The following is a 57,671-nucleotide window of genomic DNA, read 5'->3' as shown; positions in this document are numbered from 1 at the left end:
GAAACCCTGCAGCGACTGGTTGCGCACATGCGCGAGCAAAACGCCGACTTTACGGCGGTCACTGGCGATATGACCAATCTGGCGTTGCCCTTCGAGGTCGAACGCGCTGGCCAGTGGCTACGCGAGTTGGGGTCTTCGGAAACCACGGCCGTCTGCCCCGGCAATCACGACGCCTATGTCCCCGGCGCGCTTGAGCACGCTCAGCGCGAATGGGGCGATTATCTCAAGGGCGAGACCATCGAAGGCCAAGCCTTCCCCTTCGTCCGCCGTGTTGGCGACGTCGCCATCATCTCCTGCTCCAGCGCCGTCCCCACCGCGCCGTTCTTGGCCGTCGGCAAGTTTGACGATATGCAGGCCGCGCGTCTGTCGCGCCTTCTCAAAATTCTCGGCGATGCGGGTTACTTCCGCGTGGTGATGATCCACCACCCGCCCGTCCAAGCGCTTCAGCACCCAAGCTTTGGTTTAAAGGGCCACCGCAGCTTCCGCCGCATCATCGAGCAGGAAGGCGCGGAAATGGTCCTCCACGGCCACACCCACCGCTCCTCCATCCACCACATTCCCGGCAAGGGACATGAGGTTCCGGTCATCGGCGTCGCCGCCGCCAGCGCCGCCCAAGGCGGCACGCTCGACGATCCAGCCCGCTATAATCTCTTCCGCATCGAGAAAGCGGGCGAGACGTGGCAATGCACCATGCGCGAATACGGCTTCCAGCGCATCGGCACGGAAATCGTCATGCGCATGCAAATGCGGATCTACTAAGAGGCCCAGCCCCCGCCCTAGGGTAAGAGCTCCTCTCCCCCGCCTCGCGCGAGCACTCCCTTCCCCTCCCCCACCTCGGGCAAGAACCCCTCTTCCCCTCCCCCGTCTCCGGGGGAGGCCGGGTGGGGGCCTTACCACCTCACCTCACCCCACCGCCCCTCCCCACCCCGTCAGCCCCTAAGCAACGAGAGCTAACAACCTTGTGTAGCTCCGCCAGTTGCTCCCCTTCTCCGTGGCCCGTACAAGGCCAGCAATGATTTTTCGTGTTCTCGTCATAGTTCTGGTGGTCGTTGGCCTGGTGTTCCCCGCGAACGCCCAGCCGAGTGGTTCAGCGACCTGTTTACGCCTGATGCTTGACGCTACGACCACACACGAGATTTCGGGCGCGTGCACGCCCTTGCAAATCCCCAGCGAGACCTGCTGCTCCAGCAAGGCAATCGCGACCAGCTCTGCACTGCTCGCAGCGCCGAAACCAGTCGCAGCACTGCCCTTCGCCGCCAGAGAATTTTTCGTGGCAACCGGCATTGATCGCGGCATAGACCGCCCACCAAAACCTTTCCTGAGTTAGCGCCCGCAGGCGCCTTCATCACCAAAATTTACGGACGCAATCCTTGTCCCCTACGGACGAGAACTTGCGCGCTGACACCGGAAAGAACTCCCATGTCGAATACCCACGCCCCTATTCCCGAGCGCATTCCTGCCCTCACGCCAATTTACACGCGCCTTCACACCCTTGCTGAAACGCTGATGCGCGTCATCTGCGGTCTCATTCTCACGGTCCATGGCTACCCCAAGATCATGGACCCATTCCGGGCCGTACCTATGGTCGAAGGGCTCGGGTTCTACCCCGGCGTCTTCTGGGCGCCTCTGCTTGCCGCCACCGAGTTTTTCGGCGGCATCCTGCTGGCCTTGGGTCTGTTCACGCGCCCTGTCGCAATCGCTGCTAGCGTAATCTTGTTGGTCACGGTTTATGCCCACTGGATCCCTATGGGACAGGGCTACTCTGGCGCTGAAAAGTCCATCCTCTGGCTCGGCATGAGCATCTTCTTTGCCATTCGCGGATCGAACGCCCATTCGATTGACGCCAAGCTCGGGCGTCAATTCTAACGCTCACGACAATGATCCGGCGCAGCCCCCTGTGCCGGATCACACTGGCAAGACGCCCCACCACCGGCTGTCACCCGTCACGGGCAAAAGCACCCCTTCTCCTCCCCCACCTGCGGGGGAGGCCGGGTGGGGGCCACCCGCATGCGCCCTCCAACACCCCTTGCCGCCTCCGCACAATCCGCCATAGTTCTTGCATGGCAAAAAGCACTTCGGACGGCGAAGTATCCCTCGTGGGCGGCAGATCGACGGTAACGCGCAAAGGCAGCACTGTCTTCCGACGCGCCGCGCCGTGGTCCAAAACCACAATTGCCTTGCTCCGCCATCTCGAAGCCGAAGGGTTTGCCCACGCCCCGCGCGCCATTGGCTCAGGCTTTGACGTAACCGGCCGCGAAATGCTGACCTATGTCGAAGGCGAGAGCCCTCACCCCTATCCATGGGATGATGACGCCCTGCCTGGCCTCGGCGCCGTTCTGCGAAAACTCCATCGCGCGACCAGAAGTTTCGTGCCCCCGCACGACGCACTCTGGCGTCCATGGTTTGGCCGTTCACTTGGCCAACCCACCGCCATCGGCCATTGCGACACCGGCGCGTGGAACATCATCGCCGTCAATCGCAAGCCGATTGCACTCATCGATTGGGAAGAAGCGGGCCCCGTCGACCCGCTGATCGAGCTGGCGCAAGCCTGTTGGCTCAACGCACTCCTGTTTGACGACGATCTCGCCGAAAAACTCGGCCTTGGCAGCATCGAAAGCCGCGCTCGCCAAGTCAGGCTTCTGCTCGATGGCTACGAGCTCCCCCAGAGCCAGCGCATCGGCTTCATGGCCAAGGTCCGCGATTTCGCCGTGCTCAACGCAGCCAACGAGATCATCGCCAATCCCGACCAAGCCGAAGCCGACCCCAAATCGCTCCTCGAAGCCCTCATCTGGCGCAGCCGCAGCGCCGCCTGGCTCACCCGCCACCACGACACCCTCGACCGCATCGTCACCGCGCGGGTTTAACCATCAAAGCGCACACAAAGCGCCGATACCTCGCAGCGCCGCTCAACTCTCTTGGCGAAGCCCCAAGTCCCCACCCACAAGTCTCCGGGTGAAAGAACCCCTCTTCGGCCCTGCCGTCTCCGGGGGAGGTCTAGTGGGGGCATTAACGCACGTCCGCAGCCCCCCCCACACCGCATACGCTCTCACCGCCGCGAAACCTCCCGCTCCACCGTCATCCCCGGGCCTGTCCCGGGGATCCAGTAAATTGCGCCACTGCAGTGACGTCTGAATTGGGATGGAAAGGAGATGGGTAAGTTATGGTTGGACCTAACGAAAGTCTTATAAAAGTCGGCGCACAGGCCAAAACGAAATTGGCGTGGGCTTTGACAATACCAAACCAATCCAGCGACTACTCATAAGCTAGTCATATTCAGGTCAAACCTTCATGAGCGAGCCATTTAGGGATCACACCCTAGTGCCGCACTGTGTCGAGTTCTATCATCCGGAGAAAGCACAAAATTAATTAACTACAATGCATATCCAACATACTATCGCACATCTATAAGTTAACTTTCCCGCCAGAATTTCTGACGGGCATTAGTTTCTGAGGGGGGGGGCAGGATTGATTGCCGAGTTCTTTGGCTGGGTGTTTAACGAAGATGGCACCGCAAACGTCAGGTGCAGACTCTCTGGATCGCTCCCGCTTCCTGCTGAAAGCGTCGCCGTTCATGTCACGCAGGTAACCGAGCTTAGAGACGAGTGGGTAATGTCTGTTTCCGCATCGGTGGACATCCGCGCTGGAGAAGAGTTTGAAGCAAGTTTTGCAGGTCTTCCTCACGGACTCTACGAGATTTCCGAATGTACAGCTCAGGTTGTGGGACAACGGCTCCAGAAGCAGCACATTCAAGTATCTGGCGATGTCTGCTTTCAGTTTCCAATGTCCGGTTCTTCTGCACATGCAAAGAATATGGTGCGAGATATGCGCGCACAAAGAACTCTGCATCACAGAGCCACGCTCACTACGCCGACTGCAGCGACGTCTAGTGGAAGCCACTTCGAGATGGTGATATTCTACATCGACGCAGAGGTAGGAGGTTTGCAAAATCTTCGGGGTGTCTCCATCGTCCCCCTCAACGAGCGAGGGGACATCCGAAATTTAGCACAATCTTGTGCTCGATATGTCCAAGCCGCCACCGGCTTGCCGGTCGAACCGAACCCACTGATGCTCGAAGACTATCAGCGAGACAATCCGATTTTCGCAGTACACATCCATGATGTCTTTGCGAGAGATCAAGGAGATGCAATTTCGTTTGCTCGAAGTTATGCCAACGACTTCGCGACGATGGTGGCCTTCGAAAGAGGCGAGAGACCCCGCCCAGCTATGATGTTCCTTCGAGATCAGCATGGCTACTCTTTATTTCCGCTATTTCCGAGGCCCAACCGCAACATGATCAGGCCTATGGCAAATACTCACGCGCATATGCTTGAACTCTACCAGCCAAACCTGCTGCGCTCTCCATCAGCCCGTCTCGTTGCGGAGCTTTTCACTCAGGCATTAGCAGAGACGGATCACGGTTTCAGGATGTTCCGTTACTGGTCGATTTTGGAGACGGTGGCAGTGCGCCATATTGCGGAAAACGTCAAGGTCGCCCTACTCGATGGTTCCCCGATACTGAATGGCAAACAGCTACAGCGAAATACCGGTGAGAAGTCGGCAAGAGTATACCAGTATTTGCGCACAGTGCTGGAGCTGCCACCACAATCTCTGGCTACAAAGTGGTCAGATGGCCGTTCTGTCAATCTGGAGGGTAGCAGGTTACCAATCCAGGACACCGAAACGACAAAAACCGTCTCCCTTTGGGCACAAGTCACCGCATTCTACAAAGTGAGGAATGATGTTGCTCACGGCGGCGCATTCGACATCTCGACGGCTCAGTCCGATCCTGCCCAAGAGCTTATCGCTTTTATGTTCAAGTCAGCGCCATCCGTACTAGAGGATTTCGCAAGAGCGGCTACACTGAGCGAGATCAATCTCGCCTGAGCTTTATGGCGAATTGATGCTGCGCGATGCCTCGCGATTTCGCTTGCCCAGGTCGGCGGCTCAAGCCGTTAGGCATGCCACATGCAAAAAATGGGCGGTAACATACCGCCATATGGCCACTTTTGATACATCGCCGACATTGACGCCGCTCGTCAATATGCCTGTACTGAGGAGTGCCTTTGCCGTGGATTGGACGTCCTAGATGGGGCGGTATTTGCCACGCCCCGTTCGCCCCCACCGCCCGTCACCCTCGGCCTTGAGCCGAGGGCTCTGCACTTTGCGATTTCAGCATAGGCCGCTCAGCGTCGAGCAACCCGTCCCACTCAGCCCGATCCGAAAACAAAAGTCCCCGGTCCAAAAACCGCGCTCATCATAGGGGCCCCTCCCTTCCCTCACCGACGAGCGCCTCTCGCGCACAAAAAAACTCCGCCCTTGGCGGTACAGTTCTTTTCGCCTTTTTGCTCCCGTTTCGCGCCCCTTTAGGCCACGCCCGTGCCCATCCACGTGCCCATAGATGCCGGCACAATGCCCATGATGTGCCAATTGAGGCCCATCAAATGGGCAGCACGCGCGAGCTCTTCACCGCACCCAGCGAAAAGCTGCTCTCGATCGAGGCGACGCCATCGAGTTGGGTGAGGCGTTTTCGCAAAAACGTCTCGTAAGCTTCCAGATCGGCGCAGACGACGCGCATCAGGAAATCGAACTGTCCCGTCATCAAATAGCAGTCCATCACCTCGGGCCAGCGGCTGATGGCAGCGCTGAAATCGTCGAGGTTTTGGGCGCGCTGGCGTTCTAACTTGATGGAAATAAACACAGAAACTGGAAGCCCCACGGCCTTGGGGTCGATGCTCGCGCCATAGCCGGAGATGATCCCAGTCTCCTCCAGCTGGCGCACCCGTCGCAAACAGGGCGACGGCGATATCCCGACTTTTTCTGATAGCGCTTGAACCGTAATGCGCCCATCCTCCTGCAACGCACGCAAGATTTTGTGGTCGATTGGATCGATCTCTCGTTTGGCGAATTCTGCCAAGACTATCTCCAAAACTTACGACTTCCTGCGCAAACAATCGCCCCAGAGAGCGAGATAGGCAGGAACCGTCCCTGAACACAGCATAATGTCAGACATTATGGGAGGACAAGCCGATGACAACACCAACTGATCGCATTGCGGCCATTGAAGCGCTGAACAAAAAATCGCTCTGGCTGGCCAGTTGGATGGTCCACCACGCCAATCACATCCGCCCCAATGTCGATGGCGTCAAAGTCGGCGGCCATCAGGCCAGTTCCGCCTCTATGGCGATGTTGCTGTCCACGCTCTATTTTGGCGTGTTAAAGCCTGAAGATCGGGTCGCGGTGAAGCCCCACGCCGCCCCGATCTTCCACGCCATCCAATATTTGATGGGTCGACAGGACAGACAAAAGCTCATTGATTTCAGAGCCTTCGGCGGCGCGCAGTCCTATCCATCGCGCACCAAAGACACGGACGACGTTGATTTTTCGACCGGCTCCGTCGGCCTCGGCGTCGCCTTCACCGCCTTTGCTTCACTGGTACAAGATTATGTTCGGGCCAAGTCTTGGGCCAAGACCGACAGACCCGAAGGCCGCATGATCGCGCTGGCCGGGGACGCCGAACTCGACGAAGGCAATATCTACGAATGCCTTCTCGAAGGCTGGAAACATGGCCTCCGCAATTGCTGGTGGATCATCGATTACAACCGCCAAAGCCTTGATGGTGTTGTCCGCGAAGGGCTTTACGACCGCATCGAAGCCATCTTCCAGGCCTTCGGCTGGACCGTCGTTACGCTGAAATACGGCGCCCTCCAGCGCGCCGCCTTTGCCGAACCCGGCGGCGATAAGCTCAAGTCCTGGATCGATAATTGCCCCAATGATCTCTATTCGGCGCTGATGTTCCGGGGCGGCGCGGCTTGGCGCGAGCGCCTCACCGATGCCATCGGCGATCAGGGCGAAGTCTCCGCCCTTCTCGCTCGCCGTTCTGATGCTGAGCTTGCCGAACTCATGGCCAATCTCGGCGGCCACTGCGCTGAGAGCTTGCTCGAGCAATTCAACGCCGCAGGCTCGGATACCCCCACCGTGTTCATCGCCTATACGGTGAAGGGTTGGGGCACGCCGCTCGCGGGGCATAAGGACAATCACGCCGGGCAGATGACGTCGGCCCAGATTGAGCAGCTCCGCGCTGCGCACAAAATCCGCGACGGGCATGAGTGGGACCGCTTTGAAGGCCTTGAAAATCCAGACAAACTCCAATCCTTCTTGGACGCAGTTCCCTTCAACACCAAGGCCTCACGCCGCCTCTCCTCGGCCGCAGTCCCAACCATTGGCCCCCAGTTCCTCGGCACAGGCGCGACCTCCACTCAAGCGGCCTTTGCCAAAATTCTCGACGCCTATGCGAAATCTGACAGCGCCTTGTCCGAACGCATTGTCACCACCTCGCCTGACGTCACCGTCTCCACTGGCCTTGGCGCTTGGGTCAACCGGCGCAATCTCTTTGCCCCCAAAGAGAAGGTCGACCTCTTCCAAAAAGAGGCCATCCCGTCGACGCAGAAATGGCGCTTCACCCCCTCAGGCCAACATATGGAACTCGGCATTGCCGAGATGAACCTCTTCCTCATGCTCGGCGCGGCAGGGCTCTCCCATTCGCTCTTTGGCGAACGCCTGCTCCCGGTCGGGACACTCTACGATCCGTTCATTTCGCGCGGCCTCGATGCGCTCAATTATGCCTGCTACCAAGACGCCCGCTTCCTGCTGGTCGCGACGCCCTCCGGCGTTTCCTTGGCGGGTGAAGGCGGCGCCCACCAGTCCATCGCCTCGCCACTGATCGGCATGGCGCAGGATGGGCTCGCCAGCTTTGAGCCAGCCTTTGCCGACGAGCTGGCGATCATCACCGATTGGGCTTTTGACTACATGCAACGCACGGGCGATGCTCGCCCTGACCTCGCAGATTGGCCGCGCGACGTCACCGGCGGCTCGGTCTATCTGCGCCTCTCAACCCGCACGCTCGAGCAGCCACCGCGCCCAGTTACACCAGCCCTCAGCGAAGGCATTATCCGCGGTGCCTATTGGCTCAATCCACCAACGCCGCAATGCGAGGTTGTGCTGGCCTATCAGGGCGTGCTGGCCAGCGACGCCATCGAAGCGGCGGCACGATTGGGCGGCGACCGACGCAATGTTGCCGTGCTCGCCATCACCTCCGCCGACCGCCTCAACGCGGGCTGGCAGGGCTCTGTGCGCGCCCGTATGCATGGCGACCACACCCCGAGCCATATCGAGCAGCTGCTGGCCCAAGTGCCCAATAAAATCGGCATCGTCACCGCGATTGACGCCCATCCAGCAACGCTCTCGTGGATCGGCAGCGTCTGTGGCCACCGCACCATAGCGCTCGGCGTCGAGCACTTTGGTCAAACCGGCACGGTTCAGGACCTTTACCGCCACTTCGGCATTTCATCCGACGATATTGTTCGTGCAGCAAAGCAGTTCGCCTCATTTTGAGGCGAACTGGCCAGGCAATAAACACGTCCCCTCTATTGCAATCGTTTCCTAGAAATACGCTTGTCAGCGTCGATTTCATTTGTCAGACATATGTCAATTGGTTCGTTTGGAAGGGACAGACGAACCAAGCACGAGCGCAAAGATGCGCCGGACTTCAGGGAACGACATCAAGCTTCGAGAAGGAGGGAGCTCATGCACATTCTACCGAAATTGGTAGGCGCACTGGCCGTCGCAACAGCGTTGATCATGCCGACCTTGGCCCAAACCACCATTGTGGCACCGGGCCAATCGACCACCGGCACCTACATGGACTACATGAAGACGGTCTATGACCGCGCCACCTTCGCTGAACTCCTGCAAATTCCGATCGCTACTTTCGATAAGGAATTTGAGCTTGTTCCGATGGCAGCGGAAAGCTGGAGCCAATCGGAGGATGGCCTCACCTGGACCTTCAAGCTGCGCCCCGGCCTCGTTTGGTCCGATGGTGAACCTCTGACCTCGGAAGACTTCGTCTTCTCGCTCCAGCGTGCAGCCAATTCGGGCTATGACTTTGCCTGGTATTGGGATTTTGCTGGCGGGATCAAGGGCTGGAAGGAAGTCACCGAAGGCGCAGATGCTTCCGAACTAGCCGTCAAAGCTGTCGATGATCTGACCATCGAGATCACCACCGTCGCGCCAAAACCCTATTTCCCATCCGTCACCAGCCTCTGGTATCCGGTGCCAAAGCACCAGCAGGATAAGTTCGGCGACGATTGGGCCCTCAATGTCGAAAACGTTGTGTCCTCCGGCCCGTTCTCCGTCGAGAGCTGGGAGAAGTCGAACAATTCTGTCGTCTTCGTAAAATCCCCGACCTACACCGGCCCATGGCAGGCACAGGTTGATCGCCTCGAAGTCGATCCGACCATTGGCGCGCCAGAAGTTGGCCTGCCGGCATTCCTTGCGGGCGATGCGGATTACACCTTCCTCAACACCGGACAGGTCCCTGTCGCTACCGCCACCAATCCTGACGGCATCCGCAAGAACGCCGTGTTCGCAACGTCCTACATTTCCTATGATTTGGACGCCGAACCCTTCAACAATGTCGACGTCCGCCGCGCCTTCTACCACGCCGTGGACCGTGCTGAGTTGACCTCAACCGTTCTCAAGGACATCGCCATCCCAGCCGGGTCGATCCTGCCCCCAGGCTATCCTGGCTACAATCCAGACGTCGTTGCGCAGGCAACCTTCGACCCCGAAAAGGCCAAAAAGCATCTCGCCGATGCAGGCTTCCCGAACGGCGAAGGCTTCCCCAATGTCGACATCTGGATCCGGGAAGAGGGCGGCTATAACGGCGCTATCGTTCCGGCTATGGCGCAGTACCTTCAGGCTGAATTGAAGGAACACCTCAACATCACGGCCTCAATCCGTCAGCTCCCCGGCGCTGAATGGATGGACGGCCTGCGTGGCAAGAAGAACAACATCTTCATCGCCCCGTATGAATACGACTATCTCGATCCGTCAAACTTCTACGGCATCTTCTACAATGGTGGCCGTCACGGCTACTTCGTGCCGGAATATGACGCGCTCGTCGCCAAGGCTGACGCCGAAAGCGACTGGGATACCCGCTACGATCTCTACGCTCAGGCCGAACAGGTCATGATCGATCAGGGTCTGATCGTGCCGCTGGTGCACCCGATTACCACTGCTGTGATCTCTGGCGATTTGGGCGGCGAAGCCTCGCAGCCAAACTCTCTTGGCTTCACCCCGCTTGACCGCCTTGGCCACTACTTCTTCACGCACCTGACGAAGTAATCCAGCAGCATCCTAGCGTCCCTTGGTTCCTCGTGCCGAGGGACGCTAGCCCAATTAGGTCAGCCCATGCCCCTCATCGAAATCGAAGACCTGCGCGTCAGTTTCCGTCAATACGGCGGCAAAATTGACGCTGTTCGTGGCGTCAATTTCACGCTCGACGAAGGCGAAAGCCTCGGTATCGTGGGCGAGAGTGGATCAGGGAAATCCGTGAGCTGCAGCGCTCTCATGCGCTTACTACCCGCCACCGCAGAGGTGACGGCCACAAAGCTCATGCTCGGTGGCATCGACGTCACCAAAGCCAATAAGGAAGATCTGGCGCGCCTTCGCGGTCGCTTTGCCTCCATGATCTTCCAAGATCCGATGACGGCGTTTGACCCCGTTTTCACCATCGGCCACCAAATCGCCGAAACCATTCAGGCCCACCGAAACCTGCCCAAGAAGCAGGCTTTGGCGGAAGCCGAAGACCTGCTGCGCCGCGTCGAAATCAAAAACGCAGCGGATGTCGTCAATTATTACCCCCACCAGCTTTCGGGCGGCATGTTGCAACGCGCCATGATCGCCATGGCCCTCTCCTGCCGACCCAAAGTTCTGATCGCCGACGAGCCCACCACCGCACTCGACGTCACCATTCAGGCCCAAATCCTCGAACTCATTAAAAAGGTTCAGGCCGAGTTTGGCATGGCCCTAATCATGATCACCCACGATCTGGGCGTCATCGCCGAAACCGTCGATCGCGTGCTGGTCATGTATCGCGGCGAAGTGGTTGAGCAAGGCTCCGTGCAGCAGATTTTTGACGCGCCGGAACAAGCTTACACCAAGCAACTCTTGGCCTCGCTTCATTCCAGTTTCGAGCCGTCGCGCGGCAGCGATGACGAGACCCCGGCACTGGAACTAAAGGGCGTTCAGAAAACCTATCGCATCCGCCGCCGCAGCGGGTTTCGCACTGAATATTCCGATTTCAACGCCGTCCAAAAAGTGGACCTCGTACTGCCGAAAAACCGCATCGTTGCCGTGGTCGGCGAAAGCGGTTCAGGCAAAACCACCACGGGCATGATGGCGCTACGCCTCCTCGATTCCACCGCTGGACAAATCCTCTTGCACGGCACCGACATCTCTTCGCTCCCCCCCGCCGACCTCAAGGCGTGGCGCAAGAAAATGCAGGTTGTCTTCCAAGACAGCTACTCAGCGCTCGACCCCATGATGACGCTGACGCAGATCATTGCCGAGCCTCTCCATATTCATCAGCTTGGCACCCCAAAAGAACAGGGTGAGAAAGCAATTGCTTGGCTTGAACGCGTCGGCCTCGACCGCAGCTTTGCCACCCGCTACCCACACGAGCTTTCCGGCGGTCAACGCCAGCGCGTCGCCATCGCCCGCGCCCTCATCTTGGAGCCGGACGTCCTCGTTGCCGACGAGCCGACATCAGCGCTCGACGTCACGGTCAAAGCGCAGATCATTGGGCTTCTCAAACAGCTGCAAGCGGAGATGGGCCTATCCATCCTCTTCATCAGCCACGACCTCTCGACAGTGAAGTCCCTCACCGACAGCGTGGTTGTCATGTATAAGGGGCGCGTTGTCGAAGAGGCACCAACCGAGCGCATTTTTGCCGATGCCCAGCATCCCTATACGCAAGCCTTGCTCGATGCCGTCCCGGCCACCAACCCGCGCAACAAACGCAGCCGCACCTTCCTAACGGCGGAAGAGATCGCCGCTCGCACCCCACGCTTTACCGTCATTCAAACCGGCGCCGCGCCGAACAAAACCCCGCAACTCGTCACCATCGCCCCCGGCCACCGGGTCGAAGCCATTGTGACGACCTAAAGGAGGAGCGACCATGCTGAGCTATATCCTGCGCCGCCTCGTCTCAGTTGCGTTCACCTTCATCGTGGTGTCGCTGATCATCTTCTTCATGATGCACGCTGTCCCCGGCGGCCCGTTCGACGCCAACGACATGCCGGTCTCCGCCGCCGTCCGCGAAAAGCTTATGGCCCAGCTTGGGCTCGATCAGCCGCTTTACGTGCAATACTTCAAATACATGTGGGGCGTGCTCCATCTCGATTTCGGCGTGCCCTATCAGAGCCCTGGGGAAAGCGTGCTGCAATTGCTCTCCCGCGCTTGGGTCCCGAGCCTTGTCTTGGGCGGCCTCGGCGTTGTGGTCGGCGCGCCCTTGGGCATTCTTTTGGGCATGGCGGCAGCGCTTAATCGCAACACCTGGATCGACTATGTGGCCTCCGCTGTCGCAACCATCGGCCTGACCATTCCGGTGTTCGTCACCTCAATGCTGCTGATTTTGGTGTTTGCCGTCTGGCTCAAATGGTTTCCGGCGAGCGGTTGGCCCCATCCCAATCGCTGGGTTCTCCCTGTCATTGCCTATGCCGCAATTCCGCTCGCCACATACGCGCGCTACACCCGCTCTGCCATGCTCGACACCCTGAGTAAGCCCTTCGTCAACGTGTTGCGCGCCAAGGGCCTTTCCGAGCGAAAAATCATCTTCCAGCACGTGCTGCGCAATTCGGCCATTCCACTGGTGACCGTCTTCCTCCCCATGTTCATTGGCACAGCAACAGGCTCGATCTTTGTCGAAGCCATGTTCCGCGTACCCGGCCTTGGGTCATACTTCGTCTCCTCGATCCAGAACCGCGATTATCCGCTGGAAATGGCGCTCATGCTCATGATCACCTTCATGTACTGCATCGCCTATCTGCTCTCGGACATCGTCTATGCGCTGATCAATCCGCGTATCCGCGTAGGAGGAAGCCAATGACCGACATCCTCACCCCACCGCCCGCGAGCAACCGCAGCCCGCTCTGGTTCGCTTGGATGCGCTTTAGCTCAAACAAAGCCGCCCTCGTCGGCGGCATCGTCATGGTGGTGCTGATCTGGATGGCGATCTTCGCCCCGATCATGACCCCCGTCGAACCCGAAGCGCAGCTCTTTCTCACCCAGGCCCTCGCCTTCCCTTCCCCCGAGCATTGGATGGGGATTGATAATCTCGGGCGCGATTTTTACACCCGCATCGTCTATGGCGCGCGCGTCTCGCTCTCCATCGGCTTTATTGCGGCTGGGTTTTCCGTACTCATAGGAATTCCCCTTGGCGCTTTGGCAGGCTATTTCGGCGGCAAGGTCGATTGGGTCATCATGCGTATCATCGAGCTCTTCTCGGTTGTTCCACCGCTGCTCGCCGCCATGCTCTTGGGTGCCCTCACCCGTGGCGGCTATCCCACTATTGTCGCCATCGCGGCGCTCTTTGGCTGGGTGCAAGTCTGCCTACTCGTCCGCGCCCAGGTGAAGGCATCGCGCGAGAAGGAATTTGTCCGCGCCGCCGAGGCCCTCGGAGCCTCCCCTTGGTACATCATCCGTCGCCATCTCATTCCAAATTCCATTAGCCCGATCATTGTCGGTTTCGTGCTTGCGATCCCCCTCGCCATGATGCTCGAAGCCTCATTGAGCTTCCTTGGAATTGGTGTTCCCCCGCCAACCCCCACCTGGGGTCAGATGATCAATGAAGGCATCAACTTCATGTTCTTCTATTGGCACCTCGCCGTGTTCCCCACGGCGGCCCTTGCTATCACCGTTCTCGCCACCTCGCTGTTTGGCGATGGTCTGCGAGACGCCCTCGATCCGACCCTGAAAGGCCGTTAATCGTGTCTGAAAATCTTGCTCGACAGTTCCTCATCCGCGAGGATGTCGTTTTCCTCAACCACGGCTCTTTCGGCGCGTGTCCGCGCCCGGTGTTTGAGACCTACCAAGGCTGGCAACTCGAATTGGAGCGCGAACCCGTCGAATTCCTCGGCCGCAAGCTCACTGAAAACATGCGCGTGCCGCGTCAGGCCCTCGCTGCCGAACTGAACTGTGACGAACAGGAAGTTGTGGGCGTCATCAACGCCACCACCGGCCTCAACATTGTTGCGCGCTCGCTCGACCTCAAGCCGGGCGATCAGATCCTCACGACAGACCACGAATATTCCGCTCTGGAAAAAACCTGGGCCTTTATCTGCCGCCAAACTGGCGCAGAAATCGTCGTCGTCGATGTGCCCTTGCCGCTCACCAGCGAAGAGCAGTTCACCAAGGCCATTGTGTCTGGCATGACTGAGCGCACCAAAGTGCTCTTCCTTAGCCACATCACATCCGCCACGGCGCTTGTGTTCCCGGTCGAGCCCGCCATTGCCGAGGCCCGTAAGCGCGGCATCTGGTCGGTTATCGATGGTGCCCACGCCCCCGGCCATATCCCGCTCGACATGCAAAAGCTTGGCGCCGATTTCTACTCTGGCAATTGCCACAAGTGGATGATGGCTCCCAAGGGTTCAGCCTTCCTCTATGCCCGCCCGGAGGTCCAGTCCCTGCTCGACCCGCTTGTTGTCAGCCACGGCTGGACCGCGCAATCCAAGGACCCCGGCGCTAAGGGTGCATTCGACAACTCCCCCTTTGTCGATGAAATCGAAATGATGGGCACTCGTGACCCTTCGGCTTTCCTCGCCATTCCCGCCGCGCTCAAATTCCGTGATGACAATGATTGGCCCGCTGTTGCCGAACATTGCCGCGCCTTGGCGCAAGACACCGGCGAACGCATTGCCAAACTCACGGGCCTTGAACCATTCAGCTCGCCCGAGTTTTGCGCCCCGCAAATGGTCGCCATGCCGATCCCGGAATGCGATCCACTCGCCATCCACACGGCGCTCTTTGAGCAGTATAAAATCGAAATCCCGGTTTTCCGCTGGAAGGAACACTGCGTCGCACGTGTTTCTGTGCAGGGCTACAACTCCAAACCACAGATGGATCGCTTGGTTGAGGCTCTCACGGAGCTTTTGAACTTAAACAAGGCATAGGCTGACAAACGCTCTCAGATGTGGTGAGAGAGAGTAACAAGCCGCCACACCGAGAGGATCGGGCACCCATGGATCGGGAAAATGCCCTTAACTATCTGGAGCCTTTAGAGAACCGCACGCGCAATGTGGCGGTACAGGACGCGCTCGCCGAAATGGTCGAGCGCGCCGGTCTCAAAATCGGCGACCGCCTCCCGCCAGAATTGTCGTTGGCCTCGTCTTTGGGCGTCGGCCGTTCGACAATTCGGGAGGCCCTCAATCGCTGGGAAGGCCTCGGCGTCATCCGTCGCCGTCGTGGCGACGGAACCTATCTCACCGCCAATGTGCAAACCTCGCGCGGGCTCATTCCCACCATGGTCCGCTTGGAAGGCGAAGCCCTGCTCCGCCTTCTCGAAATTCGCCGCACGCTCGAAATCGACGTCGTGCGCAAAGCCACGATCCACGCCAGCGATGCGCAGCGCAAAGAGATCAGCCGACTGGGCGACATTCTTCTCAAGGCAGTCAATGGTGGTCACCCTTGGCGCAAAGAAGACCATGCTTTCCACGACGCCATCTATCATGCCTCCGGCAATCCGATGTATGGCCAGATTCTCACCAATCTCGATCACGCCCTCGAACGTGACGTGAACTCGCCTTACAATCGCGATGCGTTCGGTCTGGGGTCTTTCCCCATGCACAAGGATCTGGCCGACGCAATTCTCGCCAGCAATCCAGATCGGGCTGTCCAAGCGATCAGCGAAGTGATCGACAATGTGGAGTTCGAAATCCGCGCAATCTTGGCTGCCACCAAGGACAGTTAGCGCGCGACAAAAAATAGCGCGATCAACTCGCCACCGCCCTACTCCCGCCCAAGCTGCAAATCACCTATATGATGGACAAACGCAGCGAGTAGCCCGTGACTGAATTTTTCCGCATTGAGAGCCCGAGCTTTGATCCCACCACGGGAGAGGCCCGCTTTACCTATACGCTGAACGATCTCAGCTTCACCGAAGTGCTGACCCTGCCGAAAGGCGCGGACAGCGCAGCGGCACAAACCTCTAACTTCGAAAAACTCCTCGGGCTTACCGCGATCACCTTGGGCGTGAGCTACTTTAAGCTCCGCGCCCCGTTCACCATCGAAGCGCCAAGCATTCCGCTCGCCTCCGCCGAACGCGCCTTCGTCATCGACATCTATGAAAACGGCCTCGGCGAATTCTACGCCCGCAATGAGCTGGCCCGCTTCGGTAAGCTCACGCTCACCGCGCCCGAGGACACTGTTGCCCGCAAACCCGAGATCACTCTGCTCGAACGCACCCTGCTGCCCATTGGCGGCGGCAAGGATAGTCTCGTCAGCGTTGATCTCCTGACCCACACCGGCGTGCCGTTCACCCCATTTGCGGTAAATCCTAAGGGCCCGATCGTCTCTTGCGTGGATGCCATCGGCACCGCGCCCGTTTACGTGTCGCGAAAACTCGACGCTGAGATGATCCGCCTCTCCAAGGAACCGGGGTATTACAACGGCCACGTGCCCTCGACCGCGATCAACTCCATGATCGCCTCGCTTTGCGCTGTGCTCTTTGGCTACGACCAGATCGTTCTGTCCAACGAGCGCTCTGCCAGCGAAGGCAATGTCGTGTTCGATGGCCGTGAGACCAATCACCAATATTCAAAGTCCCTCGGCTTTGAGCTGCTGATTGCCGATACGCTCGCCAATGCCACTGGCGGCGCGCTGAAATATTTCTCGCTGCTCCGTCCCTATTCGGAAGCCCGCATTGCCTCGCTTTTCACCAAGAGCGATAAATTCGACGCGGTCTTTTCAAGCTGCAATCGCAACTTCCGTCTCAACGGCAATGACGGCGCATTGTGGTGCGGCGAATGCCCAAAATGCCACTTCGTCTTCCTGATCTTCGCGCCCTTCATGAAGAAGGAACGGCTACTGCGCATCTTCGGCAAGAACGTTCTGGAAGTCGCTGAATACGAACATTCCTTCCGCGAACTCTCCGGCCTTGCTGGTCAAAAGCCCTGGGAATGCGTTGGCGAAATCCTCGAAGCCGCAGCGTGCTTCTACACGCTGTCGCGCCACGCCGATTGGTATCAGGACACCATCGTCAAAGCTCTCAAGGATGACCTCCTCGCCCAATACGGCGAAGAAAAACTCCAACTGGCCATGGCGGAGTGCCTCACCGACAGTCGCGATCACCACATCCCGCCCGCCCTCTCGGCCAAGGTGCAAGCTTATGCGGTTTGAAGAACCGGTCCTGCTCTATGGCGCAGGCAAAGAAGCCCTCTCGACCCGCGCTTTCCTAAAAGCCCAGCAGCCCAACCTGCCTGTCTTCGTCGCCGTCGATAGCGGCACGGCCGACGTTCCGGATACGGTGCAGATCCCGGCAGATGAGCTGCCGCGCGCCATTGCCGAGCGGCGCTTTAGCTACATCATCAAAAGCCCCGGCGTGTCGCGCTATAAGCCGATCTTTGAGATCGCCGCCGATGCTGGCATTTCCGTGACCTCGAACCTCAATCTTTGGGGGTCGAGCTATCGCGCGGGCCGCACCGTCATCGCCATCACCGGCACCAAGGGCAAGTCGACCACAGCCACGCTTACCCATCTCATGCTCACCCGTTCGGGTATTGATGCGGGTCTGGCTGGCAATGTTGGCCTCGCGCCCATCGACATTGCCGACAAACATGCCGTCGTGATTTTTGAGCTCTCGAGCTACCAAACCTCGGACATGAGTTTTCTGCCCGATATTGCGGCCCTCACCAACCTCTACCCTGAACATGTCGATTGGCACGGCTCTGTCGAGCGCTACTACGCCGACAAGCTCCACCTCATCGATCGCGATGGTGATTTCCCGGTAGCGCTCGGTGCGAAAGCCAAGGGCAATGCACTGGTCGCCAAGGCGGTGCGTGATCATCGCCGTCTGGTTCAAGAGCTCACCGCTGACCAAGAACGCGCCATAGAAAACGCTGCAGCGCACTCCCGCCTCAAAGGCGCACACAATCTCGATAACGCCTTCCTCGCGGCCGAGATCGCTCTGGCCACAGGCGGAACTATGGAAGGCATCCTTGCCGGCATCGCCGCCTTCCGCCCTCTGCCCCACCGTTTGGAAGAGCACAGCATCGGCGGCGTCACCTTCGTTGACGACAGCATTTCCACCACGCCTGAAGCCACCAAGGCCGCACTTGCCGCCTATCCGGGCCGCCGTATCGCGCTGATCGCTGGCGGACACGAGCGCGAACAGGACTATGCTGAGCTCGCCACGCTTCTGGCTCTACGCGGCGTCACGACCTTGGTCACGCTTCCCGTCACCGGCAAGCGCCTCGCTGATGCCGCCCGCATCGCCTCGCCCGAGATTGTGGTGATCGAAGTGCCTGATCTTGAAGCCGCCATGCACACGCTCCTCGCGCAGCGCGAGCGTTTTGACACCATCATCCTCTCGCCCGGCGCGCCGTCGTACAACCAATTCAAAAACTTTGAAGAGCGCGGTGCCCGCTTTATCGTCTACGCTCAGGCGCTATTTGCGACCGCTTAATACGGGCCGTCGAGCCGATCGTTCGGTACGCCCGCAGCGGACAGGCTCTTGCGAATAACATTGAGAAGCTGCTCGTCGGTGATCCGGCGCGCCAGCTGCGGCATGATCCCGTTTTCGCGAAAGCTACGCGTGTCCAAAAGGCGCGGCAAAGACCGATTGAGCTGATTTGAATCGTTCAGCCCGTAGCCCGCCAGCACCCCGAACAATGGCGCCGTCATGTTGTCCGCATTCTGTAACAACACCGCATAGCGCCCAACCGCTTCCCAGTCTTCCTCAGCCAGTGCCACCATCGCCGGTGTGATGTAATACCAGCCCGGCGGATTGCTCGAACTTTCAAGCGCGATATCGAACAGCTCCATCGCCTCGCGTCGACGTCCCGCAATCGCTAGAGATTGAGAGTAGGCCGCCAGAAGTTCCGAATTGGCCGGGTCAAGCTTCTGCGCCGTCCCATAGGCCATTTCTTCGCTCTCAAAGTCCCCCCGTTCCCGACTAAAGCGGGCGAATTGGGTCCAAACGAAAGCATTCAGGGGTTCGCTGGAGACCGCCACGCGCAACAGTTCTTCGGCCATCGCCGTGCGCACGCCCATATCGACGTTTTCATAGCCGCTACCGGCCGCTCCCCCCATGATCAGCAGCGCCTGTGCCGCCTGCACTTCCCCGGTCGCCCGCACATCCGGGCTCAACTGCGCATAACAGCGATTGCTGCGCGCAGCGGCATCGGGCGAAAGATCAGCGCGGTAGCCAGAGTAGATCACTCTGCACAGATAGAGCGAAGGCACGACATTGATCTCTTGATCCGCCAAAATCGCCCGAACAGGCGCTAGCACCGGCCCATTGATATTGCTCAGCGCTGTCGCCAGTCGCAGGCTCACCGCATCGGTTAGGCCCTGAGAACCGCGCCCATCAACATTGGTCGTAATGACCCTGCTCCAGCTCACCTGGCCGGTCGCTGTATCGGTGAGGATCGCACTATACTGCGCCTCGTCACCATCGCGACGCACCGTACCGCTCAAAACAAAGTCAGCATCAACCAGCTGCGTCAGGCTGGTGCCACCATATTTGGCCATCACCAAGCCTGAGCTATTCAACTTGGACACCAAATCAATGGCGAGACCAGCGGTCAGCGAAACATCGTCACCTGTTTGACTGAGGCGCTGAAACTCCATCACCTTTACCGACAATGGTTGGTTGAGATAACGCGCCTGCTCAGTGCGCTCTTCTTCCATGCCGCGAATAGCAAAAGTAATCGCAACCGCGGCAAACATCAGCGTCGCCAATGCCAGCACACTCCACGACCGCAAGAGGTGCTGGCGACTCACCAGCGCGGGGCGAGCGGACGATTTTGGCGCGCTCTGCACCGCGTCCACCCCGGCTTCGGGGTAAACTCTTGGTGTCGTCGAAGGACTTAAAACAGTAACCGGATCAACAACAACAAACTCCGGTACATATCGACCGGTTGGCAGTTCAATACGAACAGACTCACCTTGCCCGGCGCTCGCATAATACTGGGCGATTAACGCACGCAATCTACGCGCTTGCACGCGAACTATTGGATCGGTCTGCGGGTCAAAATGGGACGGGCGATCAAGCACGTCAACGGCGATGGAGTAGGCTTTTATGCTGCCTTCTTCACCCCGCAAAGTGGCGCGAACGACATAGTCGAGAAAGCGGCTAAGCTGCGTAGAGCGTGCAATTTCTGGCCATGACAGAAGGTTTTGAAGTGCCGCAAGAACGTCTTTTTCTGCTGGTCTGTCGCTGGCCACAAAAGTTCCCCCACGCGGTCCGAACTAGCACCTTTTTACATGTAAAACGCAAGCGTTTGTTACCTGCGTTTAACGCCTATTTGCTTCCGATACAGAAACAATTCCCGCATACCCATTCTCGTCGCGGCGCTTTCGTAGCGACGCCGGCCAGCGATTATTTCCCGCTGGATATCCAAAGTGAAATGCACGGGCCCCACCAAACGCCGCGCTAAGTCGGCGAGTGCATGGATCAAGACTACCGATGCTTCGGCATCCACTAAACAGGTAAGCGACAACTGCGTCCACAGGTCGCGTACCTAGGCGGAGAGAGATGCTGCAGAAGGGTCCCCCCGACTTCAACTGCGTTCCCTGCGTCCTCTCCGCCGCCTCAGTTTAGATCAACGGTCTGCACCACTGTTGATCTGATGCGCAGGGCACTCTCAGCTCTGTGCTTGGGCGCGGTTACGGCTCCTCCCTGCTGTGCCGCTCCGGGGGGAGGAATGATCTGCAAAGGCGCTAGTCCCTCAGCGAATTTGCCTCTTCCTCCCCGCGCCCCTCCCGCATATCGCTGCGCGCATGCACTTTCCGACTAAACGTTCGCAACGCCGCCATGATGATCACGGCGAGTAGAGCCACGCCGCCTGCGACCACATAATAGCCGAGTGCTGTTGCGAGCCCCACAGCTCCCGCCAGCCACATCCCTGCGCCGGTCGTCAGCCCTTGCACGCCCGCTCCAGAGCGGAAGATTGCGCCCGCTCCAAGAAACGCTATGCCCGCCGTCACCGCTTCGACCGCGCGGATCGGGTCCGCACGCATTTCGCCGCCTGCAACTGACTCAATTGTGTGGAAGATTTCAAAGGCGAGAATAGTGAACAGCGCCGCAGCAACTGACACCAGCATATGCGTCCTTAACCCTGCTTCTGCGGTGCTGAGTTCACGTTCGAGACCGATCAGGGCCCCAAACAGGGCCGCGATGCCAATGCGAATGGCGATGATGTGGAGCGGGAGGTAGGTATCGACCATCCCAAAGCTGTTACCCATGTCCATCTCAACTCATCCCTTGAACAAGACAATAAACAAAACTGTCGACGCCTCAGGGGGTTCCGAGTTGCGTGAGCTTAGCTGGCGGGTGGCTGCATTGCGCCATTGACGAGATAGACAATCGCGAAAAGCACGACGATAGCCACCAGCGACACGATCAAAACTCGCGAATTCATCTTGCGCGAATTGCCCTGTCGCACTTCGTTCTCAGATTTATGCGGATCATAGGTCGGCATATCATTCTCCGGTTTCATCAAGTCCCAACGATGGGGGTAAGCCATGGTTCCCAAGTGCCATTGCGCTTGACGTAGAGCCGCGAGAGGTCGACCCTAAAGGCGAATTCAACTTGAGGCGAATATGATCAGCACCGAAGTTTTGACCCGAATGATAATGGCAGGCCAAGGCAAGGAGCCCGCCGATCTGGTCATCAAGAACATCGGTCTGCTCGACATCATCACTGGCCAAGTCACGGTCACCGATATCGCTATTGTTGATGATCGGATCGTGGGAACCCATGAAACCTATGAAGGCAAGATCGCCATAGACGGCACCGGACGCTTCGCCGTCCCCGGCTTCATCGACACGCATCTGCATATCGAATCTTCCCTCGTCACCCCACACGAGTTTGATCGCTGCGTTCTGCCCTACGGCGTCACCACTGTGCTCTGCGATCCCCATGAGATCGCCAATGTCCTTGGCAGCGAGGGCATACAATACTTCCTCGACAGCGCCGAACAGACCATCATGGATGTTCGGATCAATCTCTCGTCCTGCGTCCCAGCGACACCATTCGAAACGGCTGGCGCCCAGCTCGAAATCGAAGATCTCCTCCCCTTCCGTAGCCACCCCAAGGTCGTCGGCCTAGCTGAAATGATGAACTTCCCCGGGGTGCTCAATGCCGATCCCGGCATCATGGCCAAGCTCATCGCTTATCAGGACGGCCACATCGACGGTCACGCCCCGCTGCTCCTTGGTCTTGGCCTCAACGGCTATCTGGCGGCCGGCATCCGCACTGACCACGAAGCCACCAGCGCCGCCGAAGCGCGTGAGAAGCTGCGCAAGGGCATGGCCATTCTCATCCGTGAAGGCTCGGTCTCCAAAGACCTCGAAGCCCTAGCGGAAATTCTCGACGAAAACACCTCGAGCTTTGTCGCCCTCTGCACCGATGATCGCAACCCGCTCGACATTGCCGAAGAAGGCCATCTCGACAGCTCCATCCGCCGCCTCATCGCCCGTGGCTGCCCGCTGCACCATGTCTACCGCGCAGCCAGCCATTCCGCCGCCCGCATCTTTGGCCTCAAAGATCGCGGCATCCTCGGCTCCGGCTATCGCGCCGATATCGCCATTCTCGACAGCCTCGACGACTGCCGCGTCTCCGATGTCATCTCAGCCGGTCGCCTCGTCACCCCCGAACTTTTTGACACGCGCGGCCCCGTCGCCCCAGTTGGTCTAACCTCCGTTAAGGCCAAGCCCATCACCGCCGACGCCTTCATCACCGAACCCAAACCCGGCCAAAACCGCGTTCCCGTCATCGGCGTCAAACCCGGCCTTATCCTCACCTTCCGCGAAGAAGCCGCCCTCGCCTCAACCGATTTCGGCCTGCAGCCTGATCTTGAAGAAGACGTCATCAAAGTCGCCGTCATCGAGCGTCACGGCAAAAACGGCAACATCGGCCGCAGCTTCGTGAAGGGGTTCGGTATCAAGCGCGGCGCGATAGCTTCGTCCGTCGGCCACGACAGCCATAACATCACCGTTGTGGGTGCCACCGACGCCGACATGGCGTTGGCCGTCAATCGTCTCATCGAGCTGGGCGGCGGTTTCGTCGTCGCCAATGAGGGCGAGATCACAGCAGAGCTGGCCCTGCCCATCGCGGGTCTCATGAGCCTAAAACCCTTCGAAGAGGTCGCACACGACCTCCACATCCTGCGCGAAGCCGCCAAGGCGCTAGACTGCGTTCTCCCCGAACCCTTCTTGCAGGTAGCCTTCCTCGCGCTCCCGGTTATTCCCCATCTCAAGCTGACGGACCGCGGCCTCTTCGACGTCGACAAATTCGACTTCGTCGACTAACCGCCCATAAGTTGAACTTGCCGGTCATGAAATAATTTAGTCTAGTGCGCCCACCGCGCACTGGACCTGCTATGACTGAAACGCCTCAGACCGACACACCCCGCTCCGTTCTCCAAGACACCGATGGCGACGCCATTCGCCGTGCCAAAACGCTGCTGCGCACTTCGCGCTATGGAGCCGTAGCCACCTTGGACCCAACGAGTGGCGCTCCAATCGCCTCCCGCGTCGGTACAGCCAGTGATTTCTACGGCCGCCCTGTCCTGCTCATTTCCGGCCTCACCGCCCATTACAAGGCGCTGCAAGCCGATCCACGCTGCTCTTTGCTGTTGGGCGAGCCCGGCAAAGGCGACCCCTTGGCCCATGCCCGCATCACCATTGCGGCCGAAGCCCGTTTTGTGGATCGCGACAGCGAAGAGCATCAAAGCCTCGCATGGCGCTATTTGAACCACAATCCCAAAGCCAAGCTCTACGTCGACTTGGGCGATTTCCGCTTTGTCGTACTTGAGCCTCTATCGGCCAGCCTCAACGCCGGTTTCGGCAAAGCTTACGCCCTCACCCCCAGCGATCTGCTCACGCCGGAAAACCCAGACCTCGCCAAAGCCGAGCACCATGCGCTCGAACACATGAATGACGACCATATCGATGCCACGGCCGACTATGCGCGCCACTATTGCGGCGCCGAGCTTGGCAATTGGCGGCTTGCCAGTCTCGATGCCGATGGCATCACCATCGTTCTGGGCGATGACATGCGCCGCATCTATTTTGACGAGCCCGCCACCGTGCCGCAGGATTTTCATCTCAAGCTCGTCGCCATGGCAAAAACCGCACGCATCGCTCTGAGTGCCCAATCAAACTAACGGCAAACAAAAGCCCTCGCAGACAGGTTTCTGCGAGGGCTCTTAAAATCGGACCAAACCAGCAAAAGCTTACTTGGCGTCGCGCGCCTTGACCTTGCGGCGGGCGGCATGGAGCAGCGGCTCGGTATAGCCGCTCGGCTGGTCAGCGCCATGCAGCGCCAGATCAAGCGCCGCAACAAATGAGATCGATTGGAAATTGCCAGACATCGGGCGATAGAGCGGATCGCCCTGGTTCTGATCGTCCACAACTTGCGCCATGCGCTCGAACACCGCCGTCACTTCATCCCGGCTCACCAGCCCATGACGCAGCCAGTTGGCGACGGCTTGCGAAGAAATACGGCAGGTCGCGCGGTCTTCCATCAGGCCGACATTGTTGATGTCCGGAACCTTGGAACAACCAACGCCCTGCTGCACCCAACGCACCACATAGCCCAATATCCCCTGAGCATTGTTTTCCAGCTCGCGGATAATTTCTTCACGGCTGAGCGAATACGGCTTCTGGATTGGCATCGAGAACAGCTCAGAAAGCCCCGGCATCGCCTGATTATGCCGGCGACGCTGCGCTTCGAACACATCAACCTGATGATAGTGCAGCGCATGCAGGGTTGCCGCTGTCGGCGAGGGTACCCAAGCGGTATTGGCGCCAGCATTAGGATGACCGATTTTGGCGTCCATCATGGCGGCCATATCGTCTGGCCGCGCCCACATGCCCTTGCCGATCTGCGCCTTGCCGGAAAGCCCACAGGCCAAGCCGATCAGCACATTGCGATCTTCGTAGGACGAAATCCAGCGCTCGGACTTGATCTCATCCTTGCGCAACACCGCGCCAGCTTCCATCGAGGTGTGAATTTCATCACCTGTACGGTCAAGGAAGCCGGTGTTGATGAAGAACACGCGCTCACGCGCTTCATAAATCGCCGCCTTGAGGTTTGCCGACGTGCGGCGCTCCTCATCCATGATGCCGATTTTGATGGTGTTAGGCGCAAGACCAAGGAAGCCTTCCACCGACGCAAATATCCGGCAGGCAAAGGCCACTTCTTCCGGACCGTGCATCTTCGGCTTGACGATATAGATTGAGCCCGTCGCCGAGTTGTTGCCCTGATCATGCATGGCGCACAGTGCGGTGATCGCCGCGTCCATCAGGCCTTCGCCAACGGGCTTGCCGTTCAGCAGCACCGCGTCCGTGGTCATCAAATGCCCGACATTGCGCACCAGCAAGAGCGAGCGGCCCTTGAGCACCAGCTCTTCGCCATTCACGCCGCGATAAACCCGATCCGCCTTGAGGCGACGCGTGACGGTCTTACCGCCCTTGTCGAATGTATCTTCCAGATTGCCCTGCATCAGGCCGAGCCAATTGGCGTAAACGCCAACCTTGTCCTCAGCATCTACAGCGGCAACCGAGTCTTCGCAGTCCTGAATAGTGGTGAGCGCCGACTCGACAATCACATCAGCCAGACCGGCTGCGTGGGTCGCGCCAATCATGCTCGATTTATCGATCAGCAAAATCGCATGCAGACCGTGGTGCTTGAGCACGATCTCCTGCTTATCGCCAACGCCCGAGTACCCCACGAAGGCATCAGCATCTGCGAGAGACACGTCCCCCGCAGCGGCTTTGATCACAAGCGTTGCGACCCCACCCTGCTCCACCACGCTATACTGGGTGACAGATGTGTGGCTGCCTGCGGTCAGCGGGAACGAGGCATCGAGAAACTCTGCCGCTCGCGCCACAACAGATGCGCCACGTGCCGCATTAAACGCCTTGCCCGGTGCCAGATCGCCATCTCGGCTGATTGCATCCGTGCCGTAGAGCGCGTCATAAAGCGAACCCCAACGGGCATTGGCAGCGTTAAGCGCATAACGGGCGTTCGAAACAGGCACCACCAGCTGCGGCCCACAGAGCGACGCAATTTCTGGGTCGAGATTGCTGGTCGAAATGGTGAAGTCACCCGGCTCATCAACCAGATAACCGATCTCGCGCAGGAACTGCTCATAGCCCTCAGGATTGTTCGCGACGGGTCCATTCTGATGGTGCCAATCGTCAATCCGGCTCTGCAGCTGGTCGCGCTTTGCGAGGAATTGCGCATTCACTGGCACATGTTCGGCCAACAGCTCTGCAAACCCCGTCCAAAACGCGTCTACCGATACGGGAAGTCCTGGAAGGGCCGCTTTTTCTACAAAATCCACCAGCAAGGGGTGAACGGAGAGGCCGGACTTCGTCACGTATTCGGTCATGTTAAAACTCTGCTCGAACAGTTTGGGGTACACTGGTTTATGACAAGAGCGGTTGGTTTCACAACCCGGCTAAAGTCGACTTTGTAGCGGTTCCAGCAACATAAACTTCCACAATGGAGCGATCATCGCCCATGGTTTGGAGTAAGAATAGCTCTTCAACCAAAGATGTCACTGTTCCTTGGCGCATTTGCATAGTTGGCGTCGCTCCAGAATCGAGAACGACCAAGTCAGCATCGCGCCCCGGCGCTATAGATCCGATCTTGTCTTCTAAGCCCAATGCTTCTGCGTTACCCCGCGTTGCCAAATGAAACGATGACAATGGATTGAAGCGCTGCTTGCGCAACTGCAAAATCTTGTAGCCCTCGTCCAATGTCCGCAGCATGCTCATGCTGGTGCCGCCCCCAATGTCCGAGGCAATGCCGATCCGAACCCCGTTGGCCAAAAGGCGTTCGCGGTCAAACAAGCCTGATCCGAGGAACAGGTTTGACGTCGGGCAAAAAACCGCCACCGCCCCGGTTTCCGCCAAGACTGAGGTTTCGCGATGATTGAGATGGATCGAGTGACCGAGCAGCGTTTTCCGGCCCAATAGGCCGTAGTCCTCATAAATCCCCGTATAGTCCTTTGACGCCGGATAGAGCTCCATCGAGAAGCGAATTTCTTCGTCATTCTCGCTCAAATGCGTCTGCACGTAGCATTCGGGATGCTCGGCGACCAAAGCCTGCGCGGCTTCGAGCTGTGCGGGGGTCGAGGTGATGGCAAAACGCGGGGAAATCGCATATTGGCCGCGACCGCGCCCGTGCCATTTGGCAATCAGGGCCTTGCTGTCGTCATAGCCGGATTGAGCTGTATCGCAGAGCGCTTCAGGCGCATTGCGATCCATCATCACCTTGCCGCCGACCATAAGCATATTGCGCTTCTCGCCCTCGGCGAAGAACGCATCCACAGAGCGCGGATGGCTTGAGCAATAGGCGACGGCTGTGGTCGTGCCGTGCCGGATCAGCGCATCGTAAAAATCAACAGCGACCGCTGCAGCATGGCCCTGCTGGCTGAACTTTTGCTCTTCGATAAAGGTATAGGTATTGAGCCATTCGAGGAGCGACCCCGCATAAGCGGCCATGATGTGGCTCTGCACATAATGCACATGCAGGTCGATAAAGCCGGACATGATGAGGTGAGGCCTGTGGTCCACCACGTCGGCCCCAGCAGTCTCAGCACTCGCATAATCACCGACTGCGATGACCTTGCCGTTCTCGAGCGTCACTGCACCATCTTCGAGATAGAGGTAGCTCTCTGTGTCTCCAATATCTTGCGGGGCCCGGTGGAAGCTGAGAACTCTGCCTCGCAATATGGTTTTCGTCACGAGTTAGAACCCTCTCTATACCACTCAACGAGCAATGCCCGTTCTTGCGCAGTCATTTCCGTCACATTGCCGGGCGGCATCGCGTGGCTCCACCCAGACTGAATGACAATCTCACGAGCGTGGTTGGCAATCGCGATGTCATTATCAAGCACGACATTCTTGGGCGCACGATACACCCCCTCATAGGCCGGCTCAGCCGTGTGGCACATGGCGCAGCGCGTCTGCACCGCAAGGCTAGCGGCCGCAAAATGCTGGCTATCCATATATTGCTGCCCAACCGAACTAATCTGCGTCTCGGCCCCTTCAGGCAGGCGCGGACCGGTCGAGAGCCAAGCGATAATCAACATCAGGATCACTGCAACAGCCCAGGTCCAATGCGGATTACCCTTACGCGCGTGGCGCGTGTTGAAATAGTGCCGCACGACCACGCCGACGAGGAAGATCAGCGACGCGATAATCCAGTTCCACTGCGTGGCGAAGGCCAGCGGATAGTGGGACGAGAGCATGAAGAAGATCACCGGCAGGGTGAGGTAATTGTTATGCAGCGAGCGCTGCTTAGCGATTTTGCCATATTTCGCGTCGGGCGTGCGCCCGGCCTTGAGATCGGCAACAACAATCTTCTGATTGGGAATAATGATCATCGCGACATTGGCGGTCATAATGGTCGCGGTAAACGCGCCCATATGCAGCATCGCCGCGCGGCCAGTGAACAGCTGCGTATAGCCCCAGCTCATCGCCACAAGGATCGCGAACAGCACGAGCATCAGGCCAGTGGTCGATTGTCCGATCTTGGACTTGCACAGCGTGTCATAGAGCAACCAGCCCAGACCAATCGAGCCGATAGAGAGCGCGATTGCGCCCCAGCTCGGAATATCGAGCACATTACGATCAACGAGATAAAGGTCCGCGCCGATATAATAGAGCAGCGCCAGCAGCAGCGCGCCTGAGAGCCAGGTTGCATAGCTTTCCCACTTAAACCAAGTGAGGTGCTCGGGCAAAAACTCCGGCGCAACGAGATATTTCTGGATGTGGTAGAAGCCGCCACCATGCACTTGCCATTCTTCGCCATGGGCTAGCGGAGGCAAGCTCGGGGTCTTTCGCAGACCCAAATCGAGAGCGATAAAGTAAAAAGAAGACCCAATCCAAGCGACCGCCGTGACCACGTGCAACCAGCGCGCGGCGAACATCGCCCATTCATAGAAAATAACTAAATCGCCCATGTCCCACCCTCATAAAAAGGGGCGGGTAAACCCGCCCCTGATCATCTCGAAATGTCTATCAGGCTGGTGGGATCACGCCTTCAACGTACCAGTCCATGCTGAGCAGTTCAGCGTCGGTCATGGTGACGCCAGCCGCAACGCGTTCAACACCAGTGTGGTCATTGATCGGGCCGGTGAAGATTGCAACCGAACCATCGATCTGGCCAAGACGCATAGCTTCCGCGTCCTTGACGGCGGCTTCTGGAACCTTGGAGTGGTAAGGGGTCATGGTCACGACCTCTTCCTTGAGACCTTCCCAAGTGTTGCCTGGTGCCCAAGAGCCATCGAGAACAGCCTTGGCCGACGCGAGGTAGTGAGGGCCCCAGTTGTCGATGATCGCGGTCAGCTGGGTGTCAGGAGCAAATGCGCTCATGTCTGCGCCCTGGCCGAAGCCGCCGATGATGCCGCGTTCGGCAGCAACCTGCAGAGCCGCTGGACCGTCGGTGTGCTGAGCAATGATGTCCATGCCTTGGTCGATCATAGCGCGGGCAGCGTCAGCTTCCTTGGCTGGGTCGTTCCAGGTCGAGATATAGACCGGGGTCAGGGTGAATTCTGGGTTGATCTTACGCGCAGCGAGCGTGAAGGAGTTGATGCCCATCACAACTTCTGGGATCGGGAACGAGCCGATATAACCAGCCTTACCGGTCTGGGACATGTGACCAGCGATGATACCGCAGATCGCACGGCCTTCATGGAAGCGCGCGTTGTAGAGGCCAACATTCGGGCCGCTCATATAGCCGGTCGCGTGTTCGAACGCGATATCAGGGAACTCTTCTGCAACCTTGATAACGCTGTCGCCGAAACCAAAGCTGGTTGCGAAGATCAGCTTGCAGCCCTGCTGAGCCAGTTCGCGCAGGACGCGTTCGCAATCCGGGCCTTCAGCCACGTTTTCGACGAACATGGTTTCAACCTGTTCGCCCAGCTGTTCCTGGATGAAGATACGGCCCTGATTGTGCGCGTAGTTGTAGCCGTTGTCGTTGATCGAGCCCACGTAGATGAAGCCGATCTTCAGTTTTTCTTGACCGAAAGCAGTGCTTCCGAGAAGTGGCAGAGACAAGGCGGCCCCACCAACCTTGATGAAAGTACGACGCGACAGTGTCATCATTTTTCTCCTGATTGACGACATTTTTATGAATTGAGGCGTTCGTTGGCGCCGCCTCAATTACCCGGCATGAACGGCCTGCCAAGGCAGGCCGGAGCATTAGTTGACGCGTCGCGCTTCAGCGAAATCAGCACCAGCACGACGATCGTTGCGAGATAGGGCAAGGCTGCCCACAATTCGGCAGGGATAGCGGAGAAAAGACCGCCACCCGCCTTGATGTACACTTCCATGGTCATCACCAGACCAAAGAGATAGGCGCCGAACAATAGGCGCATTGGACGCCACGAGGCGAACACCACCAGCGCCACAGCAATCCAGCCACGGCCCGCCGTCATGCCTTCGGCCCATTGTGGCGTCAGCAGCAGCGGGAAGCAGGCCCCGGCGATCCCTGCCATAGCGCCACCAAACATGATCGCGAGGTAGCGCACACCCAATACCGAATAGCCAATCGAGTGCGCCGAATGGTCGTTCTCGCCGACAGCGCGCAGGATCAGACCCGAACGTGTCTTCTTGAGGAAGAACCAAACGGCAAACACCATGAAGAACGCGAAATAAACCGGCAGCGAATAGCCCAGAAGCACGCGCGCAATGGGATGGTCCGCGATGGTTTCTGGCAAGACCGAGTCCATAAGTGGCACCGGCCGAGCGGAGTAGTTCGCCCCGATGAGCGCCGAAAACCCTGTCCCGAAAATCGTCAGTGCCAGCCCGGTCGCCGTCTGATTTGCCGAAAGCGAGAGCGTCAGGAAACCAAAGATCAGAGACGAGAGAACACCAGCAACGGCCGCTGCCAGAAGAGCCAGCAGGGGCTGACCGGTATGGAACTGAACGATGAAGCCGACGACAGCGCCAATCAACATCATGCCTTCAACGCCGAGGTTCAACACCCCTGCCCGTTCAACGACCAGTTCGCCCAAAGCGGCAATCAGAATAGGAGTGGACGCGCCGACGACGGTCACGATGATCGCAATGGTAAGATCCATTATGCAGCTCCCACGCGGGCATCAGGCTGAACGCGCCGAATGCGATATTTGATCAAAATGTCACCAGCCAGCAGCAGGAACATCATTAGCGCCTGGAAGATACCTGTCGTTTCATCCGGAAGACCCATGGTTGTCTGAGCAATCTGCCCACCCACGAATGTGACCGCCAACACAAAACCTGCAAATATTACGCCAAGTGGATTAAGCCGTCCGAGGAAGGCCACGATGATGGCCGTAAAGCCGTAGTTGGTGGCAAAGCCCGGCACCATGCGCTGGAACGGGCCAGCCACTTCCAGCATCCCCGCCAGACCCGCCAAACCGCCGCTCACCAGCATGGCCATCCAGATGGTTTTGTTCTGCGAAAAGCCGCCGTAACGCGCTGCGTGCGGCGCCGCACCAACAACGCGCATACGATAACCAAACACGGTACGGGTCATGATGAACCACACGACCAGCGCAATGAAAATCGCCAGCGGCACGCCATAGTGCACGCGCTCCACGAGCCCCTTGAGGATCAGAGCGCCGTCGCCGAGGAAGCCAAAATTTTCGACCGTCAGGTTCGGCAAGCGCGCCGCCACGTCAAAGCGACGCGACTGCGGGAAACCAATGCCCATTGGGTCCTTCCAAGGACCACGAATGAGGAAGAAAATCAGCTGTACGGACGCATAGGTCAGCATCAGACTGGTGAGAATTTCATTGACGTTGAGCTTGGTCTTGAGAAACGCCGGGATCGCCGCATAGGCCATGCCCGCAATCGCCCCTGCCACCGCCATCAGCGGCAAAATCCAGAAGCCACCCTGCCCGTGCGTGGCCAGCGCCACCCAGGTCGCAGCCAAAGCACCAACGATGTACTGGCCCTCAGCACCGATGTTCCAGACATTGGCCCGATAAGCGATCGAAAGACCAACACCGATAATAATCAACGGCGCAGCTTTAACGCCCAATTCCTGCCACTTGTAGGGATTGGTCAGTGGGGTAAGGAAAATCTCCCCAACCGCCGCAAAGCCATTGTAACCAATGGCCGAAAACAGGATCACGCCCACCAGCATGGTCAGAGCAACAGCCGCAATCGGCGTTGCGTAGAGCATGAACTTGGATGGCTCAGCGCGCTTTTCGAGACGAAACTGCATCATGCTGCTCCCGCCTCGCCATGCACACCGCCCATAAGCAGACCGATCTCTTCCACGCTAAAGTCCTTCACCGGCCGCACTTCAGAAAGCGAACCCATATTGATTACCGCAAGGCTGTCGGAAAGGGCCAGCAACTCATCAAGGTCCTGGCTGATCACGACAATGGCCGAGCCCGACGCGGCCAGATCGACCAAAGCCTGATGGATCGCCGCTGCCGCGCCCGCATCCACGCCCCAAGTTGGCTGGCTCACCACCAGAACCTTGGGGCTCTGCATGATTTCGCGGCCCATAATGTACTTCTGCAAATTCCCGCCCGAGAGCGAACTCGCGGTCGACTGCGAGCCGATGGCCTTCACCGAAAAACCCGCGATCACCTTGTCGGTGTATTTCTTCGCCGTGCCGAAATTGATCAGCCCCAGCATAACCATGCCGATACGATCACGCGCCGTGAGCACCGAATTGTCCGAGAGCGAGAAATCACCAACCGCCGCGTGACCATTGCGCTCTTCCGGCACCGCCGAAATCCCCGACCGGCGACGGTCGGTTGGGTGCTGCAAGCCAATGCTGCGTCCATCAAGGCTGATGGCGTCGCGGTCTTCGCCGAGCAACTCGCCCGATAGCGCGTCCAAGAGCGCGTTCTGCCCATTGCCGGCCACGCCCGCAATGCCCAGAATTTCACCAGCATGCACAGTAAATGAGATGTTGTTGACGGGCACATCGAAGTCGCCTGTCTTCTTGGTCGAAAGACCGTTCACCACGAGCTTGGGCTCGCCGAAGCTACGTCCGTCACCCTTGTTGATATCCTTGAGCCCGGCCCCGATCATCTTCTCGGCCATCGAGCGCGAGGTCTCGACCTTGGGGTCACACGTATCCACGAGCTTTCCGCCGCGCAGAATAGTCGCTGTGTCACACAGCGACTTAATCTCATGCAGCTTGTGCGAGATATAAAGGATCGAACAGCCTTCGCTCGCCAATTGGCGCAGCACGGTGAACAGCTGCTCCACTTCCTGCGGCGTCAAAACCGAAGTCGGCTCATCCATAATCAGCAGTTTTGGATTGAGCAGCAGCGCGCGCACGATTTCGATACGCTGGCGTTCGCCCACCGAAAGCGTTGCAACGGTACGGTGCGGATCAAGCGTCAGCCCATAGGTCTGCATGATCTGCCGCGTCCGCTCTTCGAGCTCCCGCTGCGGGATCTTCGCATCCATGCCGAGCGCGATATTTTCGAGAACGGTCAGCGCTTCAAACAGCGAGAAGTGCTGGAACACCATGCCGATGCCCAGCTTGCGCGCGGCCTTTGGGCTCTGCACGACAGTGGGTACCCCATTCCAGCGGATCTCGCCGGCATTGGGCTGCATGATGCCATAAATCATTTTCACGAGGGTGGACTTACCCGCCCCGTTCTCACCGAGAAGCGCGTGAATTTCACCCGGCTTGACCGAAAACGACACATTGTCGTTGGCCAGAACGCCTGGGAATTGCTTGGTGATACCGCTCAGTTCGAGCCGATTGGGCAGGTCAGAAACCACGCGCCACTCCCGTTTGTTCAAAGGAGGAATTGTCACGTGCACAAATGCCCTGACTTCCAACATTTGCCATAATTTCAGCTGCGGCGAAGGCCGCTATAACGGCGGGGCGTTTGTCGCCAAGGCCCTGCGCGCCGATAGGTAAAATGAGCTTGTTCAACGCCAATGCGTCACCCCCTTGGTCACGATACCAGCTCGTGAACTTTGCTCTTTTCGTTTGTGAGCCGACCATTCCAACATAGGCCGTGTCACGTCGCGACAATGCCTCATATGCAATGAGAAAATCTAAAGCGTGATCATGCGTGACGATCACAAAGCTGCTGCCCGCTGGCGCTTGGCGCACAATCATCTCGGGCATAGCGACAAGTCGAGAAGCGATTTGAGGCGCAAGTGCAGCCAGCTCCTCTTTGCGCGTATCAATCACCTCAAGCCTCACTGGCATAAGCGAGAGAATTTGCGCCAAGACACGGCCAACATGGCCCGCGCCAAAAACAAATACGCTCCGACGTTGCGCCAGTTCGGCCTCGCACCGCGCCACAAGCTCGGTCCGCATCGTGTCGGTAACATAAGAAAGATCGACACGAACACGCCCGCCACAACATTGGCCGATTTCGGGGCCCAAAGGCACGTCCATGACCTCATGCGCGCGCCCTGCTGTGATCAGCCGGCGCGCGTGGTCAATAACCATATATTCAAGAGCGCCGCCACCTATAGTCCCAAGCGCGAGTGTCGCGCCCACCACCATGAAAGTGCCTTCCGCGCGTGGCGAGGAGCCTTTCACATGCGTGATTTCGCACAATATGGCGTCGGAATTTTCGGCGAAAAATGCGCTGAGGGCTTGGGGAGTCATGATTCTCCCCCGTAGGCGCGGCCGGTCAGTTCCCCTCCCCCAATTTGGGGGAGGTACGGTGGGACACCAGACTTTGCGCCCACCGAGTTTTTCACGCGCGCGTCTCCGCTTGGAGTCGCTCTACGCCCATCAACACGCGCTCGGGCGTAATCGGCGTATCAAGGCGCGGCGCGATTCTATAATCGGCCACGCTGGCCACAGCCATGCCCAATGCTTCAGCCACACTCATGGCCAGCATAAAGGGCGGCTCACCGACCGCTTTGGATCGACCTATGGTCGGTTCTTTGTTCACCGACCACTCCGCCAGCTTCACGTTGAAGACCGGCGGGATATCAGAAGCCAAAGGGATTTTGTAGGTGGAAGGGGCATGAGTCCGGAGCTGTCCCTTAGAATCCCACACTAATTCTTCGCTAGTGAGCCATCCCATGCCCTGAATGAAGCCGCCTTCGACCTGTCCAACGTCGATAACGGGGTTCAGCGACTTGCCGACATCGTGCAAAATATCGACTCGGTCGACGGTATATTCACCCGTCAGTGTGTCGATGGTGACCTCGCTCACCGATGCCCCATAGGCATAGTAGTAGAACGGTCGACCACGGCCCGCCGCACGATCCCAATTGATATCCGGGGTCTTGTAAAATCCCGCTGCCGAAAGCTGAACTCGATTCAGATAGGCCGAAGCCACCAGCTCCCCAAACGGCACGAAGGTGGATCCAGCCTGCAATCCACCCTGCGCCCACGAGCACTCGCTCTCTGAAACCTTGTGCAGAACTGCCCCATGGGCGACCAGCCGAGCCTTGATCTGATCACAGGCATTGAGCGCCGCCATACCATTAAGGTCAGTGCCTGAAGACGCGGCAGTCGCCGATGTATTGGGGACCTTCCCCGTGGAAGTCGCCATGATCTTGACGGTGTCGAGATTGATGCCAAAGGCATCGGCAACCACCTGCGCCACCTTGGTGTGCAGCCCCTGCCCCATTTCCGTGCCGCCATGCGAAAGATGGACCGAGCCATCCTTATAGACATGCACCAAGGCACCCGCCTGATTGTACCAGGTCGCCGTGAACGAAATCCCGAATTTCACTGGGGTCAGCGCAATGCCCTTCTTGAGCACTTTGCTGGTTGCGTTGAAAGCGATCACCGCCCGGCGGCGCGCCTGATAATCCGCGCTGGCTTCCAGCTCTGCCACCACGCGATCAACGACATTGTCGGTCACCGTTTGATGGTAGGGCGTAATATTGTCGGTGTGCGTGCCGTAGAAATTGGCCTTGCGAATATCGAGCGGATCTTTGCCCAACGCATAGGCGATGTCTTCTACCCAACGCTCCGCCGCCAACATGCCCTGCGGCCCACCAAAACCACGGAACGCGGTGTTCGAGACAGTATTGGTATAAAGCGGCTGCGAGCGCAGGCGCACATGTGGATACCAATAGGCATTATCCGCATGGAACAATGCGCGGTCTGTTACTGGCCCCGAAAGATCGGATGAAAACCCCGCGCGCGCCGCATAGTTCGCGTCAACGGCGAGAATTTTGCCGGTCTCATCATAGCCAACATCGTAATCGACCACGAAATCATGGCGCTTGCCCGTCGCCTGCATATCGTCGTCCCGGTCCGGACGGATTTTACAAGCGCGGTTCCACTTCTTCGCCGCCAGCGCGGCAACAGCAGCAAAGAGATTGCCCTGCGTTTCCTTGCCGCCAAAGCCACCGCCCATACGGCGGATATTGATGGTCACAGCATGGTGGCGAATGGCCAATACCTGCGCCACCATCAATTGCACTTCGCTCGGGTGCTGGGTCGAGGCGTGAATGGTCACGTCCTCATCTTCGCCCGGAATGGCGAGTGCAATCTGCCCTTCGAGATAGAAGTGATCCTGACCACCTATGGTCATTGCCCCTTGAACGCGACGCGGCGCGCTGGCGAGGCCCGCTTCAACATCTCCCCGTTCCAGCTTGAGCGGTTCGGTCACGAGCTTTCCGCCCGCCTCCTGCGCCGTGCGTACATCGAGCGCATGCGGCAGGTCTTCGTAGTCAATCTTGACCAGCTGCGCTGCGCGGCGCGCGGCGTCGCGCGTTTCTGCCACCACCGCAAACATCGGCTGGCCCCAGAAGTGCACCTTACCAACCGCGAAAATGGGTTCGTCATGCTTATGGCTCGGCGAGACGTCATTCTCGCCCGGAATATCCTCCGCCGTCAGCACACCGATAACGCCGGGCGCCGCGCGAACGGCATCGAGATCAATCGACTTGATCGTGGCATGGGCGCGGGTCGACAGACCCAAATAGGCGTGCATCGTGCCCACAGGCTCGATCATATCGTCGATATATTCTGCCGTCCCGGTCACATGCTTGGGACCGCTGTCATGGCGCGTATTGGCATGCAGCACAGCCAATGAAATGTCCGAAGAATGCTTATTCATCATGCCACCTCACGGCTCAACCGCTCTGCGGTGCCTTCGGTCTCCATAAAGAACCGACGGAGCAGGTTCTTGGCGGCCAGCAGACGATAGTCCGCCGACGCGCGCATATCAGTGATGGGCTGATAATCCTCGCCAAACAGCGGCAGCACCGCCTCAATCGTCTCTTCCGACCAAGCCTTGCCCATCAGCGCTGCTTCCACCACTGCAGCACGCTTAGGCGTCGCCGCCATGCCCCCAAAAGCGATGCGCACCGAGGTCACCACACCATTGTCGGTCCCCACGCGGAAGGCCCCGCAGAGCGATGAAATATCTTCTTCCTTGCGCTTGGCCACCTTATAGACGGCGTAATGCTCACCCACAGGCAGCCTTGGCACAAAGAGGCTTTCGACAAACTCACCCGGCCCACGATCCTGCTTGCCATAGGCAACGAAGTAATCCTCGAGCGCCATCTCGCGCCGCTCATTGCCCTTCCGCAGCGTCAGGCGTGCACCCAGCGCAATAAAGGTCGGCGGGGTGTCCCCGATGGGCGAGCCATTGGCGATATTGCCGCCCAGCGTGCCCATATTGCGCACCTGTTCCCCAGCAAAGCGGCTCCAAAGCTCACGCAATTGCGGGAAATGCTCTTCGATCGTGGGCAGCGCTTCCGAATAGGTCACACCCGCCATAAAATTCACGCCCGCGTCCGAGACCGTAACGGCCTTCAGCTCTTGCAGATGATTGATAAAAATCACCGGCCCAATGCGACGCATGAACTTGGTCACCCACAGCCCAACGTCCGTCGAACCGGCGACGATCCGCGCTTCCGGATACTTTGCATAAAGGTGCGCCAGATCATCCAGGCTTGCGGGAATGATAATGCGGTTTTCACCAGCGCCAATCTCGACGCGCCCTGTCTGGCTCAACGCGATCAGCCTATCCTTGACCGCAATCCGCTCCGCCCACAGCACATCGCCCTGTGGCAATCCATAGCTCGAAATCGCCTCGGCCGCGCGAATGATCGGCGCATAGCCGGTGCAACGACAAAGATTGCCCTGCAATGCCTTCTCGATGGCCGAGCGCGTTGGGTGCGGGTTCCGCATCCACAAGCCATAAAGGCTCATGACAAACCCCGGCGTACAGAAACCGCACTGGCTCCCGTGCTGATCCACCATCGCTTGCTGCACAGGATGGAGCTGGCCATTCTCCCCGCGCAAATGTTCAACGGTGACGACGTGACAGCCGTTCAGGCTCCCCAGCAGTCGAATGCAGGCGGTGACGCTGTCATAAATGACTTCATCGCCAAAAACGCGACCAACCAATACCGTACAGGCACCGCAATCGCCCTCAGCACAGCCCTCTTTCGAGCCGCGCAGTCGGCGCTCTAGGCGCAACCAGTCGAGCAGCGTCTGATCAGGCGCCACATCCGTCAGGGCAATATCTTCACCATTGAGCAAAAAGCGAATGGCGTTGGTCACGTCTACCAAGGCTCAACTCCCGCGGTAGGTCGAATACGCAAATGGGCTGACAAGCAGCGGCACATGGTAGTGCTTGTCTTCAGAAATCGTAAAACGGATCGGCACGACATCAAGAAACGGCGTTTCAATCTCTACGCCAATACGCTCGAAAAACTGCCCCACGTGGAAGCGGATTTCATATTCGCCGTGCTGGAACTCATCGTCCAACAGGGGCTGATCTACGCGACCGTCAGAATTGGTGTAGCTATCAACCAGGTGATGCGTGTGGTCGCCATGAACATAGTGAAGTTCAAGGCGCATACCCCGCGCCGGCGTACCATGCATTGTATCGAGAACATGGGTTGTAAGGCGTCCGCCTGCCATGTTGCTACTCCTATTCGTCGTCCCCCCAAGACCATAGCATTTAGCAATCTTGCGGCTAGCCCAATTTCACACAGGAAAGCCAGAAGTTACCCAGACATATTTCCCCGCCTAATTTTTAGCCTTCACCTAGGCTTAGACAGGTGCCACACTCCCCCTCAGGACAGCATGCACGATCAAGGCTTTGCGAGGAGCGCCCGTGGCTATGAACCCTAAAATATCAGACCTTAAACCCGATGCTGATGGCGTCACCCGCCTCAGTGGTGGCAATCCTCAAATCGCCAAAGGCTATGGCGATGAGGTGGTGCAGAGCTACATCGTCGCCCTCACCGGTTGGCAGCAACGCGAAGCCAAAATCATCGACAGTCTGATCACCGCAGCTGTTCCCAATGTGCTCAAAGCCGTGAAATGGAACTCGCCGATGTATGCTGTCACCGAGCACCACTATTTCACCTCCTTCCACGCCATGAAGAACTACCTCAAGGTGGGCTTCTTCAATGGCGGGCAGCTCGTGCCAGCGCCACCAGAGCCGTCCAAGAATCCAGACGTGCGCTATCTCCATGTCACCGAGGCGGGCTTTGATCACGCCCAGTTCTCCGCCTGGATAAAGGCCGCCGCTCAACTCCCCGGCGAGAAAATGTAGCCATGGCTTTCCCCCGCAACAGCAAGGCCGACCTCGCCACCGGCGCGACGCCCTCCCAACTGATTGACCAGCGCATCTCCGACCTCCCCGGCTGGCGCGGCGAAACCCTCGCCCTCTTGCGCAAGCTCATCCACGAAGCGCTGCCCGACGTCGTTGAAGAGTGGAAATGGGGTCAGCCGGTCTGGTCTCACAATGGCATTTTGTGCACCGGCGAGGCCTATAAAGCCGCCGTAAAGACCACCTTCCCAAAGGGCGCATCGCTGCCCGACCCCACTGGTATCTTTAACGCCAGTCTGGAGGGCACTGCCCGCCGCGCCATCGACTTCACCGAAGGCGGATCGATAGATCACGACGGATTTAAAGAGCTCATTCGCGCCGCCGCTTCTTTGAACAAGCAGAGTGCAAAATAGGCATTGTTGATAACTCGCGAAAGAAACGCGCTTCACTGAAAGATTTTGCACTTAAACCCGCTAGCCTAACTGCAAACCTGCTCCTACCATCACGCAGAATTATTCGACGCTGATGGATACCGCAGATGCTTCGCTACCCACGCAATATGCACGGTTATGGCGCCAATCCCCCCAATGCCAATTGGCCCGGTGGTGCGCATGTCGCGGTGCAGTTTGTCCTCAATTATGAAGAGGGCGGCGAAAACAATATTCTGCACGGCGATGGCGCGTCGGAAGCCTTCCTCGTCGACGTTCTGGGCGCGCAACCTTGGCCAGACCAACGCCATGCCAATGTCGAGAGCATGTATGAATATGGCTCGCGCGCTGGCTTCTGGCGCCTCCATCGCCTCTTCACGCAAGCCGGTCTCCCCGTCACCGTCTATGGCGTCGCCACCGCGCTCATGCGTGCGCCAGCGCAGGTTCAGGCCATGCTCGACGCAGGTTGGGAAATTGCCAGCCATGGTCTGAAATGGGTCCAGCATAAGGACATGCCTCCCGCCGAAGAGCGCCGCCAGATCGCCGAAGCCATTCGGCTCCACACCGTCGCGACCGGCACCCCACCGCAAGGGTGGTACACAGGCCGCTCCAGTCTCAACACCGTCGATCTTGTCACCGAAACAGGCTCAATGGCCTATATCTCCGACACCTATGACGACGACCTGCCCTATTGGCGGCTTCACGGCGACCGCCCACAGCTGATCATCCCCTATACGCTCTCGGCCAATGACATGCGCTTTGTCACGCCCCCGGGCTTTGATACGGGCGACGAGTTCTTCACCTTCCTCAAAGACGGCTTTGATTGCCTTTATGCCGAAGGTCAGGCAGGCAGCCCCAAGATGATGTCCATTGGCCTCCACTGCCGCCTCGTCGGCCAACCGGGTCGATTCCAGGGCCTCAAGAAGTTCGTTGATTACGTCAAAACCTTCGACAAGGTCTGGGTCCCCACCCGCCTTCAAATCGCCGAGCACTGGACCAAGGAACACCCCTTCATTGCACAGGATGTGCTGCCCAGCACGCTCGACCGCGATGATTTCATTTCCCGCTACGGCTCGATCTTTGAGCATTCGCCGTGGATCGCCGAGCGGGCTTGGGACGGTGAATTAGGTCCCGTCAATGACACCGCTCAGGGCCTCCACTTCGCCCTACGCAGCCAATTCCGCATGGCTACGGACGACGAGCGCATGGGCGTTCTGCGCGCCCACCCCGATCTCGCGGGCAAGCTCGCCGCTGCCAAGCGCCTCACGGCCGAAAGTACTGCCGAACAAAAGTCCGCCGGTCTCGATGCTCTCACCGACCAAGAGCGCGAAACCTTCACGCGCCTCAACACCGCTTACGTCGACAAATTCGGCTTCCCCTTCATCATCGCCGTGCGCGACCACACCAAGGCGTCGATCTTGGCGAACTTCGAAACCCGGCTCGCAAACACCGCGGAGCAGGAGTTCACCACCGCCTGCCGTCAGGTCGAACGCATTGCCCTCCTCCGTCTCAGCGCCGTCCTGCCCTAAGCCGCGCCCTGCCCTTTGTCCGAAATTTTGCCCGAGCCCGAGATGTCATCACAGTACGCATCACCCCCTGCAGGCCTACCCAGTCAAATGGCGCTTCACACCCAGCGCGCGGTTTTCACCGAGGCCTATGCGGTGCTTCCGCATGGGACGATGCGCGACATCGTCATCTCCTATCTCCCCCATTGGCGTCTCACCCGCCTTTGGGTCATCGCCCGCCCATTAAGCGGCTTTGCCGAGACCTTCTCGCAATACATTATGGAAGTTGCCCCGCAGGGCGGCAGCGATAAGCCTGAGGGCAATCCGGAAGCCGAAGGCGTCATCTTCGTTGTCGCTGGCGAGATCACCCTCACCATCGAGGGCACTGAGCACACGCTCACCGAAGGCGGCTACGCCTTCCTCCCCCCCGGCTGCACCTGGACCGCCGTCAACAATGGCACCGAGTTCTGCCGCTTCCATTGGATCCGCAAAAAATACGAACGCGTCGAAGGCGTCGATGTGCCGGAGGCCTTCGTCACCTCAGACAAGGTCGAACCCATCCGCTGGATGCCCGGCTCAAACGACCGCTGGGGTACAACGCGGTTCGTCGAGCCGATTGATCTGCGCCACGACATGCACGTCAACATCGTCACTCTCGAGCCCGGAGCTGTCATTCCGTTCGAGGAAACCCATGTCATGGAGCACGGCCTTTACGTCCTCGAAGGCAAGGCCGTCTATCGCCTCAATCGCGACTGGGTCGAAGTCGAGCCCGGCGATTTCATGTGGCTCCGCGCCTTCTGCCCGCAGGCCTGCTACACGGGCCCGGAGCGCTTCCGCTATCTGCTCTATAAAGACGTCAACCGTCACGCCAAGCTGCCGTTTTGATCATGAACGGTCGCACACTTCGCATCGAGCCACTCACCGCAGAAGCCTTTGCCCCCTTCGGTCAGGTGATCCAGACCGAGGGCTCAAACCACTTCACCATCAATCGTGGCATGACCGAGCGCTACCATGATCTGGCCACGATCCAATTGGGCGGCACCGATCCCCGCCCCATCATTTCGCTCTTTGCTGGCCAGCCCTATGCCCTACCGCTCAGCCTCGATATGGTCGAACGTCATCCCTTGGGCAGCCAGGCATTCTACCCCACGAGCGCTGCCTCATGGCTTGTCATCGTAGCGGAGAACGAAGACGAAAAGCCGGTGCGCATCCGTGCTTTCCGTCCGGCTCCGGGGCAAGGGGTCAACATCGCCATCAACACTTGGCATGGCGTGCTATGCCCCATCGAAAAGCCTGCAAGCTTCATCGTCATTGATCGCGGCGGACTAGACAGGAATCTCGAGGAACATTTCTTTGATGACCCCTGGCTTGTGGACGCTTAATCTCGCCGCAAAAATACTTTACCCCTGATGGCGAACGGAAATGCTACCTCGCCTTCTCTTCCGTTCGGTGATGGAGTTGCTCATGCGCACGTGGATCATGCTCACCCTTTGCAGTGTTTTGCTCGCCACCCCCGCTTTGGCGCAAGCAACCACGCTAACCGGCGACGTGACCTATCGCGAGCGCATTGCCCTGCCCATTCCCGCTGAGCTTGTCGTCACCCTCGTCGAGTTGACAACCGGCACGCAAATCGCCAGCGCCACCGCGCCAATTCCAGATCGGGGTCAGGTTCCCCTCTCCTATTCGCTCAATCTGCATCAGCAGCCCGCGCCCGAAAACCACTATGGCCTTGTGGCCAAAATCCTCAGCCGTGGCTCCGTAGTCTTCCAGAACTATGATCCCATCGCCGTCGACCCTGCTTCTCCCAAGCAGACGACAATTTTCGTGCATCGCGCTGGCGATGTGCAGCCCCTTATCGAAGAACCGCAGGTTCTCAATTTCAACGCCATGACCCCAACCACGTCCCCGCTTATTGATACCGATTGGACAGTTCAGTCGGTGAACGGCCAAGCCATTGAAGGTCCGCGCAAGCCCTCAATCGGCTTTGATCATGAAGGTCGCGTCTACGGAACCGGCGGCTGCAATCGCTACTTCACGACGGCGACAATCGCCGGAACAGCGATCAGCTTCGGCGTCGGTGGCACCACCAACATGGCCTGCGACGCCGCCACAATGGGCCGGGAAGCTGCGTTCTTTTCAGCCCTTGCCGAAATCGTTGGCTTTGTTCGCCAAGACGATGTGCTGCAGCTCATTGGCACGTCTGGTGCGGTTCTCCTCGAGCTGTCCCGCAACGCCGCTGCTTAACCAAGTTCATCATCTCTCGCTAATATTCGAACCTTTTCATCAAGAGTCACGTTCCCCCCTCAACTGATTAGTTGTTCGTGGGGAAGCGTGATGTCCGATCCATCTCTTTTTTCCGGGAGCCCTTCACCGCTCCTGGCTATATTTACCGATTTCGATGGCACGCTGGTCGAGCTAGCCGAAACCCCTGATGCTATTCATGTTCCGACCGAGCTGGCGGAGCGTTTGGCGCGGGCGATCAACGAATTCGACCACGCCTTTGCCATCCTCACAGGGCGCGAAATCGCCGACATCGACACCTATTTGGGCGAGCTGCATCTCCCCATCGCCGGTGCTCATGGCGCGCAACGCCGTCGCGCCGATGGCAGCTTCGAAGAGGTCTTGGAAATCTACACCAAGGGCGCTTCCGAAATTGCGCAAGCCTTAGCCCCGGTTGTCGAGGAGAACGAAGGCCTCATTCTCGAAGAGAAAGATGGCGCCGTTGCCCTGCATTATCGCCAAGCACCCGAGCTTGAAGAGCTGTGCCGCGAGGCCATGACCGAGGTGCTCACGGCCCATTCGATCTTCACCATGGTGCCGGGCAAAATGGTTTTCGAGGCTCGCCCTGCCGGCTTCGATAAGGGCAATGCCCTGCGCGCCTTCATGCAGGAGGCACCCTTTGCTGGGCGCACGCCGATCTTCATCGGCGATGATGTGACCGATGAAGATGCCTTCCGCGCCGCGCAGGAATTGGGCGGCATTGGCATCAAGCTTGGACCTGGTGATACCGCCGCGCGCATGCGTATTGCCGACGTCGCCTCCGTCAATGCGCTGATCGAAGGTCTCATCGACATCGCCAGCCGCAGCGCAACCGCACAGACCGACACCACACCGCCGGAGACCATCACCCACTGATCGGAGCCTTGAGCTCCGATCCCTAGATCGAGAAAAACCCGAAAGACCTATGAGCCGTATAGTTATTGTTTCCAATCGCACCCCCGCCAAAGGCCCGGCCGCTGGCGGTCTCGCAGTCGCACTCAAAAAAGTACTCGCCGAACGTCAGGGATTTTGGTTCGGCTGGTCTGGAAAGCTCACCGAGAGCCCAAGTCCCACCGCGCAAATTCAAGACGTCGATGGTCTTTCGGTCGCCCAGATCGACCTAGCCCGCGACGATCATCAGGCCTATTACTCTGGCTTTTCCAATTCCATCCTCTGGCCCAGTTTCCACCTTCGGCTTGATCTCACCACCATCGAGAGCCACTGGTATGAAGGCTATCGCCGCGTCAATGCGCAGTTCGCCGCTGCGCTCGCCAAACTCTTAAGACCCGACGACATCATCTGGGTGCACGACTACCATCTGATCCCGCTGGCCACCGAATTGCGCCGTCTTGGCGTCCGCAATCGCATCGGATTTTACCTGCACATCCCGTTCCCGACGCCGGATGCGCTCTATGCCATCCCCCATCACACCGATCTCATGCGCGATCTCTCGCACTATGATCTTGTCGGCATGCAGGCCAAGCGCGACGTTGCCGCCTTTATGGAGTTCGCCGAGCACCAAGCCCCGCCAACCTTTGCCTCAAGCGCAAATCACCACGTCGATTTCTCCCGCACCGAAATCGTCGCTTTCCCCATCGGCTCTGATCCGGATGCTTTCGCAAGCCTCTCGGTCAGCCCCGCTGCGCAAAAGATGATCACGCGCATGCGCCGCTCCTTGGGCGATCAGCAGCTCATTCTCGGGGTTGATCGTCTCGATTATTCCAAAGGCCTGCCGCAGCGCGTTGAAGCCTATGAAAAGTTCCTGGCTCACAACGCGAGCTTCCGCCGCGGCGTGCATTTTCTACAGGTCGCGCCCCCCTCGCGCGACACCATCAAGGAATATCAAGCCACTTCTGAAACCTTGGATGCCGTTTGTGGTCGGGTGATGGGCAAGTTTGCCGAGCCCGATTGGCAACCCCTCACCTATGTCAAACGGGCCTATGGACAACCAAGCCTGGCCGGTCTTTATCGCCTCGCGCGCGTCGGGCTGATCACACCATTACGAGACGGCATGAACCTTGTGGCGCACGAATATATCGGCTCGCAAAACCCCGAGGACCCGGGCGTACTGATCCTCTCGCGCTTCGCCGGAGCGGCCGAAATCTTCCCTGCCGCGCTTCAGGTCAATCCCTTTGACACCGACGAAAGTGCCGAGGCGATCCGCGTTGCGCTCGAAATGGACCTTGAGGAACGGCGTGCCCGCTATGATGCGCTCATGGCTGCGGCGCGAAAACATAATGTCGGTGATTGGGCTGAAGAGTTTCTCTCCCACCTCGCCGGCAAGCCCGGGTACAGCGCTCCCCAGAACGACCATTTTTATCTCAATTCGGTCGCCTGATACCCCAAGCAGACAATAAAAAAGGCGGCCCTTGAGCCGCCTTTTTCGTGATCTTTAGCCGTCGCGACGATTGCGCGCTGCTGTCTTTTTAGCCGCTGTGCTCCAGCGCTGCTTGGTCTTGAGACCATCTGCGCGTGGTGGCTTGATCGACTTAGCCGGAGCCAATGGGTTCTTCGGATCGCGAGCAACGCCTTCGCGTGCTGCCCCGCCCTTGCTGCGCTCACCACCCGGACGTGGGGTGTTGAACTTGCGCGGATTTGGCTTGGGATTGCGTGCAGTACGCGCACCAGCCGGAGCACCCGGGCTCGTGCGTGCGCCACGCGGAGCTGCATCCGTTTCGACCAAGTTCACATCGCCCGAGACTGGCAGCGTACGACGGATGAGGCGTTCCACATCGCGCAGCTTGGCCTTTTCCGAGCCATCAACGAGAGTGATCGCGATGCCGCTTTCCCCGTTACGACCGGTACGACCGATACGGTGAACGTAGTTTTCCGGATCGTCTGGCAGTTCGTAGTTCACGACGTGGGTGATGCCCTTAACGTCGATACCGCGTGCGGCAATGTCGGTTGCAACCAGAATGCGAACCTGACCGGTGGCAAAGCCCTTGAGAGCTGCCTGACGGGCGTTCTGGCTCTTATTGCCGTGAATTGCCGCTGCTTCATGACCATCGATCGCAAGGTTCTTCGCCACGCGGTCGGCGCCATGCTTGGTGCGCGAGAAGATGATGACGCGTTCCATGCCTTCCTTCTCGTCGGCCAGCAGGTCGTTGAGAACGCCACGCTTTGCCTTCGAGCCGGACATGATCACGCGCTGGTCGATTTTGACCACGGTCGAACCCTGCGGCGCCGCTTCAACCTTGATTGGTTCCTTCAGCAGCGTCTTGGCCAGATCTTCGATTTCCGCCGGCATGGTTGCCGAGAACAGCATGGTCTGACGACGCAGGCCGATCTGCTTGGCGATAGCACGAACCGGGGCAATAAAGCCCATGTCGAGCATGCGGTCAGCTTCGTCCAGCACCAGCCAACGGGTTTCGTTGAGCTTGATCTTGTTGTCGTCCAGCAGGTCCTTGAGGCGGCCCGGCGTTGCAATCACAACGTCAACGCCCTTGGCGATCTTGCCAACCTGATGGTAGCGCGACACGCCGCCGAGCACGAGAACGGTATCAAGGCGCATCTTGGAACCTGCGAACTTGCGCATGTTCTCTTCGATCTGCACGGCCAATTCGCGGGTCGGCGCCAGGATCAGCGCACGAGTGGTCATTGGGCGTGGACGGCCGGTGAGGCCCATAAGGCCAGCAAGGATTGGCAGGCCGAAAGCCGCCGTCTTGCCCGAGCCGGTCTGGGCGATGCCCAGCATGTCACGGCCTTCCAAAAGCTTTGGAATAGCCTGCGATTGAATCTTGGTTGCTTCAGTAAAACCACCTGCAGTCAGGCTGGTGGTGAGCTGTTCGGGCAAACCCAATTCGATGAAAGAAGTCAAACGTGTGTCTTTCTTGCTGCGCGATACAACGCGCCAGCGCACCGCACAGCGGCCGCCGAATAAAATTCTGCAAACGGGCGATAGAGTTATCGCGCGGGTGCTGGCTCAAGCCCGGAGCCTGTTGCTTCCGGGATGACTTCGCCGCTCACCGCTTAAGTAAGAAGAGAAGCCCATCATCGGCCTTTCCGGCCGGGACGTGGCCCTCATATGGGCGAGAGATCACAAAAACGCAAGGTTTTTCGAGTGTGCGCCTGCGCATACCCTTCATGCATCGCACTTGCCTTGGCGCGATGACAGTGCGATCTAGCACCATGATCCGCGCCCTTGTTCTTCTCGCCCTGCTCGCCCTTCCCGCCAGTGCTCTGGCTTCCGAATGGCGTTATACCGACGGCGCGGGCACAGAAGTGGTCCTTTCAGAACCGCCTCAGCGCATTGTTGCACACGCTAGCGTTGCCGCCGCACTTATTCCCTTAGGCATCGAACCTGTAGGCATTTTGCTCAACGGCCAACCCTCGCTCGAGCGCGCCCTCGAGGGCGTCGACGTTTCCCATATTCCTGTCGTCTCGCAAGGCTGGGGCGAAATCGACGCCGAGGCCATTCTTGCCCTCGCGCCCGACATCATCATCACCGAATACGCGCCAGAGTATTATTCCTATGCTGGCGGCACCCATGAGGAGCCGTTCAAATCCCGGCTGGAAGCCATTGCCCCCCTCATCGGCATCGCCACGCCCAATTCAACGCTCGCGACGATTGTTGAGTATGAAGGTTTTGCGCGTAGCCTCACAGACAGTGTCAATGAAGAGCGCCTTGCTGCCGACAAAGCCGCCTTTGAAAAAGCCCGCGACGCCCTCATCGCTACTGCGGCCAGCAAATCCGATTTGACGGTCCTGCCCATTTCGCCCGGCCGTTCAGAGATCGCCCTTGGCGTTGCCAGCCGCTTTGGCGAACTGGTCGATTTCCGCAACTGGGGCGTTAACATTGTCGAGCTGGTCCCCACCTCCGGCGACTATCACGCCACCAGTTGGGAAAACATTCGCAATTACGACAGCGACATCCTGCTCATCGATGATCGTTGGGGCATAGCCTCGCTCGCAACCATCACCGAACACCCACTCGGCGCGCGCATCCCCGCCATCATAGCCCGGCAAACCGGCAACTGGCCCGCCGGCTGGATCCGCAGTTATCGCGTCTACGCGCAGGAAATCGACAGGCTCACGGGCCTCCTTGAGCGCAGCGAAAAGCTCTAAATCCCGCCGTACCAATCATAGCCATTATCTTCCCAATAGCCGCCCTTGCCCAGGCCGATTTTGGAGAGATCATCCACCAGCTCAATGGTGTGGAGATATTTCGGCTGCTTATAGCCCAGCGCCCGCTCGATCCGCAGCCGCACCGGCGCGCCATTACTCACCGGCAGCGTCTCATCATTGAGCCCATAGGCCAAAATTGTTTGCGGGTGATAGGCGTCAACGAGGTCGGAGCTGGTGTAATAGAGAATGTCGCCGCTCAGCGTGCGCTGGATATTGTCAAAGCAATGGTAGACGCAATACCGCGCGCCATCTTTCACCCCGGCTTCATCGAGAAGCGCCCCGAGTTGGGTGCCGGTCCACTTGGCGATGCAGCTCCATCCTTCAACGCAATCGTGCCGCGTAATCTGCGTGCGCGAGGGCATATTGCGCAATTCCGCCAGCGAATAGCTCACCTCGCGCTCCACCATCCCCTTGATGGTCAAGCGATAGGGCTCAAAATTGGCCATGCGCAGGAAATTATATTCGGCGGTGGTTGGCTCGGTTGAGCCATTGGGCTTCATTCCCTGCCGAATTTCGCTTTCGCTATATTCGGGCGACAGCACTTGGTCCCCAATCAGCGCCCGCTGCGCCCTGTAGGTCAGCACATTGGCGCTTTCCATAACCTCACGGATCGGATCGCCGCGTCGCGCCAGAAAATCGAACGGCTTACAGCCAGTCAGCGCCAGTCCAGCGCCCACCGCGCTACCGCCCAAAATGAGCTTACGCCGATTGAGAATGATCTTGCTCATGGCTTGTCCTTCTCCTGCATTGGCGTGCCGGGGCTCGTCCGATAGCGTCCCGTGATCATCGAGCGCAGATTATTCAGCGGCCCGGAGACAACCACCATGATCACATGGACGACGAAAAACAGCACCAGAAGCGCCATGGCGATAAAGTGGATAGTGCGCGCCGTCTGTCGTCCCCCAAACAGGTCCAGCAGCCATGGAAACCCAGCATTCATACCCGGGCTCATGCACAGCCCGGTCAGGATAATCGCTGGAAACAGCACGACAAAGACGATGAAATAGGTGAGCTTTTGTAAAGGCGAATAGCGTCGTCCATGTTGGATGCGGAACCGTAGATGGTTCCAGATATCGCCCGGCAAGCCCCGCCAATCGCCCTTTTTCGGGATAATGTCGCGCTCAATATGCCCATTGAGCACGCTGGCCACAAACCAGACGAACATCGTCCCGACGAAAATCCAGCCAAAGAAGAAGTGCACCACCCGCCCGGTCGCCAGATCGCGGAACGAGGGAATGGTCACAGCCCCCGGAAAGGCCACAAAATCGGGCCGCACGGCCGAGCCGCTCATGCCCAAAACGCCGGTGGTATCAAAGGTCTGCCCGAAGACAGTCGTCTGTCCGCGCGGGCCTTCAGGCGTATTGATCGCCCTGATATCGAGAATGGCGTTGTCGAACTCAAAGCCAGATTGCTGGCCGATATAGAGCGTGGGGTGGGCGTTGAAAATCTGCAACCCAGAGAACAGCAGAAAGAATAGGCAGATCACCCAGGACCAATGGGTTAACCGCGTCCAGATCGATTGCCGATAGACCAGCGGCCCTTTGGTCGCTGGTGTGGTTTTTTCTGCGTTCAACGCCACGGTATTCGCCTCCTCAAGAGAGATAAGCGTCCGCGCCACTCATGCGGCGCGGTAGGCACATCACGCTAAACGTCGCGTGCCGCCCAATTCATACCACGGCGGATGATGGTTGCCATATTAGGGTTTTCGAATTCTTTGGCTTGGTGGCCTAAAGTCATGTGGAACACGCGGCCCTGGCCGTACTGCCGCTTCCAGACGACAGGCATAACGACGCCCTTGGTCCAAGCGGCGTGCTCACCCGAAAATGTCGTCGTCGCCAGCACTTCGATCGATGGATCGACATGCATGTAATATTGCTCGGACGTGTATGGGAACGACTTGATCCCGGCCATGATCGGATCTTCCGGCCGCGCCACATCGACCGTGTAGTCGATGATATCGCCCGGATGCGCCACCCACTGGCCACCGACCATGAATTGATACTCAACGCTATCGCGAAACGCGTCGCTCATCCCCCCGTGATGCCCGGCAAGGCCCACGCCGTTTTCGACCGCCTTGGTCAGGTTCGCGACCTCGTCCTTGCCAATCTTGCTCATCGTGAAAATCGGGATAATCAACGACAGATTGGCAATATCAGGATCGGCAAAAGCGCTGGTCTCGGTTGAGGTGCGGACAGAATATCCGTCCTCATGGAGCCATCGACGATAAATCGTGGCGCACTCCTCAGGGTCATGCCCCTCCCAACCACCATAAACGATCAATGCACTGCGCATGCGCAATCCCCTGCAAATCAAACCGTGGCAACAATAACGGAGTGATCGGGAGATGTAAGCCCACTAAGCCAATTCATTGCCAAATCTAGCCACGCACCGCCGACAAGCCCTTAAGTCTCTTACTATAAAGAAAATTTCTCGCCCCTCATCTTAACGCCCCCACCAACCCACTCGATCCATCCCTCCGCCGACGAGTGGCAGGTTTGGCGGGCGTACTCTTGCCTCCCCTCGGCCCCATCCCCAATCCCTCAACCCACTCGCCCCATCCCTCCCCCTACCAGCAGGAGGCTAGGTGGGGGTCACGGCGCCTCCCCTCGGCCCCGCCCCAAAAAACACCGCACTTTGCACTGTTACAAAGACCTGCTTAACTACCCGCGCGTTCCGTGCCCGCCACGGACTGCAGCAAGGACAATGAACGAGGAATTACGGGGATGAAGAAACTGCTTTTGAGCGCCACCGCGCTCACGTTTTTCGCCGGTCTTTCTGGCGCCGCCTATGCCGACTTCACGCTGAACATCCTGCACATCAACGATTTCCACTCGCGGTTTGACCCGATCACGGGATCAGACTCCAATTGCAATGCGGAAACGGACGCCAAAGGCGAATGCTTCGGCGGCATCGCGCGATTGAAAACCATCATCGACGACACCCGCGAGAAATACACCTCGGGCAATTCGATTCTGCTGTCCGCGGGCGACAACTTCCAAGGCTCGCTCTATTACTCGACCTACAAGTCCAAGATCGTTGCCGACTTCTTCAACCAGATGGGCTTTGACGTCGTCGCTACCGGCAATCATGAATTTGACGACGGCCCGGAAGAATTCCTCAAATTCATCGACGCTGCCGAGTTCCCAATCATTGGCGGCAATTTTGACGTCTCGCGTGACGACAACCTGCGCGGCAAAATCAAGGGCTCCTATGTCGTCGAAATCGGCGGCGAAAAGATCGGCATTATCGGCGCCACCGCCGAGGACACACCCGAAATCGCTTCCGTGGGCAATGTCGAATTCCACGACGTCATTCAATATGTCCGCGGCGCGGCCGAAGCGCTTGACGCCGCTGGCGTCAATAAAATCATCCTGCTCTCCCACATTGGCTATGGGGTAGACCTGCAAGTTGCCGCAGCGGTCCCGCTCGTCGACATCATTGTTGGTGGTCACAGCCACTCGCTGCTGTCGAACACAGCTGAAAACGCCGTCGGCCCTTATCCGACCATGGTCACCAATCCGGACGGGATTGAAGTCGCCGTCGTCCAAGCCAACCAATATGGCAAATATCTCGGCGATCTCTCCGTCACTTGGGACGACAATGGCGTTGTCACCAAGGCCGAAGGCGAGCCCTATCTGATCGACGCCACCGTCGTCGGCAATGAAGACTTCAAGACCCAGCTTGCCGATCTGGCTGGCCCCCTCGCCGAAATGGCAGCTGTCGTTGTCGGTTCAACCACCGCACCACTTGAAGGCTCGCGTGAAGTCTGCCGCGTGCAAGAATGTAACCTCGGCAATCTGCTCGCCGAAGCGATCCTCGAGCGCACCAAAGACCAGGGCGCAACCATCGCCTTCCAGAACTCTGGTGGCATTCGCGCGTCCATCGACACCGGCGAAATCACCATGGGTGAAGTGCTGACGGTCCTGCCGTTCTCCAACACCCTCGCCACCGTCGAAGTTTCCGGCGCAGACGTCATTGAAGCGCTCGAAAACGCCGTCAGTGACGTCGAAAACGGCGCTGGCCGCTTCAGCCAGGTCGCGGGCATGAAGTATTCCTTCTCGCTCTCGAAGCCGGTGGGCGAGCGCATCTCCGACGTTCTGGTCAAGGGCGAAGGCGATGAATGGGTGCCGATCGACGAAGAGGCTGACTACATCATCGTCACCAATAACTTCGTCCGCGGCGGCGGTGACGGTTTTGGAGTTTTTGCCGAGGGCGAAGATCCATATGACTTCGGCCCACCACTTGAACAGGTTCTGGCCGATTACATCGCCGAGCACGGTGGCTCCTACACCCCATTCTTAGATGGTCGCATCACCCAGCTCGACTAACCCAAACGATAGCCAAGACTCTAAGGGCGCTTCCGAGCGCCCTTTTTTGTGCCCTGAAACGAAAATTGTGATCACCCCTGCGGTGAACAATTCGTGAGCCCGTCCGTTAGGGGGTAACTGGCGCCTTCACGCCTTGTGATCGGCCTAGCCTACGCGATAAATTAGAGACCCTTAGCATGAAGCCATTACTCTTTGCTGCCATCGCCGTTTCCGCTCTGACCCTTGCGGCGTGTGATAACGCGCCAAGCGAAACACCCCCAGCCGCGTCAACGACCACGACGACACCAGCCCCGGCCCCTGCTCCAACCCCTGCACCTGCACCTGCACCTGCACCTGCACCTGCACCTGCACCAACCCCAGCGCCTGCAGCGACGCCAGCTCCAACGCCTGCTCCGGCAGACCCGACCGCGACCTTGCCGTCGGACGCTGAAGTCAAGCAAGCCATGGACGATCTGCAGACCCAAGTTAAGGAGCTCAATCTGACCGACGCTGAAAAGCAGGAAGCAATTGCTCAGGCCCGCACTCAGGCCGAAACCATGGCCAAAAGCTCAGGCCTCACGGACGAACAGGTCAAGCAGGCTGGCGACACCGCCGAGCAAGCCGCGCGCACCATGTTCGGCATGTAAGAGAAAAATTTAGGCCCGCATCGCTGCGGGCCTCTTGCTTTGCACCGTGTCGTTTAGACGTGATGCTCGGTGCGGTCGCGATCAGTCACCGTCCCCAAATCCAGAACCTTCTGAATATTTGTGGCGTGGCGGAAGCTTGGCTCAAGGTTCTTGCCGGTGCGGCACGCTTCAACAAAGCGCTCGTAATTAGTCTGCACCTTGTCGACCTGAACCTCGGTCCATGTCGCTGTCTCAGCATCGTCGCCAAGGCAGGTCAGAAGCTGCGATCCATCATGACGATGGCGCACTTCCACAGCGCCCAACTCACCATAAACGCGCAAGCGCAGCTCATTGACGTGACCGGTTGCCCAACGGGTCGCGTGGATCACGCCCAGCGCGCCATTTTCCAGCTGCGCCGTCATGGCAAAGCTGTCGTTCGCGTCCAGATCATATTCGCCAATCTTATTGCCCGGAGCCTTGTCGAAGGTTTCCAAGCGGCAGAAGACCTTGGAGAAATCGCTGCCCGCGCCATAGGCGGCAAAGTCCAGAATGTGAACGCCGATGTCGCCCAAAACGCCATTCGAGCCATGCTTTTTGGACAAGCGCCAAAGCCACTGCGACTCCGTGCGCCAGTCACCCCAAGCCTTCGACACCAGCCAGCTCTGCAGATAGCTCGCCTCAAAATGCTTGACCTGGCCGACCTGTCCCGACTGCACGATCTCACGGGCCTTTTGCAGCTCGGAGACGTTCCGATAGGTCAGATTGACCATGTTCACGAGGCCAAGGCGCTCGGCGGTTTCGGTCATTTCCAGCGCACGCGCATGGTCGGTCGCCAGCGGCTTTTCGCAGAACACATGCTTGCCGCCATTGAGCGCTGCAATCGTAGTCGCGTAGTGCACGCTATCAGGCGTCACATTGGCAATGGCGTCAAATTCGCCCCAAGCCAGCGCTGCATCGAGCGAGCCAAAGCCGCGCTCAATATTGTGTGCCGAGCAGAACGCCTCAACGCGCGCCGGATCAACGTCCACGCCCCCCACAAGGGTCACGCCTTCAATGGCCGCAAAATTCTTGGCGTGCGTGTTTGCCATGCCGCCAGTACCCAGGATGAGGATACGCATTGTCATTTATCCCTGCGGCCCGCGCCGCGCTGTTTCTCAACCAACGGTTCAGCTCTTGTACCGAGCCGATTTCCGTCCATTCAAAAATCCCGACGCGAACGCCGGGATTTCAAAGAGTGTGTCGCTCAGCTTATTTGAAGCCTTCGCGGCCTTCATGAAGGGTCGGACCGCGTTCTTCGATCGCTTCGAGCGCTTCACCAACCGGCACATTCGGTGCGTCCAGCAGCGCCGGGAAACGCGTACCGTTATTGGCCCAGTTCACCGCATTGCGCAGCACCTTGCCTACGGTGTCGTCGTGATAGGTTGGGTAGGTTTCGTGACCAGGACGGAAGTAGAAAATATTGCCTGCGCCGCGACGATAGGTCAGGCCCGAACGGAACACTTCGCCGCCCTGGAACCACGACACGAAAACGGTTTCGAGTGGTTCTGGCACCGAGAAGGGTTCGCCATACATTTCTTCCATTTCGAGTTCGAAGAATGGCGGCAGGCCCTTGGCAATCGGGTGACCCGGATTGACCACCCACAGGCGTTCGCGTTCGCCCGCTTCACGCCAGCTGAGCGCACAAGGCGAGCCCATCAGGCGCTTGAAAATCTTTGAGAAGTGGCCCGAGTGCAGAACGATCAGGCCCATGCCCTGCCAAACATGCTTGGCAATGCGTTCGACAACTTCATCGGAAACGTCGCCATGCGCGGCGTGGCCCCACCAAACCAGAACGTCGGTGTTCGCAAGCACGTCTTCGGTGCAGCCATGTTCCGGCTCCTGAAGCGTCGCGGTCTTCACCTCGATATTGCCATCCTGCTTGAGCAGCGAGGCAATCTGGTTGTGCATGCCATTTGGATAGTTTTCGGCGACAACCTTGTTCTTTTGTTCGTGAACATTCTCGCCCCAAACGAGTGTACGGATGGGCATGGTAGGCTCCTAATGCTGTCGACCCCTTGGTCGACGTCTGCTGAGGTTACGGAGGTTGGCGGAAAGCACGAGCGTCCCGCCAACCCGATCTGTTCATGCGCCCTCAGGCGCAAACTTTAGCGAATGGGTTTTCCGGCCTCGTCGAACCGATGGATTTTCTCATTCAGAGGCGACACCCGAATGACATCGCCGCTGCGATATTCGCGCGCTTCATCCAAGCGCACGACCACGGGCTCTTCCTGCCCCATATCGAGATAGACATAGCTGTCCGAACCGAGGTTTTCGGTGTGGATCACCTTGCCTTCCCAAACGCCATCGGGCGACACGGTCATGTGCTCGCCACGAATGCCGACGGTGGTGCAATTATGCGCCGCAGCCTTATCGCCGGTGATGAAGTTCATCTTTGGCGATCCGATAAAGCCCGCGACGAACAGGCTGTTTGGCGTCTCGTAAAGCTCCATCGGCGTACCGACCTGCTCCACCAGACCATCCCGCAACACACAGATCCGGTCGGCCAGCGTCATCGCTTCCACCTGATCGTGCGTGACGTAGATCATCGTCACGTCGTTCATTTCTTCATGCAGCTTGGCGATCTCAATACGGGTCGCCACGCGCAGCGCCGCGTCGAGGTTCGAGAGCGGTTCGTCAAACAGGAACACCTTTGGGTCGCGCGTGATCGCACGGCCAATCGCCACACGCTGGCGCTGACCACCCGAAAGTTGCTTGGGCAGACGGTCGAGATACTGCCGGATCTGCAGCATGTCCGCTGCGCGTTCGACGCGCTTGCGAATGTCTTCCTTGCTCTTGCCCTTTTCGAGCGTCAGCCCGAAAGCCATGTTGTCGTAAACGGTCATATGCGGATAGAGCGCATAGGACTGGAACACCATGGCGATACCGCGCTTGGATGGTGCCAAAGCGTTCACCCGCTGCCCGTCAAACAGCATGTCGCCGGAGGTAATGTCCTCGAGCCCGCTGATGAGGCGCAACAGCGTGGACTTCCCGCACCCCGAAGGGCCGACGAAGACCATGAACTCGCCCTTTTTGATGTCGAGGTCGACGCCTTTGATCACCTCAACCGCGCCAAAGGCCTTACGGATATTGCGAAGCTCAATGCTTGCCATTTTCGACTTACTCCTTAGCCCTTGACGCCGCCGGCGGTGAGCCCGCTGACAATCTTGCGCTGGAAGATCAACACGAGCGCCACCAGCGGCACGGTTACAATCACCGAGGCTGCCATGATGATGCCCCATGGGATTTCATACTGAGACCCGCCCGACAGCATGGCGATAGCCACGGGAACCGTTCGGGTCTGGTTGCTGACGGTGAAGGTGAGTGCAAAGAGGAACTCGTTCCACGCCGCGATGAAGGCCAATAGGCCTGTCGTCACCAGCGCTGGCCACATCAGCGGCAGGAATACGCGGGTGATAATCACCCAAGGCGATGCCCCATCCACAATCGCTGCTTCTTCGATCTCGATGGGCAGGTCACGCATAAAGGTGGTCAGCACCCAGACGGTGAAGGGCAGCGTAAAGATGGTGTAGGAGAAAATCAGCGCCCAAGGGGTGTTGTAGATCCCCAAGGCACGGATCACCTCAAACAGGCCCGACAACACCGCAATTTGCGGGAACATCGAGACGGCCAGAATGCACATCAAAAGCAGGCCACGCCCCGCAAAGCGCACGCGGCTCAATGCGAAGGATGCCGTCACCGCCAGAAACAGCGCAAACACCACGGTCGTGGTCGCGATAAACACCGAGTTCAGCAGATTGCGTGGGAACGAGCCCTGGCTGAACACGGAGATGTAGTTATCGAGGCTGAACGAGGTCGGCCAATAATTGACGCGGTACAAGTCGGT

50 protein-coding genes (2 of these 50 running past the window's edge) are annotated in these 57,671 nt (G+C 58.6%); 27 read left to right on the top strand and 23 right to left on the bottom strand.

What is annotated here, in order from left to right:
- From JHC09_RS13265 to JHC09_RS13245, 5 genes are all read left to right on the top strand, one after another.
- On the top strand, nt 1-759 hold the 3' portion of the coding sequence (locus tag JHC09_RS13265) for a metallophosphoesterase (RefSeq protein ID WP_199532303.1). 201 nt of this gene lie to the left of the window's left edge; only the last 759 of its 960 coding nucleotides appear in the window; its start codon lies off the left edge, out of view; its stop codon occupies nt 757-759.
- Nucleotides 760-1,012: 253 nt separating this feature from the next.
- Nucleotides 1,013-1,327, top strand: a complete 315-nt coding sequence (locus tag JHC09_RS13260) for a hypothetical protein (RefSeq protein ID WP_199532302.1) — start codon at nt 1,013-1,015, stop codon at nt 1,325-1,327.
- A gap of 92 nt (nt 1,328-1,419) precedes the next feature.
- Nucleotides 1,420-1,866: a DoxX family protein gene (locus tag JHC09_RS13255; protein ID WP_199532301.1), complete on the top strand. Its 447-nt coding sequence runs from the start codon at nt 1,420-1,422 to the stop codon at nt 1,864-1,866.
- Nucleotides 1,867-2,060: 194 nt separating this feature from the next.
- The gene (locus JHC09_RS13250) at nt 2,061-2,864 is read left to right on the top strand and encodes an aminoglycoside phosphotransferase family protein (RefSeq protein WP_199532300.1); all 804 of its coding nucleotides are present in this window, start codon (nt 2,061-2,063) and stop codon (nt 2,862-2,864) included.
- 601 nt (nt 2,865-3,465) lie between these two features.
- The gene (locus JHC09_RS13245; RefSeq protein WP_199532299.1) at nt 3,466-4,884 is read left to right on the top strand and encodes a hypothetical protein; all 1,419 of its coding nucleotides are present in this window, start codon (nt 3,466-3,468) and stop codon (nt 4,882-4,884) included.
- 553 nt (nt 4,885-5,437) lie between these two features.
- On the opposite strand, the gene JHC09_RS13240 is transcribed toward JHC09_RS13245, so the two are convergent.
- Nucleotides 5,438-5,914, bottom strand: a complete 477-nt coding sequence (locus JHC09_RS13240) for an Lrp/AsnC family transcriptional regulator (RefSeq protein WP_199532298.1) — start codon at nt 5,912-5,914, stop codon at nt 5,438-5,440.
- 113 nt (nt 5,915-6,027) lie between these two features.
- Between JHC09_RS13240 and JHC09_RS13235 the strand changes: the two genes are divergently transcribed.
- From JHC09_RS13235 to murD, 9 genes are all read left to right on the top strand, one after another.
- Nucleotides 6,028-8,391 (top strand): transketolase, encoded by a 2,364-nt coding sequence (locus tag JHC09_RS13235; RefSeq protein WP_199532297.1) that lies wholly within the window; start codon nt 6,028-6,030, stop codon nt 8,389-8,391.
- Nucleotides 8,392-8,583: 192 nt separating this feature from the next.
- Nucleotides 8,584-10,182, top strand: coding sequence for a peptide ABC transporter substrate-binding protein (locus JHC09_RS13230; RefSeq protein WP_199532296.1), 1,599 nt, complete (start codon nt 8,584-8,586; stop codon nt 10,180-10,182).
- 66 nt (nt 10,183-10,248) lie between these two features.
- Nucleotides 10,249-12,003, top strand: a complete 1,755-nt coding sequence (locus JHC09_RS13225; RefSeq protein ID WP_199532295.1) for an ABC transporter ATP-binding protein — start codon at nt 10,249-10,251, stop codon at nt 12,001-12,003.
- A 13-nt stretch (nt 12,004-12,016) separates the two neighbouring features.
- Nucleotides 12,017-12,946: an ABC transporter permease gene (locus JHC09_RS13220; RefSeq protein ID WP_199532294.1), complete on the top strand. Its 930-nt coding sequence runs from the start codon at nt 12,017-12,019 to the stop codon at nt 12,944-12,946.
- Nucleotides 12,943-13,824 carry an ABC transporter permease gene (locus tag JHC09_RS13215; protein ID WP_199532293.1) on the top strand — a complete coding sequence of 294 codons (882 nt, stop codon included), beginning with the start codon at nt 12,943-12,945 and terminating at the stop codon, nt 13,822-13,824. The genes JHC09_RS13220 and JHC09_RS13215 overlap by 4 nt, the downstream gene beginning before the upstream one ends.
- A gap of 2 nt (nt 13,825-13,826) precedes the next feature.
- On the top strand, nt 13,827-15,008 hold the full coding sequence (locus tag JHC09_RS13210; RefSeq protein WP_199532292.1) for an aminotransferase class V-fold PLP-dependent enzyme: 1,182 nt from the start codon (nt 13,827-13,829) through the stop codon (nt 15,006-15,008).
- Between the two features lie 68 nt (nt 15,009-15,076).
- A complete protein-coding gene (locus JHC09_RS13205; protein WP_169195684.1) occupies nt 15,077-15,805 on the top strand; it encodes a FadR/GntR family transcriptional regulator in 729 nt (242 codons plus the stop codon).
- 95 nt (nt 15,806-15,900) lie between these two features.
- Nucleotides 15,901-17,232, top strand: a complete 1,332-nt coding sequence (locus JHC09_RS13200) for a hypothetical protein (RefSeq protein WP_199532291.1) — start codon at nt 15,901-15,903, stop codon at nt 17,230-17,232.
- A complete protein-coding gene (murD, locus tag JHC09_RS13195) occupies nt 17,222-18,517 on the top strand; it encodes a UDP-N-acetylmuramoyl-L-alanine--D-glutamate ligase (RefSeq protein WP_199532290.1) in 1,296 nt (431 codons plus the stop codon). Before JHC09_RS13200 ends, murD begins: the two co-directional genes overlap by 11 nt.
- On the opposite strand, the gene JHC09_RS13190 is transcribed toward murD, so the two are convergent.
- The 3 genes from JHC09_RS13190 to JHC09_RS13180 all read right to left on the bottom strand — a co-directional run bounded on the left by JHC09_RS13190 (nt 18,514) and on the right by JHC09_RS13180 (nt 21,554).
- Complete coding sequence (locus JHC09_RS13190) at nt 18,514-20,280, bottom strand: hypothetical protein (RefSeq protein WP_199532289.1); 1,767 nt, start codon at nt 20,278-20,280, stop codon at nt 18,514-18,516. The genes murD and JHC09_RS13190 overlap by 4 nt on opposite strands.
- A gap of 495 nt (nt 20,281-20,775) precedes the next feature.
- Nucleotides 20,776-21,306, bottom strand: a complete 531-nt coding sequence (locus JHC09_RS13185; protein WP_169195688.1) for an MgtC/SapB family protein — start codon at nt 21,304-21,306, stop codon at nt 20,776-20,778.
- A gap of 71 nt (nt 21,307-21,377) precedes the next feature.
- A complete protein-coding gene (locus JHC09_RS13180; RefSeq protein ID WP_169195689.1) occupies nt 21,378-21,554 on the bottom strand; it encodes a hypothetical protein in 177 nt (58 codons plus the stop codon).
- A gap of 103 nt (nt 21,555-21,657) precedes the next feature.
- Between JHC09_RS13180 and ade the strand changes: the two genes are divergently transcribed.
- Together ade and JHC09_RS13170 are read left to right on the top strand one after the other, a co-directional pair.
- Nucleotides 21,658-23,367 carry an adenine deaminase gene (gene ade / locus JHC09_RS13175; RefSeq protein ID WP_199532288.1) on the top strand — a complete coding sequence of 570 codons (1,710 nt, stop codon included), beginning with the start codon at nt 21,658-21,660 and terminating at the stop codon, nt 23,365-23,367.
- A gap of 71 nt (nt 23,368-23,438) precedes the next feature.
- Nucleotides 23,439-24,224 (top strand): DUF2470 domain-containing protein, encoded by a 786-nt coding sequence (locus JHC09_RS13170; protein WP_199532287.1) that lies wholly within the window; start codon nt 23,439-23,441, stop codon nt 24,222-24,224.
- Nucleotides 24,225-24,293: 69 nt separating this feature from the next.
- Here JHC09_RS13170 and JHC09_RS13165 read toward each other — a convergent pair whose 3' ends face one another.
- From JHC09_RS13165 to uraH, 11 genes are all read right to left on the bottom strand, one after another.
- On the bottom strand, nt 24,294-26,456 hold the full coding sequence (locus JHC09_RS13165) for a malate synthase G (RefSeq protein WP_199532286.1): 2,163 nt from the start codon (nt 26,454-26,456) through the stop codon (nt 24,294-24,296).
- 58 nt (nt 26,457-26,514) lie between these two features.
- A complete protein-coding gene (gene guaD / locus JHC09_RS13160) occupies nt 26,515-27,816 on the bottom strand; it encodes a guanine deaminase (RefSeq protein WP_199532285.1) in 1,302 nt (433 codons plus the stop codon).
- Nucleotides 27,813-29,036: a urate hydroxylase PuuD gene (locus JHC09_RS13155; protein ID WP_199532284.1), complete on the bottom strand. Its 1,224-nt coding sequence runs from the start codon at nt 29,034-29,036 to the stop codon at nt 27,813-27,815. The genes guaD and JHC09_RS13155 overlap by 4 nt, the downstream gene beginning before the upstream one ends.
- Nucleotides 29,037-29,094: 58 nt before the next feature.
- Nucleotides 29,095-30,177: a BMP family ABC transporter substrate-binding protein gene (locus tag JHC09_RS13150; protein WP_199532283.1), complete on the bottom strand. Its 1,083-nt coding sequence runs from the start codon at nt 30,175-30,177 to the stop codon at nt 29,095-29,097.
- Nucleotides 30,178-30,233: 56 nt separating this feature from the next.
- On the bottom strand, nt 30,234-31,157 hold the full coding sequence (locus tag JHC09_RS13145) for an ABC transporter permease (RefSeq protein WP_169195696.1): 924 nt from the start codon (nt 31,155-31,157) through the stop codon (nt 30,234-30,236).
- Nucleotides 31,157-32,290, bottom strand: coding sequence for an ABC transporter permease (locus tag JHC09_RS13140; protein WP_248309021.1), 1,134 nt, complete (start codon nt 32,288-32,290; stop codon nt 31,157-31,159). The genes JHC09_RS13145 and JHC09_RS13140 overlap by 1 nt, the downstream gene beginning before the upstream one ends.
- Complete coding sequence (locus JHC09_RS13135) at nt 32,287-33,816, bottom strand: ABC transporter ATP-binding protein (RefSeq protein WP_349236549.1); 1,530 nt, start codon at nt 33,814-33,816, stop codon at nt 32,287-32,289. Before JHC09_RS13135 ends, JHC09_RS13140 begins: the two co-directional genes overlap by 4 nt.
- A complete protein-coding gene (xdhC, locus tag JHC09_RS13130) occupies nt 33,806-34,663 on the bottom strand; it encodes a xanthine dehydrogenase accessory protein XdhC (RefSeq protein WP_199532281.1) in 858 nt (285 codons plus the stop codon). The genes JHC09_RS13135 and xdhC overlap by 11 nt, the downstream gene beginning before the upstream one ends.
- Nucleotides 34,664-34,754: 91 nt before the next feature.
- Entirely contained in the window at nt 34,755-37,085 is a 2,331-nt protein-coding gene (gene xdhB / locus JHC09_RS13125; RefSeq protein ID WP_199532280.1) for a xanthine dehydrogenase molybdopterin binding subunit, read from the bottom strand.
- Nucleotides 37,085-38,548, bottom strand: coding sequence for a xanthine dehydrogenase small subunit (xdhA, locus tag JHC09_RS13120; RefSeq protein WP_199532279.1), 1,464 nt, complete (start codon nt 38,546-38,548; stop codon nt 37,085-37,087). The genes xdhB and xdhA overlap by 1 nt, the downstream gene beginning before the upstream one ends.
- A gap of 3 nt (nt 38,549-38,551) precedes the next feature.
- Nucleotides 38,552-38,902 (bottom strand): hydroxyisourate hydrolase, encoded by a 351-nt coding sequence (gene uraH, locus JHC09_RS13115; RefSeq protein ID WP_182394212.1) that lies wholly within the window; start codon nt 38,900-38,902, stop codon nt 38,552-38,554.
- A gap of 202 nt (nt 38,903-39,104) precedes the next feature.
- Here uraH and JHC09_RS13110 point away from each other — a divergent pair, with 202 nt between their 5' ends.
- The 8 genes from JHC09_RS13110 (at nt 39,105) to JHC09_RS13075 (ending at nt 46,069) form a co-directional block, all read left to right on the top strand.
- Nucleotides 39,105-39,542, top strand: coding sequence for a DUF1801 domain-containing protein (locus JHC09_RS13110; protein ID WP_199532278.1), 438 nt, complete (start codon nt 39,105-39,107; stop codon nt 39,540-39,542).
- Nucleotides 39,543-39,544: 2 nt separating this feature from the next.
- Nucleotides 39,545-39,952 (top strand): DUF1801 domain-containing protein, encoded by a 408-nt coding sequence (locus JHC09_RS13105; protein ID WP_199532277.1) that lies wholly within the window; start codon nt 39,545-39,547, stop codon nt 39,950-39,952.
- Between the two features lie 125 nt (nt 39,953-40,077).
- Complete coding sequence (gene puuE / locus JHC09_RS13100; RefSeq protein ID WP_199532276.1) at nt 40,078-41,496, top strand: allantoinase PuuE; 1,419 nt, start codon at nt 40,078-40,080, stop codon at nt 41,494-41,496.
- 42 nt (nt 41,497-41,538) lie between these two features.
- A complete protein-coding gene (locus JHC09_RS13095; protein WP_199532275.1) occupies nt 41,539-42,357 on the top strand; it encodes a bifunctional allantoicase/(S)-ureidoglycine aminohydrolase in 819 nt (272 codons plus the stop codon).
- Between the two features lie 2 nt (nt 42,358-42,359).
- A complete protein-coding gene (locus tag JHC09_RS13090) occupies nt 42,360-42,854 on the top strand; it encodes an ureidoglycolate lyase (RefSeq protein WP_199532274.1) in 495 nt (164 codons plus the stop codon).
- A 40-nt stretch (nt 42,855-42,894) separates the two neighbouring features.
- Nucleotides 42,895-43,716: an META domain-containing protein gene (locus tag JHC09_RS13085; RefSeq protein ID WP_199532273.1), complete on the top strand. Its 822-nt coding sequence runs from the start codon at nt 42,895-42,897 to the stop codon at nt 43,714-43,716.
- 90 nt (nt 43,717-43,806) lie between these two features.
- A complete protein-coding gene (otsB, locus tag JHC09_RS13080) occupies nt 43,807-44,607 on the top strand; it encodes a trehalose-phosphatase (protein ID WP_199532272.1) in 801 nt (266 codons plus the stop codon).
- A 49-nt stretch (nt 44,608-44,656) separates the two neighbouring features.
- Complete coding sequence (locus JHC09_RS13075) at nt 44,657-46,069, top strand: trehalose-6-phosphate synthase (RefSeq protein ID WP_199532271.1); 1,413 nt, start codon at nt 44,657-44,659, stop codon at nt 46,067-46,069.
- A 54-nt stretch (nt 46,070-46,123) separates the two neighbouring features.
- Here JHC09_RS13075 and JHC09_RS13070 read toward each other — a convergent pair whose 3' ends face one another.
- The gene (locus tag JHC09_RS13070) at nt 46,124-47,524 is read right to left on the bottom strand and encodes a DEAD/DEAH box helicase (RefSeq protein WP_248306613.1); all 1,401 of its coding nucleotides are present in this window, start codon (nt 47,522-47,524) and stop codon (nt 46,124-46,126) included.
- A 335-nt stretch (nt 47,525-47,859) separates the two neighbouring features.
- On the opposite strand from JHC09_RS13070, the gene JHC09_RS13065 reads away from it, so the two are divergent.
- Nucleotides 47,860-48,795 carry an ABC transporter substrate-binding protein gene (locus JHC09_RS13065; RefSeq protein ID WP_199532270.1) on the top strand — a complete coding sequence of 312 codons (936 nt, stop codon included), beginning with the start codon at nt 47,860-47,862 and terminating at the stop codon, nt 48,793-48,795.
- Here the strand turns inward: JHC09_RS13065 and JHC09_RS13060 are convergent.
- The 3 genes from JHC09_RS13060 to JHC09_RS13050 form a co-directional block, all read right to left on the bottom strand.
- Complete coding sequence (locus JHC09_RS13060; RefSeq protein ID WP_199532269.1) at nt 48,792-49,583, bottom strand: molybdopterin-dependent oxidoreductase; 792 nt, start codon at nt 49,581-49,583, stop codon at nt 48,792-48,794. The two genes, JHC09_RS13065 and JHC09_RS13060, sit on opposite strands and share 4 nt — an antisense overlap.
- Complete coding sequence (locus JHC09_RS13055) at nt 49,580-50,428, bottom strand: cytochrome b/b6 domain-containing protein (protein WP_199532339.1); 849 nt, start codon at nt 50,426-50,428, stop codon at nt 49,580-49,582. The genes JHC09_RS13060 and JHC09_RS13055 overlap by 4 nt, the downstream gene beginning before the upstream one ends.
- A gap of 71 nt (nt 50,429-50,499) precedes the next feature.
- Nucleotides 50,500-51,147 carry a ThuA domain-containing protein gene (locus JHC09_RS13050; RefSeq protein WP_169195713.1) on the bottom strand — a complete coding sequence of 216 codons (648 nt, stop codon included), beginning with the start codon at nt 51,145-51,147 and terminating at the stop codon, nt 50,500-50,502.
- A gap of 431 nt (nt 51,148-51,578) precedes the next feature.
- Between JHC09_RS13050 and JHC09_RS13045 the strand changes: the two genes are divergently transcribed.
- Entirely contained in the window at nt 51,579-53,183 is a 1,605-nt protein-coding gene (locus JHC09_RS13045; RefSeq protein ID WP_169195714.1) for a bifunctional metallophosphatase/5'-nucleotidase, read from the top strand.
- Between the two features lie 176 nt (nt 53,184-53,359).
- Nucleotides 53,360-53,809: a hypothetical protein gene (locus JHC09_RS13040; protein WP_199532268.1), complete on the top strand. Its 450-nt coding sequence runs from the start codon at nt 53,360-53,362 to the stop codon at nt 53,807-53,809.
- A gap of 53 nt (nt 53,810-53,862) precedes the next feature.
- Here JHC09_RS13040 and JHC09_RS13035 read toward each other — a convergent pair whose 3' ends face one another.
- The 4 genes from JHC09_RS13035 to JHC09_RS13020 form a co-directional block, all read right to left on the bottom strand.
- Nucleotides 53,863-54,906: a Gfo/Idh/MocA family oxidoreductase gene (locus JHC09_RS13035; protein ID WP_199532267.1), complete on the bottom strand. Its 1,044-nt coding sequence runs from the start codon at nt 54,904-54,906 to the stop codon at nt 53,863-53,865.
- 130 nt (nt 54,907-55,036) lie between these two features.
- Nucleotides 55,037-55,816, bottom strand: a complete 780-nt coding sequence (locus tag JHC09_RS13030; RefSeq protein WP_169195716.1) for a ThuA domain-containing protein — start codon at nt 55,814-55,816, stop codon at nt 55,037-55,039.
- A gap of 116 nt (nt 55,817-55,932) precedes the next feature.
- A complete protein-coding gene (locus JHC09_RS13025) occupies nt 55,933-56,937 on the bottom strand; it encodes an ABC transporter ATP-binding protein (RefSeq protein ID WP_169195717.1) in 1,005 nt (334 codons plus the stop codon).
- 14 nt (nt 56,938-56,951) lie between these two features.
- Nucleotides 56,952-57,671, bottom strand: the 3' portion of a protein-coding gene (locus JHC09_RS13020; protein WP_199532266.1) for a carbohydrate ABC transporter permease. It continues 126 nt past the right edge of the window; 720 of the gene's 846 nt are visible here — the last part of the coding sequence; the start codon falls outside the window, past its right edge; the stop codon is at nt 56,952-56,954.

This window comes from Devosia sp. MC532, assembly GCF_016461625.1.
Classification (GTDB): domain Bacteria; phylum Pseudomonadota; class Alphaproteobacteria; order Rhizobiales; family Devosiaceae; genus Devosia.
The sequence above is the reverse complement of the archived record's forward strand: the minus strand, read 5'-3'. Positions and strand labels throughout refer to the sequence as shown.

What these genes read in the sequence shown, in the direction of transcription:
- JHC09_RS13260 (WP_199532302.1), top strand. Translation starts at nt 1,013, where the DNA reads ATGATTTTTCGTGTTCTCGTCATAGTTCTGGTGGTCGTTGGCCTGGTG.
- JHC09_RS13255 (WP_199532301.1), top strand. Translation starts at nt 1,420, where the DNA reads ATGTCGAATACCCACGCCCCTATTCCCGAGCGCATTCCTGCCCTCACG.
- JHC09_RS13250 (WP_199532300.1), top strand. Translation starts at nt 2,061, where the DNA reads ATGGCAAAAAGCACTTCGGACGGCGAAGTATCCCTCGTGGGCGGCAGA.
- JHC09_RS13235 (WP_199532297.1), top strand. Translation starts at nt 6,028, where the DNA reads ATGACAACACCAACTGATCGCATTGCGGCCATTGAAGCGCTGAACAAA.
- JHC09_RS13230 (WP_199532296.1), top strand. Translation starts at nt 8,584, where the DNA reads ATGCACATTCTACCGAAATTGGTAGGCGCACTGGCCGTCGCAACAGCG.
- JHC09_RS13225 (WP_199532295.1), top strand. Translation starts at nt 10,249, where the DNA reads ATGCCCCTCATCGAAATCGAAGACCTGCGCGTCAGTTTCCGTCAATAC.
- JHC09_RS13220 (WP_199532294.1), top strand. Translation starts at nt 12,017, where the DNA reads ATGCTGAGCTATATCCTGCGCCGCCTCGTCTCAGTTGCGTTCACCTTC.
- JHC09_RS13215 (WP_199532293.1), top strand. Translation starts at nt 12,943, where the DNA reads ATGACCGACATCCTCACCCCACCGCCCGCGAGCAACCGCAGCCCGCTC.
- JHC09_RS13205 (WP_169195684.1), top strand. Translation starts at nt 15,077, where the DNA reads ATGGATCGGGAAAATGCCCTTAACTATCTGGAGCCTTTAGAGAACCGC.
- murD (WP_199532290.1), top strand. Translation starts at nt 17,222, where the DNA reads ATGCGGTTTGAAGAACCGGTCCTGCTCTATGGCGCAGGCAAAGAAGCC.
- JHC09_RS13185 (WP_169195688.1), bottom strand. Translation starts at nt 21,306, where the DNA reads ATGGACATGGGTAACAGCTTTGGGATGGTCGATACCTACCTCCCGCTC.
- JHC09_RS13180 (WP_169195689.1), bottom strand. Translation starts at nt 21,554, where the DNA reads ATGAAACCGGAGAATGATATGCCGACCTATGATCCGCATAAATCTGAG.
- ade (WP_199532288.1), top strand. Translation starts at nt 21,658, where the DNA reads ATGATCAGCACCGAAGTTTTGACCCGAATGATAATGGCAGGCCAAGGC.
- JHC09_RS13170 (WP_199532287.1), top strand. Translation starts at nt 23,439, where the DNA reads ATGACTGAAACGCCTCAGACCGACACACCCCGCTCCGTTCTCCAAGAC.
- JHC09_RS13165 (WP_199532286.1), bottom strand. Translation starts at nt 26,456, where the DNA reads ATGACCGAATACGTGACGAAGTCCGGCCTCTCCGTTCACCCCTTGCTG.
- JHC09_RS13155 (WP_199532284.1), bottom strand. Translation starts at nt 29,036, where the DNA reads ATGGGCGATTTAGTTATTTTCTATGAATGGGCGATGTTCGCCGCGCGC.
- JHC09_RS13150 (WP_199532283.1), bottom strand. Translation starts at nt 30,177, where the DNA reads ATGACACTGTCGCGTCGTACTTTCATCAAGGTTGGTGGGGCCGCCTTG.
- JHC09_RS13145 (WP_169195696.1), bottom strand. Translation starts at nt 31,157, where the DNA reads ATGGATCTTACCATTGCGATCATCGTGACCGTCGTCGGCGCGTCCACT.
- JHC09_RS13140 (WP_248309021.1), bottom strand. Translation starts at nt 32,290, where the DNA reads ATGATGCAGTTTCGTCTCGAAAAGCGCGCTGAGCCATCCAAGTTCATG.
- xdhC (WP_199532281.1), bottom strand. Translation starts at nt 34,663, where the DNA reads ATGACTCCCCAAGCCCTCAGCGCATTTTTCGCCGAAAATTCCGACGCC.
- xdhB (WP_199532280.1), bottom strand. Translation starts at nt 37,085, where the DNA reads ATGAATAAGCATTCTTCGGACATTTCATTGGCTGTGCTGCATGCCAAT.
- uraH (WP_182394212.1), bottom strand. Translation starts at nt 38,902, where the DNA reads ATGGCAGGCGGACGCCTTACAACCCATGTTCTCGATACAATGCATGGT.
- JHC09_RS13110 (WP_199532278.1), top strand. Translation starts at nt 39,105, where the DNA reads ATGAACCCTAAAATATCAGACCTTAAACCCGATGCTGATGGCGTCACC.
- JHC09_RS13105 (WP_199532277.1), top strand. Translation starts at nt 39,545, where the DNA reads ATGGCTTTCCCCCGCAACAGCAAGGCCGACCTCGCCACCGGCGCGACG.
- puuE (WP_199532276.1), top strand. Translation starts at nt 40,078, where the DNA reads ATGCTTCGCTACCCACGCAATATGCACGGTTATGGCGCCAATCCCCCC.
- JHC09_RS13095 (WP_199532275.1), top strand. Translation starts at nt 41,539, where the DNA reads ATGTCATCACAGTACGCATCACCCCCTGCAGGCCTACCCAGTCAAATG.
- JHC09_RS13090 (WP_199532274.1), top strand. Translation starts at nt 42,360, where the DNA reads ATGAACGGTCGCACACTTCGCATCGAGCCACTCACCGCAGAAGCCTTT.
- JHC09_RS13085 (WP_199532273.1), top strand. Translation starts at nt 42,895, where the DNA reads ATGCTACCTCGCCTTCTCTTCCGTTCGGTGATGGAGTTGCTCATGCGC.
- otsB (WP_199532272.1), top strand. Translation starts at nt 43,807, where the DNA reads ATGTCCGATCCATCTCTTTTTTCCGGGAGCCCTTCACCGCTCCTGGCT.
- JHC09_RS13075 (WP_199532271.1), top strand. Translation starts at nt 44,657, where the DNA reads ATGAGCCGTATAGTTATTGTTTCCAATCGCACCCCCGCCAAAGGCCCG.
- JHC09_RS13065 (WP_199532270.1), top strand. Translation starts at nt 47,860, where the DNA reads ATGATCCGCGCCCTTGTTCTTCTCGCCCTGCTCGCCCTTCCCGCCAGT.
- JHC09_RS13060 (WP_199532269.1), bottom strand. Translation starts at nt 49,583, where the DNA reads ATGAGCAAGATCATTCTCAATCGGCGTAAGCTCATTTTGGGCGGTAGC.
- JHC09_RS13050 (WP_169195713.1), bottom strand. Translation starts at nt 51,147, where the DNA reads ATGCGCAGTGCATTGATCGTTTATGGTGGTTGGGAGGGGCATGACCCT.
- JHC09_RS13045 (WP_169195714.1), top strand. Translation starts at nt 51,579, where the DNA reads ATGAAGAAACTGCTTTTGAGCGCCACCGCGCTCACGTTTTTCGCCGGT.
- JHC09_RS13040 (WP_199532268.1), top strand. Translation starts at nt 53,360, where the DNA reads ATGAAGCCATTACTCTTTGCTGCCATCGCCGTTTCCGCTCTGACCCTT.
- JHC09_RS13035 (WP_199532267.1), bottom strand. Translation starts at nt 54,906, where the DNA reads ATGCGTATCCTCATCCTGGGTACTGGCGGCATGGCAAACACGCACGCC.
- JHC09_RS13030 (WP_169195716.1), bottom strand. Translation starts at nt 55,816, where the DNA reads ATGCCCATCCGTACACTCGTTTGGGGCGAGAATGTTCACGAACAAAAG.
- JHC09_RS13025 (WP_169195717.1), bottom strand. Translation starts at nt 56,937, where the DNA reads ATGGCAAGCATTGAGCTTCGCAATATCCGTAAGGCCTTTGGCGCGGTT.